Here is a 57,671-nt window from a genome sequence, read left to right on the forward strand (position 1 = left end):
CGCTAGGCCCCTCCTTCGGGAGGGGCCTAGTTGCATTTCTCCGAAGGAGAAGCAGTCCCGAAGCCCGTGTGCGCTTGCGCGTATTGGCCGTGCGGTGCCCGTTCCCACAAACAGAAAGGCCGCCCGGAGGCGGCCCTTGCTGATGGACGGGGGAGGACTAACCGCGGTGCAGGATCTCTGCACGGATCTTCACGAACAGGTCGCCGCTCTCGGTGACCGAGCGGTTGAGGAAGATCCCCAGGGCGAGGCTGCCGCCGTCGGCCCAGCCGCAGACGGTCAGCGCGACCCCACCGGAACTCGTGTTGCCGCACTTCATGACACCGCCGAGCGGGCCGGCGTCGACCTTGCGGACACCGGACACCGCCAGCGCGCTGCTGAACGCGCCGTCGAGCTCGCTCTCGGGGTCGGTGATGCGGGTGGTGGCGCCGACCAGGCCGACGATCTTCTGCACGTCGCCGTCGGGCGCGTAGTAGGCCGCGATGGCGCTGTCGGCGTCGGTGGAGTTCTTGATTTTCGTGGCCGTCTCGTCCGCGGTCTTCTGCAGGTCCGCGTCGTCGACCTTGGTCATTCCGGCGACGGTCGCCGGAAGGCTGATCGTCGCCGGGTACTCCGGGGCCGGCCCGGTCTTCGACGGGGACGCCTCGGGGGACGCGCCGGCCGAGGCCGCGGTGCCGGGACCGTTGGCGACCGGTTCGTCGTCGTCGCGCAGGAGGGCGACGCTCGCGATCGCGGCGATGAGTAGGACCAGCACGCCGCCGGAGGCCACGAGGGCGATGAGACCGTTCTTGCTGCGGGCCGGCGCCGGCGTCGCGTACGGCTGCGCCACCTGGTACGCGGCCTGCGGTTGCTGCGGGTATCCCTGGTCGTAGGACGGCGCAACCGGTTGCTGCTGCGTCGGGCCGTAGGGGCCCTGGTACGGCTGGCCCGAGTACGGCGGCTCCGTCGTATACGACTCCTGCGGATATCCGGGGGGGCCGCTCTGCGGATAGGACGGGCCACCGCTCTGCGGGTATGCGGGGCCGCCGCTGTAGGGCACGCCGGACGACGGATTGGTGCCGTACGGATCGGGTGCCGGCCCGCCGGGGTACCCGCCGTACTGCGGCTGGTTCTGCCCGGGCTGCCCGTAATAGGGCTGACCGGACGAGGGGTGCGACACGGAGTCCCTCCACGACGTCGTTGTATCTGTCTTGCCGACAAGTGTCCTGCTCACACGGGCTTCATCAGTACCCACGCAGTGCCATCCGGCACGGTTCAGGGAGTTGACGCCCTCCAGCATCATGGGCCAAACGGACGCACCGGAAGAATCAGCCGACTGTGTGCCGCTCATTGCCGACCGGCCGGACGTGCGGGCGGGTGCGGCCTGCGGTGACGCCGGGGAAAAAGGTGTCGGACGGCGCCCGTAGACTCGGCTGGTGAGCGATACGACACCCACCGCCGCGCGGGAGCTGTCCGCGCAGTACCAGCCCGCCGAGGTCGAGCAGCGACTGTACGAGGGCTGGGTAGCGGCGGGTGTATTCGCGGCCGACCCCGCTTCGGACAAGCCGCCGTTCGCGATCGTGATCCCGCCGCCCAACGTCACGGGCTCCCTGCACATCGGCCACGCACTCGACCACACCATCCAGGACTCGCTGATCCGCCGCCGGCGCATGCAGGGCTACGAGGCCCTGTGGCTGCCCGGCATGGACCACGCCGGGATCGCCACCCAAAACGTGGTGGAGCGCCAACTCGCCGCGTCCGGGCAGTCGCGGCACGACCTGGGGCGGGAGGAGTTCGTCGAGCGGGTCTGGCAGTGGAAGGCCGAGTCCGGGGGCAAGATCCTCGGGCAGATGCGCCGGCTGGGCGACTCCGTCGACTGGGACCGCGAGCGGTTCACGATGGACGAGGGGCTGTCTCGTGCGGTGCTCACCATCTTCAAGCGGCTCTTCGACGACGGGCTGATCTACCGCGCCGAGCGCATCATCAATTGGTGCGTGCGCTGCCACACGGCCCTGTCCGACATCGAGGTCGAGCATTCCGACGACGACGGTGAGCTGGTCTCGATCCGGTACGGCGAGGGTGACCGTTCGATCGTCGTGGCGACCACCCGTGCGGAGACCATGCTCGGCGACACCGCCGTCGCGGTGCATCCCGACGACGAGCGCTACAAACACCTGGTCGGCACCCTCGTGGAGCTGCCGCTGACCGGGCGTTCGATCCCGATCGTGGCCGACCCGCACGTCGATCCGGCGTTCGGGACGGGTGCCGTGAAGGTGACGCCGGCGCACGACCCCAACGACTTCGAGATCGGGCAGCGGCACAGCCTGCCGAGCCTCACGATCATGGACGAGACCGGCATCATCACCGTGCACGGGCCGTTCGAGGGGCTGGACCGGTTCGAGGCGCGGCCGGCCGTTGTCGCCGCGCTGCGCGCCGAGGGGCGCATCGTCGCGGAGAAGCGGCCGTACGTGCACGCCGTCGGGCACTGTTCGCGCTGCGGCACGACCGTGGAGCCGCGGCTGTCGCTGCAGTGGTTCGTCAAGACGGCACCGCTGGCGCGCGCCGCGGGCGACGCCGTGCGCGACGGGCGCACCCGGATCGAGCCGCCGGAGCTGGCCAAGCGGTACTTCGCGTGGGTCGACAACATGCACGACTGGTGCATCTCCCGCCAGCTCTGGTGGGGGCACCGGATCCCGGTCTGGTACGGGCCGGCCGGCGAGGTGCGCTGCGTCGGACCCGACGAGGAGCCGCCGGGCGAGGGCTGGACGCAGGACAACGACGTGCTCGACACGTGGTTCTCCTCGGCGCTGTGGCCGTTCTCGACGCTGGGGTGGCCCGCTGACACGCCCTCATTGGCGAAGTTCTATCCGACGAGTGTGCTCGTCACGGGGTACGACATTCTCTTCTTCTGGGTCGCCCGGATGATGATGTTCGGGCTCTACGCGATGGAGGGGCGGCAGCCCTTCGACGTGGTGGCGCTGCACGGGATGGTGCGCGACCAGTACGGCAAGAAGATGTCGAAGTCGTTCGGCAATGTGGTGGATCCGCTGGACTGGATCGAGCGGTTCGGTGCCGACGCCACCCGGTTCACGCTGGCGCGGGGCGCCAACCCCGGTGCGGACGTGCCGGTGTCCGAGGAGTGGTGTCAGGGTTCGCGCAACTTCTGCAACAAGTTGTGGAACGCCACGCGGTTCGCCCTGATCAACGGCGCGACGGTCGAGGGTGACCTGCCCTCCGCCGCGGAGCTGTCCACTGTGGACCGCTGGATCCTGTCCCGACTGGCCGACGTGACCGAGACGGTGGACCGGCACTTCGAGGCGTTCGAGCTGGCCAAGGTCTGCGACGTGCTGTACCACTTCGCGTGGGACGACGTCTGCGACTGGTACGTCGAGCTGGCCAAGCCGGTGCTGACCGGGGAGGACGCCGCGGCTGCCGGGCGCACCCGGCGGGTGCTCGGGCACGTGCTCGACGCGCTGCTGCGGCTGCTGCACCCGGTGGTGCCGTTCGTGACCGAGGAACTGCGCACGGCCCTGGTGCCGGGTGGGGGTTCCATCGTGACGGCCGCGTGGCCCGCCGCTTCCCCCGAGGCGCGGGACACGGCCGCGGAGGCAGAGGTCGCCGGGCTGCAGCGGGTCGTCACCGAGGTGCGCCGGTTCCGGGCCGACCAGGGGCTGCGGCCGGGGCAGCGGGTGGCCGCCCGGATCGACGGGCTGGAGGGTGCCGGGCTTTCCGCGCACTCCGTGCTGATCAGGTCGCTGGCGCGGCTGGACGAGCCCGGCGACGGGTTCGCCGCCACGGGCACCGTCGCCGTGGGCGGTGGGGTCGAGGTGGCGCTGGACACGCGGGGCTCGATCGACGTGGCGGCCGAACGCGCGCGGCTCACCAAGGACCGGGCGGCGGCCGAGAAGGAGATCGCGCAGTGTCGGGCGAAGCTGGACAACCCGGCGTTCACCGAGAAGGCTCCGGCGCCGGTGGTCGGGAAGATCAAGGAACGGTTGGCGGCCGCGGAAGCGGATCTCGCGCGGGTGTCGGCGCAGCTGGCGGCGTTGGCGGGATGATCGGGGCGGGCCCGGGCGTCGACCCGGGCCGGGACGAGGCGTTTCGGCCGGGCACAGCGTCCGGCGGCCCGGCCGTGCCGGTCGGTGGTGCTCCGGCGGTGCGGGGCGATCGGGGCGACGGTGCTCGCGGCGGTGATGATCGGTCGCCGGGCGGTGGGACTGCTGCCGGCCGCGGTGCTGCTCCGGCGGTGCCGGGCGAGCGCGGCGGCGGTGGTCGCGGCGCAGACGGCCGGTCGGCGGGGCGGGGCGTGGATTCGCGGGACGATCGGCCGGTCGAGCTCGTCATCGACGGCGGGGCGCGCGAGTGGGCGCGCCTCGACGCGGCCCATCGCAGCGGCGACCTCGACGACGCCGGCTGGTTCGCGGCGGCGCAGGCCGTCCTCGTGCCGGCCTACCTCGCCGGCGACAATCCGCGCGCCCAGTCGGGCCACTCCGGCGACGAGGCCCGCTGGGAGGAGGCCCGCCGGCACATTCTCGCGGCGGTCGACCGTCCCGGCGATCTCCTCGACGTCGGATGCGCCAGCGGGCACCTGATGGAGTCGCTGCACCGGTGGTCCTCCGGCGCCGTCGAACCGTACGGGCTCGAGCTGTCCCCGGAGCTGGCCGATCTTGCGCGCCGGCGGCTGCCCGCCTGGGCACCCCGGATCTGGATCGGCAACGCGCTTTACTGGATACCGCCGGCCGGACGACGGTTCGACTATGTGCGCACCGGGCTGGACTACGTGCCGGCCGTCCGGCGGGCCGACCTGATCGCACACCTGCTGCGGCATGTCGTCGCGAGGCGGCTCGTCGTGGGGTCGTTCAATGAGGAAAACGCCGAACGGACCACGGAGCGGGACGTGACGGCGATGGGATACCGGATCGCGGGTCGGGACGAGAGACCGCACCCCGATCCGCGCGTGACAAGGCGGGTGTTCTGGATCGATGTCTGACTCAGCACGGGAGGCGTACCGCGCGGCCGAGGAGGAGCTGGCCGATCGCGGATACACCCGCATGGTCTTCGAACTGGGCCGCATCGAGGCGCTGCTCGACCTGCTCGGCAGCCCGCAGCGGGCGTATCCGGCGATCCACCTGACGGGCACGAACGGCAAGACCTCCACCGCCCGCATGATCGATTCGCTGCTGCGGGCGCACGGGTTGCGCGTCGGCCGCTACACGAGCCCGCACCTGGAGACCGTTCGGGAGCGCATCAGCATCGAGGGCGAACCGATCAGCGAGGCGCGGTTCGCGGAGATCTACGCGGAGGTGGCGCCGGTCGCGTCGTTCGTCGACGGGCAGGTCGACGAGCCGCTGACGTACTTCGACCTGACGACGGCGCTGGCGTTCGCGGCGTTCGCGGACGCGCCGGTGGACGTCGGCGTGGTGGAGGTGGGGCTCGGCGGCGTCGACGACTCCACGAACGTCATCCAGGCCGGCACCTGCGTCATCACCCCCATCGGGCTGGATCACACCGAGTGGCTCGGCGACACCCTCGAGGACATCGCGCTGGCGAAGGTCGGCATCGTCCACAAGGGAGCGACGCTGATCTGCGCGGCGCAGCCGCCCGAGGCGATGGAGCCGATCCTGCGGCACTGCGCCGAGATCGACGCCACCATCGCGCGGGAGGGGTCGGAGTTCGGGGTGCTGCGGCGTTCGGTCGCGGTCGGCGGCCAGGTGCTGACGCTGCAGGGGCTGAGCGCCACCTACGAGGACGTGTTCCTGCCGCTGCACGGCGCCCACCAGGCGCAGAACGCCGCGCTCGCGCTCGCCGCCGTCGAGGTGTTCCTGGGCGGCAAGCGGGTCCTGGATCCCGAGGTCGTGCGGGAGGGCTTCGCCGGTGCGTCGTCGCCGGGTCGCCTCGAACGGGTGCGCAACGCCCCGACCATCCTGCTCGACGCGGCGCACAACCCGGCCGGGGCGGCGGTGACGGTGACGGCGCTGCAGGAGGAGTTCGACTTCCGGCGGTTGATCGGTGTCGTGGCGGTGCTGGCCGACAAGGACGCCCAGGGCATTCTCGAGGTGCTGGAGCCGGCGTTCGACGCGATCGTCGTCACACGCAACACGTCGCCGCGGGCGATGTCGGCCGCTCAGCTCGGCGAGATCGCCGTGGAGATCTTCGGCGAGGACCGGGTGCGGGTTCAGCCGTCGCTGCCGGACGCGATCGAGGCGGCCGTCGCGCTCGCCGAGGACACCGAGAACACGGCCATGGGCGGCTCGGGCGTGGTGATCACCGGTTCGGTGATCACGGTCGCGGACGCGCGGAAGCTGCTGGTGCGGTGAGCACGCCCTCTTCCAAACCGTCGGGGTTGCGCAACCCGGGCGCGGCCGTGCGGGGGATCGGCGCCGGTGCGCTCGCCACGATGGCGGTGGTGCTGCTGATGGCGATCGTTCCGCTGATCAGGTTGGACGTGCCGGGTGGGGCGGTGGCGACCGTCGTGGTGCTGGTGGTCGTCGCCGTCGTGCTGTGCGGGATGCTCGGGCGGGCGTGGGCGTGGTGGGCCGGCTGGGTGGTGCCGGTCGCTCTTCTCGTCTCGGGCATCTGGTGGAACGTCGTATTGACCGTCCTCGCCGTCGTCTTCGGCCTGCTCTGGGGCTATGTGCTGTATGTGCGCAGGAGCGTGCTAACGACGTAGTTCCCAGCGGGTGATCGCGATGGCGTGGCCGTCGGGGTCGCGGAACTGGGCTGCCCACAGTTCGTACTGCTCGCCCTGGTTGACGACGGTCGGCGGCAGGACGAACTCGACGCCCCTCTCGCGCAGCGCGTTGTAGGTGGCGTGCACGTCGGCGACCTCCATGTTGAGGTGGATCACCGCCTGGTTGAGCAGTGGCCGTTTGGCCTCGCGGTGCAGTTTCACGCGCGCGTCGCCCCTGGCCAGCACCGCCGAACGTGGGCCCGACTCGACCTCCTCCATGTCCAGCACGTCCCGGTAGAACGCCACGGAGCGGGCCAGTTCACGCACGACGAGCGTGACGCTCTCGCCGCCGACGGTGCCGAGCTGGGACATGCTCGCGGACGGCGCGGCGAGGAACCGTTCCGGGCCGGTGGGTGCGTCGTCCCCGTCGGGCAGCCGGGACTCCGGAGGGAGCGCGCCGGTCAAGGGATCGTCGTCGCGCGGGGCCGGGATGGTCTCGGCGTGGCGTGGGGAGTGTGTGACGTACGACGTCGAACGTCGTCGCGGCAGCGGCGGGGGTTCCTCGGCGGGTGCCGTCGTCTCCGGCTCCGCGGCGGCGGCGTCATCGCCCGCGGCGGCTGGAGCGGCGTCTCGGCTCGCGGCGGTCGGGGCGGCTGCGCCGGAAGTGGCGGTGCCGTCGGTGCCGTCAGCGGCGTCGGTGGCTTCCGGGGTGGTGGCGTGCGTGTCGGTGGCAGGGGTGTCGCCGCCGTCCGTGGTGGCGTCGCCGGCGCGGCCGAGCGGGTGCCCCGGTGGGTCGGTGCGACCCGAGCGTCCGGTCTCGTCGGAGCCGGCGAATGCGCGCGGGGAGGCCTCGTCGGTGGGCGTCGACCGCGCGGCGCCGTCCGCACGGTCGAGGCCGCCGCTGCGTTCGTCCGCGTCGGCAGTGGTGTCGGTGTGGTCCGCGTCGGGCGCCGGGCCTGCCGGGCGGCGGACCGGTGCTTCGTCGGGGCTGAGCGGCCGTAGCGACAGCTCGATAGTGGCCGGGCCGGAGCTCGCCGGCGGGGTGTCCGGAGCGGCGGCCGGCTCGTCCGCGAACGCGCCCTCCGCCTCGTAGTCGTAGGGCTCCTCGACGAAGGCCGCCTCGGCCTCGTGGTCGTACGGCACCTCCGGGCCGGCCGGCGGCGTGGGAGCGGGCCGCTCCAGCGTGTTGGAGTAGCCGTTCACCCGGGAAGGGTCGTCGACGACCACCGTCTCGACGGCGATGCCGACCGGCGGGCCGGCGTCGGCACCGGGCCGGCCGGCGAAGTCGCGGTCATCGACGTCATCGACGTCGTCGGGCTCGTCGACGTCGGGGGAGAAGGCCTCGGCGTCGAACCCGGGGCCCGCCCCGGGCGGGGCCCCGGCCGACGGCCCGTCCTCGGTGCCGCCGGGTACCCGCCATACCGGCGCGATGGTCGAACGCGGCACCTCCGCGACGGGTGCGGCCTCGCCGGGCGGCGGGGCGCCGACAGTGGTTCCCGCGGGGGAGGCCGCGTCGTCGGAGTCGAGGCGATCAAGGAGGCCGTCGTCCGGCGCCGACGCGGTCGCCGGGTCATCCGCCGTGACGGCCGTCCCCGAAGCCGCCGCGCCGGCCGGAGCGTCCGCGGCGGAGGAACCGGGGGAGGCGGGCGTCCCGAAGGTCGACGAGGGCGCCGGTCCGGTGGCGGCGGAGAGCGCCGAACCGGACTCCGCGGCGGCGGCCCCCGAGACGGCGGTGCGGAACGGCAGTTCCTGCTCGCGATCGGGTGCGCTGCTCGGCGGCACCGGCTGCGCCAGCGGTTCCCAGATGTCGCCCGCCGGCGTCGATGCCGCGATCTCCGCGTTGTTGTCGTCCGGCGCGTAGTAGTCGGAGGCGTACGGGTCGGGCGTGTAGGTGTCGTCCTCGGAGTAGCGGCCGCCGGCGTACCGGTCGTCGGGCGGAGTGTCCTCGGTGGGAGAGGCGTCGGTGGGAGAGGCGTCGCCCTCCAGGTCGTACGGCACGTCGGTGCCCGAACGGCCGGCCGCGAACGCGAACGGCTCCTGCGGCGGCGGGGGCGCCTCGACCGGCCGGCGGTGCTCCTCGGCGGTGTCCCACACCTTGGCGGCGCGGCGCGGCGGGTCGATGATCGTGCCGGTCAGCACGGGGCCGCCGCTGTCGCTGTCGCGCGGCTGCCCGTGGTCGCCGGCGAGCAGGTCACCGCTCATGACGTCGAGGTCGCTGGGCTCGGGGCGGGACTCCGGGCGTTCCGGATAATCGGAGACGCGCGGAGCGGGACTGACCGGCGGCGGCACGGCGGCCGCGTCCTCGGGGTCGGTGACCGGCAGCGGCCAGGAGGGTGGCGGCTGGGCGGGCGACGTGGGGGCGGTCTCGACCGGCTCGTCGGCGTAGCGCGGGCCGATGGTGTGCGCGCCGGCGGCGGCCGCGACGGGGGTCTCGTCCGGCGCGCGTCGCGGCCGTGGACGCTTGCGGCCCGGGGAGGGGCGGCGCGGCGGGGCGGCGACCACGACGGGCGGCGGAACGGCCACCTCGACGGGCTCGACCTCCTGCGCCTGCATGACGATCACCGGCGCCGATGCGGTGCGGTCGTCGATCTCGACCTCGGCCGGCGGCTGCGGAACGGGCGGCAGCGGGCTGCCCGGCATCGCGACGACCACCGGGTCGTACTCGTCCACGTCGACGGCGGGCGGGACGCTGGTGACGTGCTCGGGGAAGAGTTCCTCGCCGGCGAGTGCGTGGGTGGCGATCCGGTCCCACAGCACCTTGACCTTGCGCGCGTTGTTGGCGGCGACCTCGACCGGCAGCGTGGCGCCGTCGTCCGGCCATTTGCTGATCGGAACGGCCGGGTCGAGCACCCGCACCGCGACCCCGTCGATGCCGTGGGCGTAGACGGACAGGTGCAGTTCGCAGCGGCCGACGGTGCCGGAGGAGGGCGGCGGAGAGGCGCTGTGCACATGGGCGGTGCCGTAGACCCATTCGTGCTCGCGCCCACGCACGGCGGTGACGACGAGCAGCACCGGCCCGAGAACGCCGATCGCGACGCCCAGGGCCATGATGCCGGGGTTGCCGAGGCCGATGCCGAAGCAGAAGACGAACAACCCGAGCGCGATCAACCCGACGGCGATGAATGCGCGCCCGTGCGACAGCGAGTAACGATTGCTGTTGGCCAACGTCTTCCTCCCCATCGGCAACAAGTTCGAGGCTAGGCCCCCGAGGGAGAACGCGAAAGCCGACGCAGCGGCGGCGGACGAAGCAATTCCGCAAATAGTTCGCGTGATTAGTTCTTGCGGATCTGCCAGACGGCGAAATCGTCGACGCGGGGGCAGGCGAGGTACACGTCGACGGCCGCGCACCCGCTCGAACGGATCGCCGTGCGGCCGACCTCGGTGCGGAAGTCCCAGCCGAGGTCGATGCCGGTGAGCGTGACCGGTTCGGCGGCGGTGGTCAGCGCCGACAGTTGCAGAACGGCGTCGGCGTCGACCGGGAGCATCGCGCCGTTGAACTTGATCGACTTGCCGCCCCGGTCGACGGCGACGGTGCGGGCCGCGTTGTCCTGCCGCGTCGGCACGAGCAGATATTCGTCGGAGTACGGAACCGATGCGGCCGGCGCGGCGAAGGGCACCGGCGTGCGGGTTTTGCGGTCGACGCCGTGCACGGCGAGTTCGCGGCTGGACGGGTCGCCGGGGCGCTGGTCGATGACGCAGGGATCCTGGCCGCAGTGGCCGACCCAGAAGGGTTCGCGGTCGCCGCCGCTGGCCAACTGGCCGGCTCCGGAGAGGAGTTGGTAGCCCGTCTTCTTCTCGGCGAGCAGAACGTCTCCGGTGCTGGTCACCTCGACGAGTTCGGGGGGCAGGTCGGTGGGGATCGTGGTGGGTAGTGCGGTGGGTGCGGATTCGCCCTGGTACCACCAGAGTTTTCCGTCGCGGTCGGCGAAGTGCGCGGCGTCGGTGGGCAGTTCGGGGCGGTCGAGGGCGCGGGCGCCGGCGGGCAGGCGGTGCGCGGTGCCGTCCTTGACGGTTCCGTCGCCGTCGACGGTGAGCGCGCTGACGGTGCCGGCCGTGGTCTGGATCCAGTACAGCTCGACGTTGTCGGGGAAGCCGGTGCTGGGGGTTCGCAGCAGCAGGAGGTCGTTGCCGCCGATGCTCTTCTGCGCCGCCTTCCCGGTGGCGCCGTTGGCGAACACCGCGAGCCGCTTGCCGTCCCGGCCGGGCACGGCGATCGCCACGACCCAGTCGCGCGCGACGCGGACGGATTCCCACGAGGTCGCGGTGGCGGTCCGGACGCGGTCGACCTCCTTGTCGGTCAGTCCGTAGCGTGCGACCTCGAGACTTCCGTCGGTCCGTTGCGCCACCGCCGTGATCGAGTCGATTCCGGGGAACGCCTTGCGCACGCCGTTCGCCGCGAGATCGTCGAACGTGATCTTCGCGCTCTCGCCCAGCGGCTGGAACGACGCCTCCGGCCAGAACGCCTTGTACAGCGCTCCGCCGCAGCCCCCGCAGATCATCACGATCACCAGCAGGATGACCGGCCAGGTGCGGTACTTCGGCCGGGGCGGCAGGGGCCGGCCGGGCGGCTGCACGGCCTGGGCCGCCGGCGCCCCGCCGAACCCGTAGGGCGGCGCACCCCGCGGCGCGGCGGGAGCCGGCGGGGCCGACTGCGGATAGGCCGGCTGCGCGTACGCCGGCTGCGGGGCGGGCGACACCGGACCGGTGGAGTGCGGCGCGGCCGGCATGCCGGAGATCGGCAGCCCGGTGACGGGTGTGCCGGAGCTGGGCGCCTCGACCGTGCGCCCGTCCAGGAGCGCACCCTCGGCGACCGGGAGTTCGGGCTGGTCGAGAACGGTCGGGGCGACCCCGAGCCGGGTGTGCAGGATGCGGCTCACCAGCGGGACGCGGCTGCTGCCGCCGACCAGGAACACGTCGCTCAGGTGTGCGGGGGTGAGCCCGGCGCCGCGCAGGGTCTCCTCGACGGCGTCGACGGCGCGGGTGACGAGCGGGGTGGCGAGGTGTTCGAGCTCGTCGCGGGTGACGTGCAGGGCGGTGCTGACGCCGGGCACCGGCACGGGTGCGGAGGCGCTGCGGGAGAGCATCTCCTTGGCGGCCCGCACGTCGTCCCAGAACGTCTGCCGGTGCCGGCGGTCGATGGCCTCGGTGGGCCGGCTGATGGTGGCCCACACCTCGGGGTGCCGTTCGGCGACGAGCCGGCCGAGGTGCTCCACGAGGAGCGCGTCGATGTCGAGGCCGCCGAGGTCCTCCAGGCCGCCCGTGTTGGCGACGACCAGGGTGGAACCGTCATTGCGGATCAGCGCGACGTCGAGCGTTCCCCCGCCCAGATCGAAGATCGCGAGAACCTTGCCGGGCGGGACCGGCCGGCCCAGCGCGACCGTGAAGTACCACGCGGCGGCGACCGGCTCCGGCACCAGTCGAACATCCGACCAGCCGGCCCGGGCGGCGGCGTCGCGCAACACCTGGCGGCGGTTGGCGCCCCACTCCGCCGGGCAGGTCAGCGCGGCCGGTGGCAGATGGCCGGCGGTCTCGGTGGCGACGCGGGCGACCTGGTGCAGCGGCGCGGCGAGCAGGTCCACGACCTCGATCGGCCGGTCCCCGAGCAGAACGGCCCCGTCGTCGACCCGCCGCTTCGGGTTGGGCTCGTAGCGGGCCGGGTCCAACTGGGCGTGGCGCTGGGCGTCGCGGCCGGCCAGGAGCCCGCCGGTGTCGTCGAGGAACACGGCGCTGGGCAGGATGGGCTGGCCGTCGAAGAGGAGCGGCCGGCTGCGGCCGTCGGGCCAGTGCAGGACGGCGACGGTGTTCGACGTCCCGAGATCGATACCGAGCGTGTGGCCGCGTGGATCAACGCTCACGGATGGCGATACTACGACGCCCGCGCACCTGTCCACGCACGGCGGCGGGTGGACCGCGATCGATCCACCCGCCGTGAGAACGCCGTCACTGGGAAGGCTCGCGCGGCTCCGGCGGCTCGCTCCCGCCGAGAACGGGCGGCGGCACGTCGGAGTCGTCGCCCCAGACCAGCCGGTCCTCGGTGAGCCAGGTGTCGTACTCGGCCGTCTCGTCGGGCGCCGCGCCGCGCCCACCCGTCGCGGCGGTCGGACGTCCGGCTCGCTGGGCCGGTGCCGGCCGGTTGCCCGGGGCGGATCCGGTGCCGGTCCGGGCCGCGGCTGTGCCGGAGGGGCCGCGCATCGCCGAGCGGTCGGTGCCGGTCTCGCCGCGCGTGCCGCTCGTGGGCCGGCGGGGTGCGCTCGCCGCGCGGGTGCCCCCGGTGCCGCGCCCCACCCCGGAGGCCGAACGCGTGTCGACGCCGTGGCCGGGGCCGGCCGGGGTGCCGCCGAGCGGGGTGCCGGTGCCCAGCTGGCCGGCGCTGAGCGAGGTGCCGGCGCCGGCGGTGCCCAGCCCGGCGACCGGTCCGCCGGTGCCGGCGCCGAGTCCGGCACCGGCGCCCGCGAGGGACGTGTCGGGGCCGGCGCTGACCGGGACGACGGCGCCGTCGGTGAGGGCCGGGTCGGTGCCGCCCGGTCCGACGTCGGGGCCGCCGGAGACCTGGCCGGGCAGGTCGACGCCGCTGGTCTGCTCGTTGCCGGGCGCGTGCGTGCGGTACAGCAGGCTCGGGTCGGTGGCGCCCGGCCCGAACCGGTTGCCGCCGGTCTGGTCGACGCTGCCGAGCGGCATCTCGATCGGCGGCTCGGGCACCGGGTAGAGCTGGACGTTGCGGACCTCGAGGTACTGGTTGGAGAGGCCCTCGACGAGTTGGATCATGCGGTCGTGGGCCGCCTTCTTCTCCTTCTCGTCCTGGTCGTGCCCGTTGAACGCGCCGATGACGCCGCCGGTGATCATGCCGGGGAGCCCCGCGACGGCGCCCGTGCTCGCGCCGTCGACCGCGCCGGCGAGCAGCTTGTCGTGGTCGTCGTGCTTCTCCGGGCTCTCCGCCACCGCCTGGGCGTCACGCAGGTTGTTGCCCATGACGATGAGGGCGAAGCCGGTCTCGTTCTGGCTGACGGACAGCTCGCGGGCGTACCGGCCGATGGCGCCGACGCGCGTGACGTACTCGACGCCGGCGGGGCTGTGCCATCCGGCGGCGACCTGCTTGAGCGTGCGCGTGAACGAGTCCGCGATGGCGGCGGTGATCTCGTACGCGGTGCTCCAGCCCAGGGCGGTGTTGAACACCTCGGGCGGATTGCCGGCGAGCAGCTGCCGGTACAGCTCCTCGTGCGACTTGCCGTCGTAGCGGCCGTCGGCGTGTTCGCGGATGCGGCCCTGCTCCTCAGCCATCGTTGCCCCCGTTCAGCGCCGCGGCCACGCCACCGAGCACGTTCTCGATGTCCTTGGAGTTGGCGTTGTTGCGGGCCTCGGTGCTGGTGTAGTTGGTGATGATCGTGTCGGTGGCCCGCTGCGCCGCCTCGATCGCCGAGATGAGCCGGCGGACGTTGGCGACCTGCGTGGCGTGCCGGGTCGCGTGCTGACCGGACGTGGTCCCCGCGTCGTAGAAGCCGCCCAGCGGTAGCGACGCCGGGACCTGGTCCCGAAGATGGGCCAGGAGCCCGTTGGCTTCCTTCAGACGGTTGTCGAGCGTCTTGCGGAAATCCTCCAACGACAAAATGTCGATGTTGGTCGATTGATCAACCATCGACAGCCCCCCGTTCTCTGCGGTGGTTGCCATGTATTCCTAGATGGGTCTCTAGGGGGATACGCCGGCCCGCGTATCACGGTTCACTGGCACCAAGGCTAGTTCCTTGGCGCCAACCATATCGGTCGGGGGCACTTCGAGCAGCATCTATTACCGAGTGTGTCAACGTGATGACGATGCCGCCGGGGCAGAACGGGACGGCGGTGACGAACTCGGCGCGGCGGACGGCGGGGTCGGTGATCGACTCGGCGTCGGACTCGGCGGGGGTGTCGGCGTCCCGGCACCGCCGCCGCTGCCGTTGCCGCCGGAGGGCGTCGGACCTGCCGGCGTCGGCCGGAAGAACTGCCCCGCCGCGGCCGGGTCGAGCGTCGGCCCCGACGGCACCAGCGCGAGCAACTGCGCCGGAACGGGCACCGGCGCGTACCCCGCGAAGCCGAGCGCCTCCTGGGCGCGCACCTGGCCGGAGTCCTTGAGCGCGTACCGGATGCCGAGATCGGTGATCAGGTACACCGTCCCGTTGGCGTTGACGCCCGGCACCGGCTGCTCCCGCACCACGGCACCGCGGCCGTGCTCGACCAGGACCCGGTCGACCGCGAGGATGCCGTCGGCGCTGACGTTCTGGTTGGTGCTCGGCGGGATGGCCAGCGACTCCGAGCCGGCGGCCTGATAGCCCACCACCGTGCTGATCTTGCCGTTGCGCTCGTCGCCGCGGAACGTCGAGCACACCATGCTCAGGTCGTTGCGGCCGGTGCTGACCTTGGGCAGTGCGGTCGGGAAGCCCTCCGGCTCGATCTTCTCCGCCAGGTTGGCGGCCTCGCCGGCCGTGATCTCCACAGCCCGGTCCGAGATGGTCAGCAGCCGCGCCGTCACGTCGCCGATCGGGGCCAGCCCCTTGGTCGTCAGCACGTAGGACGACTGGCCGCTGCGGTACACCCGGCCGATCACGCCCGGTGACCCGGCGAGACGGATCGCGCTCTGCTGGCCCTTGCCCGCGATGTCCGGCGGCACCAGGTCGGGGCCGCGCGTGATGCCGTTGACCAGCTGGGTGGCGACCGGGTAGGTCGGCGCGGCGGCCAGGTCCAGCGCGGTGAGCGTCGAGGGGTCCTTGATCTCGTAGAGCCGGTCCTGCCAGAGCAGGAACCGCTGCTGGCTGCCGCCGCGGCCGGTGGTCAGCAGCAGGGTGGTCTCGCCCGGCAGGGTGCCGCCGGCGGGTGTGCGCCCCACGAGCAGATGCGTCGTCGGCGTTTCCGAACCCTCGATGCCCGGCACGCTGCACAGCGTCCACGGCACGCCCAGCAGCGACTTCTTGTCCGGCGGCGGGTCCGGCGCACCCGGGATCCCGATCGGGTCGCCGACCGGGAACGCCGCCAGCGACCGGCGCGACATCTGCTTCACCCGCGGGCTCGGCGACCCGGCGAACAGCAGCGCGGACGACCAGTTCAGGACGGGGTGCAGGGTGCCCTCGACCATCGCGAAGCGGGCACCGGTCTCCCGCATGATCACCAGATCGCCGTTGTCGGCCTTGCCGCCGGCCGGGTTGAGGAACCCGTAGATGCCCACCACGGCGAACACGATCGCGGCGACGATCACGCCGCCGAACAGCGACAGCGCGAGCCGGCGCATCGGGCGTTCGGTGGTCTCGGGCTCACCGGACAACAGGGCGGAAACGATCCGTCGAGTGACGAACCGGTGTGCCTGCACCTGTTCATGGCGAGTCCCCATCGCACCTCCCCCGTGGCGAGCGGCGACCCTACAATACGGCGGCCGTCGTAGGCTGTGGTGGCCGTTCGGCGGTGCGGGGAGGCGACCACAAATGACGATCATCAATTCGGCATGACGGCACCACCGACCAGCCGTCCGCGGGTCGGCGGGCCGCCCGGCCCCACCGGGCCACCGGTCCGGCCGCCCGCTCCGGTCGCGCCGGCGCGCGTCCGCAAGGTGAGCCAGCGGGTCTCCACGGGACGGCTGGTGCTCTTCGAGATCGTCGCCGTCGCGGTGGCGCTGGCGGCGTTCAGCGGCTCGTCGATCGCGCTGATCGCGGTGACCGTCTGCGGCGGCGCGGTCGTCTTCGTGGCGTTCCTGCGCGGCAACGGGCGCTGGTGGACCGAGTCGCTGACGCTGCGGCGGGAGTGGCGGCGCCGGCGCGCCGTGGGTTCGCGGGTGGAGCGGGTGATCGTGGGCCACGACGACCGCGGCACGACCGTCGGCATCGGCTGTGACGAGGGCGGCTGGTACGCCGCCGTCGCGGTCGCGCCGGCCGCCGGGGTCGAGGGGCGCCGGGGCGGCGCGGTGCCGGTCGAGGCGCTCGCCGCGCTCGTGGTCGACCCGTCGGTGCCGGTCTCCGCGATCCAACTGACCAGCCTCGCCGTTCCGTCGCCGCAGTACCTGACCCCGCGCCAGTCGCCGGCCGCCGCTTCCTATGTCGAACTGGCGCGCGACCTCGTCGCCACCGGACCACCGCCGATCGAGCAGCGCGACTGGATCACCGTTCGGCTGACCGTCGACGACGCGGTGACCGCCGCGTACAGCCGGGGCGGCGGCACGGTGGGCGTGCACCGGGCGCTGACCTCGGTCGTCGGGCGGGTCGCCAAGGCGGTCAGCGGCGCGGGTGTCGACCACGAGGTGCTCGGGCCGACCGAGCTGGCCGTGGCGGTGCAGACCTGTTCGGGGATCCCGGGCGGTGCGGAGGCGGCCGTGGCCGTGCGCGAGGAGTGGACCTCGTGGACCTCGGGCGGGCTGGTCGACGTGGCGTTCGAGGTGGCGGAGTGGCCGACCCGGGACGCGGGCTCGCTGGCGGACCTGCTGCACACGCCGGCGGCGCGGATGGTGTGCGCGTTGGAGCTGCGGCCGGTGCCTCGGCGAACGCCCGCGGATCCGGGCAGCGGCGGCGGGGTGCTCGTGCGCGGCACCGTCCGGGTGGGTGCGCTGCCGCCCCGGCTGCCGGACAGCGTGCGCGCCCTCACCGAACGCGCCGACGACCTGGGGATCAAGCTGCGGCGGCTGGACGGCTGGCACGCCCCGGCCGCCTACGCGAGCGCCCCGACCGGCGGTGGGCCGTGGTGACGCGGGCGCAGCACCAGGTGGAGCCCGCGGCGGTGGGGCGGTTCATGACGGCGGGCGGCCCGACCGGCCTGCTCGTGGGCCGCGGGACCGACGGGCAGCCGGCGCTGCTGCGGATGTTCCGGGCGCAGCCGACCCGGATCACCGTGATCGGCGGCGTGTGGCTGGGGCGCCTGGTGGTGTTCCGCGCGTTGGCGCTGGGTGCCCGGGTGCTCGTGCGCACCATGGATCCGGGCCGCTGGCAGGGGCTGGGCGAGGCGGCGACCGGTTCGGCCGAACGGGTCGTGCTCGTGCAGGGCCAGCCCGGCCCGACACCCGGGTACATCGGGGAGCCGGTGCTGCACGTGTTCGACCTCGACGGGGCACGGCCGGCCGACCTGGGCCCCACCGACGCCTGGCAGACGACGTTGACCATCGGCGCGCAGGTCACCGGGGCGGCGGCCGAGGCGCTGTCGGGCTCCGACGCGGCGGTCGTGCAGCGGATGTGGCCGCAGCAGGCGGAGTACGCGGCGGTGGTGCTCGGCATCGATCCGGAGGCGGCGGCGCCGGTTGCGGACCTGCCCGACGATATGGTCGCCGTGCTGCGCTTCGGCGAGCTGAGTTTCGTGCGCCTGGTGCCGACGAGCATCGAACGGCGGATGTTCGGGGCGCCGCAGCGTTAAGGGCGTTCCCTGGGGAGGGTTTTGTGGGTCGGAAGCTTCGCAGCGCAGCCGTCGGGTGTGTGGTCGGGGCGGTGGCTGCGGTGCTCCTGCCCGTTCCCGCGACTGCCGCACCGACGGAGCAGTGGCATCTCGCGGCGCTGCGGATCCCGGAGGCGCACCAGATCACGAGCGGAACGGGCGTGGTGGTGGCCGTGATCGACAGCGGCGTGCGCCCGCACCCGGACCTCGACGGGCAGGTGCTCGCCGGCACGGACATCTCCGACAAGGACCCCTCGGAGGACAACGGGCACGGCACGGTCTGCGCGGCGCTGATCGCCGGGCGGGGGCCCGCCCCGGGCAAGATCCTCGGCATCGCGCCCGGGGCGAAGATCCTGCCGGTGCGCATCGGCAACGACGGCGGCGGCGTCGCGTTCCTCCGGCACGACGAGGCGGTGCGCTGGGCCGTCGACCACGGCGCCAAGGTGATCAACATGTCGATCGGCGTGATCGGTCGCGGGGAGGCCACCCTCGCCGACGCCGTGGCGTACGCGCTCGACCACGACGTGGTGGTCGTCGCCAGTTCCGGCAACAAGGGCGCCGACCTGGACGAGATCCCGGCGCCCGCCAACGTGCCCGGAGTGATCGCGGTCGGGGCCACCGGCCGGGACGGCAACCTCTGGGACGGCACGGTGACCGGCCCCGAACTGACCCTCACCGCGCCCGGCGTGGACCTGCCCGGCGCCTACCCGACCGACCCGGGCAAGCCCGCCCGGTACACCACGATCCCCGGCGGGACCAGCGCGTCCGCGCCGATCGTGGCCGGTGCGGCGGCCCTGGTCCGGGCGAAGTACCCGCAGTTGAGCGCCAACGACGTGATCCAGCGGCTGATCTCGACGGCCGACGACGCGGGCGAGCCCGGGCGCGACGACGAGTACGGCTACGGCCGGCTGAACATCGTGAAGGCGCTCACCGCCGACGTCGAACCGGTGACCGAGAACCCGCTCGGCGAGCCGGAGCGCACGAGCGACGTGGCGATCCCGGCACCGGAGGAGGAACGCGACGTGACCGGTGCGCTGCTCTTCGTCGCCGGCCTGTTCGGGGTCTTCCTGCTGCTGATGATCGGCCTGGTGGTGTTCCTCTTCTGGATCAACCGGCGGGCCAGCCTGCAGCGCTGATCAGCTGTCGCGGAACGTCCGGATCCAGCCGTACAGGCCGCTCACCCACACGATCAGCGGCAGCACGCTGAGCACCATCATGATCTCGATGATGTCGAGGGTGCGGCCCCACATCGGCGACGCCCGGCGGCCGGTGTCGCGCAGCGCGTAGCCGATGCTGACGCCCGCGACGACGAGCAGCGCCACCACGACCACGGCGAGCCGCACGAGCACGTCCCCGCGGGCGAACAGCGCGATCTCCAGGGCGGCGACCCCGATCACCCCGGCGGCCAGCAGCGGCAGCCGCTGACCCGTCGAGATGAACCAGCGCGCCCGGCTCAGCATCAGCAGCCCGAGCAGGCCGCACAGCACCAGCGACGGCGTCGACTCGGCAACCGCGAGCGTGACGGCGGTGCCCGCCGCGACGGCCGCGAGGGCGGCGAGCATCGCGGACAGGAAGTTGTCGGCCCGCTCGGCCATCGCCAGGACCCGCGCCCCGTCGACCGTCTCGGCGTCGGAGCGCACGTCCTCGGTGCCGGTCGGCACGGACGGCACCGGCAGCCCGGCCAGCCGGTAGGAGAACATCGGCAGCGCCGGCATCGCCAGCAGCGCGAACCCGACGACGATCGACGCCGCGCTGGCCGCCGCCGCGCCGGTGAGCAGGCTGATCGCCGCGCCGAGCGCCAGGGCGGACGCGGCGATACCGGTGCCCAGGAAGACGTGCGAGGCGGTGGCGATCATGACCGACCCGAGCGCCGAGACCAGGAGCACGGCCGTGGCCGCCACCAGCAGGTTGGCGCCGGACAGGTCGTCGACCGGCCGCTCGCCGGCGAAGACCAGCAGCCCGCCGACGAACGCGTACGCCATCGCGACCAGCGCCAGCAGGATGCCCGTCGCCCGGTCGTCGAACGCCCGCGCCGCCACCACGGCGCAGCCGAGCAGCGCGACCGTGAGCAGGAGCGCCACCAGCGCGCCCGGCAGGTGCGGCGGCCCGGCGAAGAGCACCGCGATCGCGCCGGCGACCAGGGCGAACGCGCCGAGGCCGACCCCGAACCGGCGGGTGTTGGCCGCGATCCACCGCCCCGGCCGGGTCTGGGTGGCGGTGGCCACCGCGTCGACGACGTCGTCGAAGACCGGCTCCGGGGCGGCGGCGCCGCGCGGGCGCAGGTAGAGCATGTCGCCGTCGCGGATCTCCAGTTGCAACGGCGTGCGCGCGATGTCCAGCGGCGCTCCGGCGAGCCGGGCGAGCGACCAGCCGTGCCGGCCGTCGGGGTCGTCGGCGAGCCGTTCGCCGGCGAAGCGCAGAAGTGTCGGAAGTACGTCAGCGAGCGGGACTTCGGAGGGCAGGGCGACATCGACCCGGGTCCGGGGGGCCACGATCGTCACGCGACTCAGCCCGGTGGTGCTGGTCATCGTTACTCTGCCTTTCCTCGTGGCTGCGGAGGGCTACACGCTTGTCGCGCAGGTTACCTAAGATTGGCCACTGTCCCGATGTCCAATTTCGCAGGTAGCGGGGCAGCGGGGAGGCGTTTCGTGAGTACCGTCCTGTTTCGGCGACCGCCGCGACGGTCCGGGCCGCAGTTGCCCCGTGGCGAAGTTCTGCTGGAATCCCCACCCGAACTGCCGGAGGAGCTGCCCCGCGGGTTCGGTCAGGTGCTGATGATCCTGCCGATGGTGTGCGGGGTCGGCGCGATGGCGTTCCTCTACGCGGGGCGCAGCGGCGGCGCGATGACCTGGATCGCCGGTGGGCTGTTCGGGGTGTCGATGCTGGGCATGGCCGTCGGCACGATGGGCGGCGGCGAGAACAAGAAGGCCGAGGTCGACGCCGAGCGGCGGGACTACATGCGGTACCTGGCGCAGGTGCGCCGGCGGGTGCGGCGCGCGGCCGACCAGCAGCGTTCGGCGACGCTGTGGCTGCACCCCGCGCCGGACGCGCTGTGGTCGATCGCGGCGTCCCGACGGATGTGGGAGCGGCGGCCCACCGACGACGACTTCGGGCAGGTGCGGGTCGCGGTCGGGCCGCAGAAGCTGGCCGTCGAGCTGATCCCGCCGGAGACCAAGCCGGTCGAGGATCTCGAGCCGATGTCCGCGATCGGGCTGCGGCGTTTCGTGCAGACCTTCCGGCAGGTGCCGGACCTGCCGATCGCGCTGTCACTGCGCGCGTTCGGTCGGGTCTCCGTTCGGGGGGAACGGGAGCACGCGCTCAACACGGCCCGTGCGCTGCTGGCGCAGGCGGTCACCTTCCACTCGCCGGACGACCTGCGGGTGGCGATCGTCGCCGCGAAGGAACATCAGGACAGCTGGGACTGGGTGAAGTGGCTGCCGCACGCGCAGTTCGACGCGAAGGCGGACGGCGCCGGCGCGCAGCGGCTGGTCTTCGAGTCGATGGCCGACCTGGAGTCGCTGCTCGCCGACGAGGTGGGCGGGCGGCCCCGGTTCAACCCGTCGGCCAAGCCGGTCGCCGGGGACCGCCATCTGATCGTCGTGCTCGACGGCGGCGAGGTGCCCGCGACGTGCCAACTCATCGGCCCCGGGCTGCTCGGGACGACCGTTCTGGACCTGTCCGGGGTGACGCCCCGCGACGCGGGCCGCTGGCTGCTCGCGCTCAACGTGTACGCCGACCGGATCGAGGTCAACCAGGGCAGCCGGGTCACCCCACTGGGCCGGCCGGACCTGATGCCGATCCCGGTGGCCGGCGCCCTGGCGCGGCAACTGGCGCCGTACCGGCTGTCGCAGCAGGCCCGCTCGGAGGAGCCGCTGGCGGTCAGCACCGAACTGCCGCAGCTGCTCGGCATCGGCGACGCGGCGGCCGTGGACCCGCGGCGGCACTGGCGGGTCCGGCCCACCCGGGAGAAGCTGCGCATCCCGCTCGGCAACGGGCCGGACGGCAACGTCGTCGAGCTGGACATCAAGGAGTCCGCGCTGGAGGGCATGGGCCCGCACGGGCTCATCGTCGGCGCGACCGGTTCGGGCAAGAGCGAGCTGCTGCGCACGATCGTGGCGGCGCTGGCCGTCACGCACGACTCCGAGGAGCTCAACTTCGTCCTCGTCGACTTCAAGGGCGGTGCGACGTTCGCGTCGCTGGACGCGCTGCCGCACACCAGCGCCGTGATCACCAACCTGGAGGACGAACTGCACCTGGTCGACCGCATGCAGGACGCCCTCGCCGGTGAGCTGCAGCGGCGCCAGGAGCTGCTGCGCGCCGCCGGCAACTACGTGTCGCGGCACGAGTACGAACGCGCCCGCCTGGCCGGGGAGCAGCTACGGCCGCTGCCGAGCCTCCTGGTCATCTGCGACGAGTTCAGCGAACTGCTGGCCGCGAAGCCGGACTTCATCGACCTGTTCGTGCAGATCGGCCGGCTGGGGCGTTCGCTCGGCGTGCACCTGCTGCTCGCCTCGCAGCGGCTGGAGGAGGGGCGGCTGCGCGGGCTCGACACGCACCTGTCGTACCGGATCGGGCTGCGGACGTTCAGCGCGGTGGAGAGCCGGATCGTCCTGGGCGTGCCGGACGCGCACGAGCTGCCCAACGCCCCGGGGCACGGTTACCTGAAGATCGACACGCAGACGATGCTGCGGTTCCGCGGCGCGTACGTCTCCGGCCCGTACCGGCCCACCGGTGGCGACCCGGAGGTGCGCGCGGCGGCCCAGCGGCAGGTCGTGCCGTACGTGATCCACCACGTGCCGCTGCCCGAACCGCTGCCGCAGAGCGCGCCCGAAGAGGCGGAGCCGCAGGCCGAGGGCGGCGGCAAGCAGACCACCATGCTCGACGTGATCGTCGAACGGCTGCGCGGTAACGGCACGCCGGCGCACCAGGTGTGGCTGCCGCCGCTGGACCGCCCGTCCACGCTCGACGAGCTGCTGCCGGCGCTGGCCCCGGAACGCTACCGCGGGCTGCACGCGGCGGGCTGGCCCGGCAACGGCCGGCTGGCCGCACCGGTCGGGATCGTCGACCGGCCGTACGAGCAGCGGCGCGACCCGATGGTGGTGCAGCTCGACGGCGCCGCCGGCCACGTGCTCATCGTCGGCGGGCCGCGCTCCGGCAAGAGCACGCTGCTGCGGACGTTGATCTCGTCGCTGGCGCTGACGCACAACCCGTACGAGGTGCAGTTCATGTGCCTCGACTTCGGCGGCGGCTCGCTGCGTTCGCTGGAGGAACTGCCGCACGTGTCGGGCGTCGCGACCCGGCGCAACGTGGAGGCGATCCGGCGCACCGTGGCCGAGGCCTCCGCGCTGCTCGACGACCGCGAGGCACGCTTCGCCGAACGCGGGATCGAGTCCATCGGCGCGTACCGGCGGATGCGCGCGGCCGGCGAGATCACCGACGACCCGTTCGGCGACGTGTTCGTGGTCGTCGACGGCTGGGGCACGCTGCGCGAGGACTTCGACGAACTGGAGACGCGGCTGACCCGCATCGCGGCGCGCGGTCTCGGGTTCGGGGTGCACCTGGTGATCACCGCCAACCGCTGGATGGAGCTGCGGATGAACATCCGCGACCTGCTCGGCACCCGGTTGGAGCTGCGCCTCGGCGACCCGAACGAGTCGGAGATCGACCGGCGGGTGGCGGTCAACGTGCCCACCGGCGCCCCGGGGCGCGGCCTCAGCCGGGACAAGCTGCACTATCTCGCCGCGCTGCCGCGCATCGACGGTGACGGCGACCCGGAGTCCCTGCCCGAGGGCACCGCCGACCTGGTGGCCCGGGTCGGCGAGGCCTGGCACTACCAGCCCGCCCCGCGGGTGCGCCTGCTGCCGCGCACGCTGCCGCTCGAGGAACTGATGAAGGTCGTCGACGCGGACCGGCCGGGCCTGCCGATCGGGCTCAACGAGTCGCACCTGGCACCCGTGCACCTGGATCTCGCCAACGACCCGCACCTGATCGTGTTCGGCGAGGCGGAGTGCGGCAAGTCGAACCTGCTGCGGATGATCGCCCGGGTGATCGCCGACCGGTACACCCCGCAGGAGGCGCAGCTGGTTGTCGTGGACTTCCGGCGCAGCCTCCTGGGCGCGGTCGAGGGGGATCACCTGCTCGGCTACGCCGCGTCGGTCAACGTGCTCAAGGAGATGGTGGGGGCCATCCAGGGCGCCATCGTGCAGCGCCTGCCCGGCCCGGACGCGACGCCCGAACAGTTGCGCAGCCGCAGTTGGTGGCGGGGGCCGGACCTGTACGTGCTGATCGACGACTACGACCTCGTCGCGTCGCCGGGCAACAATCCGCTCCTGCCGTTGATCGATCTGGTGTCGCAGGCGCGTGACGTCGGGCTGCACCTGATCATCGCGCGACGGATGGGCGGCGCCTCGCGCGCACTCTACGAATCGCTGCTGCAACGAATGCGTGAACTCGACGCGCCGGTCCTGATGATGAGCGGGAAACCGGAAGAGGGGGCATTGATCGGCAATCGAAAGCCCACACTGCAACCACCCGGACGGGGCACACTTTTCCGACGAAGTGATGGTGACCAGCTCATTCAGACCGCATGGTCGGCACCGTGATAGATCTGAGTCGATCACTAACGCACTGTCAACTCTGGCGGCGGTCGGCTACCGTGCATTGAACCGACCTCGACGTCGGGACGTATTACGGTTTGTGGCTACGCGGGGGCTCCCCTCGGGCGCGTGCCGCACCTGACAAGTGAAGGGGTGAAACCGATGACCATCGCAATGGATCCGGCCACACTTCGTAAGGCGGCCAACGACATCCGCACCACCAAGGACGAGGTGGACGGTCAGCTCAAGTCGCTCTGGGGCGTGGTCGACGACCTTGCGGCGGCCTGGCTCGGTGAGGCTTCCAAGGCGTTCAACGACCTGATGCAGCGCTGGAGCACCGACACGACCAACCTGACCAACGCGATGACCAACATCGCCAGCCTCATGGACGACGGCTCCGTCAAGGGCGAGGCCAACGACCAGGAGCAGGCCGCGATGATGAACAAGTTCAACGGCGTGCTCAACCCGTCCTGACCGTTCCGACTGACCTGGGGAAAAACATGTCACTGATTCAGGTGAGCCCGGCCCAGTTGGAGGCCGCGCAGCTGAGCATCCAGAAGATCTCGAAGGAGATCGACACCAAGCTCGACACCCTCCGCGCCATGCTGCAGCAGCTGGAGTGGGAGGGCGCCGACCGTGAGGCCTACAACGCCTACCAGGCCCAGTGGGACCAGGCGGTGCGGGACATCAACGCCGTTCTCAACCAGATCGGTGGGGCCGTCGGCATCGCCCGGGACAACTACATCACCACCGAGGCCAACAACGCGAAGGTGTGGAGCGCCTGACGGCTTCTTCCGCGGCCCGGTTCTCCCGGTGGGAGCCGGGCCGTTCGGCGTCCCGGGGGGGCCGGCGGCTCACATGCGGGCGCGCAGCGCGCGGGCCCGACGCACGGACGCCGCCGCGAGGAGCAGCACCACGGTGAGCCCACCGAGCGTGACCGCCGTGATCACCGCCGCCGTGCGGGTGCCGCCGAACGGGTCGTGCGGTGGCGCGGGGCGCTCCAGCGTGGCGGGGGCGGCAGCGGCGGTCCTCGACGGAACGGCCTGCTGCACGACCGTCAGCGCCCGCAGGGGATTGACGACGCCGTAGCCGACCTGGATGTTGAACCCCTCCGGGGGATGGTCCGCCGTGCTGGTGATCCGCGCCGCGACCTGGGCCGGGGTCAGCTTCGGGTCCTGGCCGCGCAGCAGGGCCGCCAGCCCGGAGACGTAGGCCGCCGCGAAGCTCGTCCCGCCGGCCTTGAACTCGGCGAAGCCGCCGCCCGCCGGCGTCGGGCCCAGCACGTTCGCGCCGGGCGCCGCCACGTCGACGAACGTGCCCGAGGTCGAGGTGTCGACGTGCTTGCCCTCCTCGTCGACCCCGGCGACGGCGATCACCCCGTCGTACGCGGCCGGGAAGGCGGGCCCCTCCTGCTTCGAACCGCCCTCGTTGCCGGCCGCGGCGACGATCACCACGCCCCGCCCGAGGGCGTACTGGACGGCGTTCTTCAGGGCGGGGGTGTCGGGCGTGACGAGCGACATGTTGATCACATCGGCGCCGTTGTCCGCCGCGAACACGATCGCCTCGACGATGTGCTGCGGGATGGTCGCGTCGGAGGTGCGCTCGGTGTCCCGCAGGACCCGGATCGGCAGGACGGTCGCCTTCGGCGCGATCCCGGAGAACGCCCCCACGGGACGGCCGGCGATCACCCCCGCGACGATGCTGCCGTGCGCCGCCTCGTCGCACCGGCCGTCGTTGGTCTGGTCCACGTAGTCCTTGCCGGCGAGGACCGCACCCGCGAGCGAGGGATGATCGGCCGTCACCCCGGAGTCGATCACCGCGACCCGGACCCCCTCGCCCTGGCTCAGCGGCCACACCAGGTTGGGCTGCAGGCGCCGCAACGGCCACGGCGTCTCGGTCACCGGGTTGTCGTACCGGACCCTGCTGGTGTCGCACGCCGCCAGCGCGGGCGTCGCCGGTGCGAGCGCGACCGCCGAGGCGCACACGGTCAGCGCGGTCGCGGTCACCGCCGCACGCCACCGGCCTGTCACGTCGAAGCCTCCCCGAGAACTGGCCCGTCAGCAGGCAGTGTAGTCGGGCACGGCGTGCGCAAACGTCGATATCGTGCCGTTGCTCCAGGCTCCCGCGGGATGCTTCCTGGAAACGTGGATGAGGCCGGCCCCAGGGGTCGGGTACCCTCGTAGCACAGGCATCGACCCGGCCATCACCGGTGAGCCTCCGGAAGAAAAGACTCCCTGATCTACAGGAGCAGAGGGTCCCAGTAGAACCGGACGGGACGGCCCGTCACAGCCGGCCAACGAGCGGCCATCCGGGAGACCGGATGTGCAAGCGGGGTGGTACCGCGGGTCCACGCAGGACTCGTCCTCGCACTGTGCAGTCATACGCAGTGAGGAGCCACCTGATGACGTTCCCGAAACACGTGTCTGAAGCGGGAGTGCCCGCGAGCCCGGACCTGCCTACGGTGGAGGAGCGGGTCCTGGAGCACTGGGCCGCCGACAAGACCTTCGAGACCAGCGTCGAGGCGCGGCCCGCCGGGGAACGCGGCAGCAACGAGTACGTCTTCTACGACGGACCGCCCTTCGCCAACGGCCTGCCGCACTACGGCCACCTCTTCACCGGCTACGTCAAGGACGTGGTGCCGCGCTACCACACGATGCGCGGCAAGCGGGTCGAGCGCCGCTTCGGCTGGGACACCCACGGGCTGCCGGCCGAGGTCGAGGCGGAGAAGCAGCTCGGCATCACCACCAAGGCCGAGATCCTCGAACTGGGGATGAAGGCGTTCAACGACGCCTGCCGCACGTCGGTGCTGCGCTACACCAACGAGTGGGAGCGCTACGTCACCCGCCAGGCCCGCTGGGTCGACTTCGCCAACGACTACAAGACGCTCGACCTCCCGTACATGGAGAGCGTCATGTGGGCGTTCAAGACGTTGCACGACAAGGGATTGGTGTACGAGGGCTTCCGGGTGCTGGCGTACTGCTGGCGCTGCGAGACGCCGCTGTCCAACACCGAGACCCGCATGGACGACGTCTACCGCGACCGGCAGGACCCGGCGCTGACCGTCGGCTTCACCCTGGAGACGGGTGAGCGGATCCTGGTGTGGACGACCACGCCGTGGACCCTGCCGTCCAACCTCGCGCTCGCGGTCGGGCCCGACATCCCTTACGCCGTCTACGAAAAGGCCGGGGAGAAGGTTCTGGTCGGGGAGGCCCGCGCCGCCGCCTACGAGAAGGAGCTGGCGGGCTACGAGAAGACCGGCACCGTGCTCGGGCGGGATCTCGTCGGTCGCCGTTACACCCCGCTCTTCGACTTCCTGGTCGAACAGGCCGGAGCAAACGCCTTCCAGGTGCTCGGCGCGGACTTCGTGTCCACAGAGGACGGTACCGGCGTGGTGCACATGGCGCCCGCGTTCGGTGAGGACGACCAGAACGCCTGCAACGAGGCGGGGATCCCGACGATCCTGACCGTCGACGAGCACACCCGGTTCACCTCGCTGGTGCCGGACTACGAGGGCCTGCAGGTCTTCGAGGCCAACAAGCCGGTGATCCGCGACCTCAAGGAACGCGGCGTCGTGGTGCGCCACGACTCCTACGTGCACTCGTACCCGCACTGCTGGCGGTGCGACACGCCGCTGGTGTACCGCGCGGTGTCGTCGTGGTTCGTGGCGGTGTCGACGTTCCGGGACCGGATGGTCGAGCTGAACCAGCAGATCAACTGGGTGCCGGGGCACGTCAAGGACGGCTCGTTCGGCAAGTGGCTGGCCGGCGCGCGGGACTGGTCGATCAGCCGGAACCGGTTCTGGGGTTCGCCGATCCCGGTGTGGAAGTCCGACGATCCGGCCTATCCGCGGATGGACGTGTACGGGTCGCTGGAGCAGCTGGAGAAGGACTTCGGGGTCAAGGTCACCGACCTGCACCGGCCGAACGTCGACGAGCTGACCCGGCCCAACCCGGACGACCCGACGGGGAAGTCGACCATGCGCCGGGTGCCGGAGGTGCTCGACTGCTGGTTCGAGTCGGGGTCGATGCCGTTCGCGCAGGTGCACTACCCGTTCGAGAACAGGGAATGGTTCGAACAGCACTACCCGGGCGACTTCATCGTCGAGTACATCGGGCAGACGCGCGGGTGGTTCTACACCCTGCACGTGCTGGCGACGGCGCTGTTCGACCGGCCCGCGTTCCGCAACTGCATGGCCCACGGCATCCTCCTCGGCGAGGACGGCCGCAAGATGTCGAAGTCGCTGCGCAACTACCCGGACGTCTACCAGATGTTCGACAAGTACGGCTCCGACGCGATGCGGTGGTTCCTCATCTCCTCGCCGGTGCTGCGCGGTGGCGACATGCCGGTGGTGGAGACGGGGATCCGCGACGCCGTCCGGCAGGTGCTGCTCCCGCTGTGGAACGTCTGGTACTTCTTCACGCTGTACGCCAACGCCGACAACGTGGAGCCGACCAGGCGGACCGACAGCACGCACCCGCTCGACCGGTACGTGCTCGCCAAGACCGGCGAACTCGTCGAGACCGTGACCGCGCAGATGGACACCTACGACATCTCCGGGGCGTGTGCCTCGGTGCGCACCTACCTGGACGCGCTGACGAACTGGTACGTGCGCCGTTCGCGCGACCGTTTCTGGGCCGGCGATCGCGATGCGTTCGACACGCTGTACACGGTGCTGGAGACGCTGTGTCGGGTGGTGGCGCCGCTGGCGCCGCTGACCGTCGAGGAGATCTGGCGCGGGCTGACCGGCGGGCGTTCGGTGCACCTCACCGACTGGCCGTCCACTGTGGACCTGCCGGCCGACCACGCGCTGGTGTCCACGATGGACGCCGTGCGGGAGGTCTGTTCGGCGGCGCTGTCGCTGCGCAAGGCGAAGGGGCTGCGGGTGCGGCTGCCGCTCGCCTCGCTCACGGTGGCGACGCCGCAGGCGGCCGAGTTGGCGGACTTCGTCGACCTGGTGAAGGACGAGGTCAACGTCAAGTCCGTCGTGCTGACCGGCGACCTGTCCGGGCACTGCGAGCAGGTGCTGACGCTGGTGCCGCGGGTGCTCGGCCCGCGCGTCGGCAAGCAGGTGCAGCAGGTCATCAAGGCGGTGAAGGCGGGCGAGTGGTCCCTTGTGGACGGTCGGCCGGTCGCCTCCGGCGTGACGCTGGAGGAGGGCGAGTTCGAGCTGAAGCTGGTGGCCGCCGACGCCGAGCACTCGGCCCCGCTGCCGGGTGGCGAAGGGGTGGTCGTGCTGGACACGGTCGTCACGCCGGCGCTCGCCGCGGAAGGGCTGGCGCGGGACGTGGTGCGTGTCGTGCAGCAGGCGCGGCGCGATGCGGACCTCGACGTGTCGGACCGGATCACGCTCGTGGTCGACGCCTCGGGTGAGGTGGCCGCGGCGGTGGAGGCGCATCGGGAATTCGTGGGTGCGGAGACGCTCGCGACAACGGTCTCCGTGGGCGCGGTCGACGGTGGCTTCGCCGGCGAGGTCGGTGAGGGGCAGCAGGTACGGGTCCGGGTCGAGCGCCAGGCCGGATAGTGAGCGAGTCGTTGCGGAGCGCGGTACGTCGGTGCCGCGCTCCGCGCCGTTCGTGCACGATCCTCGATGGTCTGAGCGGATTGCGGACTGCGTTACGCTGCACAGAGTCGACTCATTCGGCGGGCGGCGGGTCGCACGGGGGGAGGATCGATGAGCGAGTACAAGGATGCGGGCACGGTGGTCGACATCACCGCGCTCGAGGGTGTCGGTGAATGGGTCAAGCAGCTGAACCAGTTCATCATGGACAACATCCACACCGAATTGACCAGCTCGATGATGACGCAGGGCACGCAGACCGATATCTTCGGTGGCTTTCCCGAGGCCGGCAAGGTGGGCGGTAAGGCACACACCTTCGCCGAGCAGGGTGCCGAGAGCGTCAAGAATATGACCGAATCCCTCTCCGACTTCGCCGATGCGACCGCGAAGATCGTCGAGCAGTACAAGACCACCGAGGCGCGCAACGCCGCAAACGTCGCGGACATTCTCCGCCTGCTCAGCAGCGGCGGCGATGACACACCGGCGACGTCGGCGACCTCTGTGCCGGGGTCGGACGCAGGCAGCACGGAGGGGGGCTACGGTGGCTGACCGGCCCGACTGGGAGACGATGGTCAAGCAGGTCGTCATCGCGGGCGACCCCGGTGCGATCTCGACGCTCCGCCTGAAATGGGCCACCGTCTTCACCCGCCTCGGCACCGTGGCGGCGGAGATCCGCACCACCTCGAAGCGGCTTGAGCCCGCGTTCGGCGGCCCGGCCGGCGAGGCGTACCGCAAGCGCCTGGAGCAGTACGCGAAGGACATCGACGACTACTGCGAGAAAAACCGCCCGATCTTGCAGATGCTCGACAAGGCCTCGACGGACCTGAGTAACGCCAAGGCCAACATGCCGATCCCGATGGACATGGTCGACGACTTCGAGGCCTCCCATAAGCAGGTCGTCGACAACAACACCAAGGCCCTCAACTACGCCGCCGGCAACGCGGCGATCTCCACCGGCGGGCTGTCGCTGCTCTGGTACGTCGCGCCCGGCAGTTTCAAGGACTGGGTCGCCAGTTCGTGGGTCGGTGAGTGGACCGCCGAAGTCTGGGGCAAGGTCGACAAGTGGCTCAACGACGAGACCGACAAGGCGTACGAGGAGTACCAGAAGGTCGAGAACGGCTACATGCAGGCCGGTCACGACGGCGGTAATCCGATGCCGATGAACAGGCAGGTCGGTGGCGACGTTCCGGAATACGACCCGTCCGGCGTCAAGCCCGGCGGCAAGCTCGGCGGCGCCCCGGGCGGGCTCAACGGCGGCGGGGCGCCACCGGACATCCCCACGCCGACCACGGACCGCGCCATACCCGACGACTTCGGCCCCACGAACCCCGGGATCGATTCCGACACCGCCGGGTTCGATCCGAGCGCCGGCTCCGGCGACCTGCCGGACACCGGCCTGGCCGGTGCGGGTGGGGGCCTCGGCAGCGGCGGCCTGGGCGGCGGGGGCGGGCTGAGCCCCGGCCTGGGCGCCGGCGGCGGGCTGGGCGCCGGCAGTGGCGGTCTCGGCGGCGGTGGTCTGGGCGGCGGGGGTGTCGGCGCCGGCGGGCGGATCCCGGGCGGGACCAAGGGCCTGGGCGCCGGCGGTATCGGTGCCATGGGCGGTGCCGGCGCGGGGCGCGGTGCGGCCGGTGCCGGCCGCGGCGGTGCCGGTCGTGGCGGCATCGGCAAGGGAGTCTCCCCGGCCGGGTTGCTCGGTAGCGGTGCCGGTGCGGGCGCCCGTGGTGGCGCCGGTGCTGGTCGCGGCGCTGCGGGTGCCGGGAGGGCTGCCGGGCGCGCCGGCATGATGGGCGGTATGGCACCGGCCGCGGGGCACGGGCCGGGAGACGAAGCCGACCACGCCACCTGGCTGGTCGAGGACGACGACGTGTGGGGCTCGTCCGACGACCTGCCGCCGCAGTTGCTCGGCTGACCGGCTCGGGAAGGATCAGGGATGCACCTCGCCAGGCTGCGGGTCGCCGCCGCCGCGATCGCCGTCGTCATCGCCACGGTGCCCTGTGCGGCGACGCCCGCGACCGCGGCCCCGGTCGAACAGTGGTGGCTCGCGCCGCTGCGGATCGCCGACGCCCACAAGATCAGCCAGGGCGAAGGTGTCGTGGTCGCGGTGGTCGACAGCGGGGTCGACGCCACGCATCCGGTGCTGGCGGGCAAGGTGCTCAAGGGTGTTGATCTCGTGGGCGACGCACCGGACGGGATCAGTACGGAGCCCCAGCACCGGCACGCCACCGCTATCGCAGGCCTCATCGCGGGCAGCGGTGACTACACCGGTATCGCGCCGCAGGCGAAGATCCTGCCGGTGGCGCTGGGCGGTGCCGAGGGTATCCCGGCGGACAAGACCGCCGAGGGGATCCGCTGGGCGGCCGACCACGGCGCCAAGGTGATCAATGTGTCGCTCGCCGGCCCGCCGTACGCGGCCTACGCGGACGCGGTCGCCTACGCCCTGTCGAAGGACGCCGTGGTGATCGCCGGGGCCGGCAACGTCGCCACGACCGGCAGAGCGGTCGGCAACCCGGCGGCTGTTCCCGGGGTCGTCGCGGTCTCGGGGCAGACCAAATCGGGCGACTTCTGGCCGGGCTCCTCACGCGGTCCCGAGGTGGTCTTGGCCGCGCCGGCCGAGGCGATGAAGACGCCCACGCCGCGGTCCTACAACCCGTCCGGCTTCAGTACGACCGAGGGCACCAGCAACGCGACCGCCATCGTCTCCGGGGTGGCGGCGCTGGTGCGGGCGAAGTACCCGAACCTCAAGGCGCCCGGCGTCATCAACCGGCTGATCAAGACCGCCGTCGACAACGGCGATCCCGGTCGGGACCCGCTCTTCGGCTTCGGCGGCATCCGGGTCAACGCGGCGCTCACCGAGAACGTGCCGGACGTGGACACCAATCCGCTGGGTGCCCCGGCCGTGTCCGCACCGCCCAGCGCGCCGCCCGGGGACGGTAACGACGCGGCGGACGAAGGGTTCTCGATCCCGGCCAACCCGGTGCTGCGCGGCGGGCTTCTCGTTCTCGGGCTGGTCGTGCTCGTCGTGGTGGCCGTCCTCTTCAGCCGGCTGCGGAGCCGTGCCCGCCGGGGGCCGGGTGGGCCGCAGCAGTTCGGCGGTTATCCGCCGCCGGGGTACCCCCCGGGAGGACCGCCGCCCTGGGGTGGCCCGCCCGGCGGGCCCGTGCCGGGCCAGGCTCCGCCGCCTGGTTCGGTGCCGACCGGTCCGTTCGATCCCCGGCGTCCTCCCGGCGGCTGACGCCCGCCGGGGTGGCGCGGCTCAGTGGCTCCAGACGTTGTCGGCACCCGGCGGTGCGGGTCAGCGTCACCCGGGGCCGGCTCCTCGTCCTGGCCGTGATCTTCGCGGCTGCGCCCGCCCCGGGGACGTAGGGGGCGGAGCCGGTCCCCGGTGATCCGGCTCCGAAGGTTGTCGAAGTCGATGGTGGTCCGGTGCCGGTCAGCTCCGGCGGCGGTCCCATTCGCCGGGGGGCATCACGATCACCATGAACGTCTCCGCCGGCTCCGGTCCCGGGTTGCGGTACCCGTGCGGCCGGTCCGAACGGAAATCCAGCGTCTGCCCCGCCTCGACGGCGTACTCGGTGCCCTCGTAGCTGACGATGAGTCGCCCGCTGCGCACGTGCCACAGTTCGCGGGTGCCGGGGGTGTGCTCGGCGGAGGAGTGCGTCTCGCCGGGCTCCATCCGCCAGTCCCAGAACTCCACGAACGCCGGGTCGTTGACGCCCACGAGCAGCCGCCCGGCGCCGCCGAGGTCGCCGTGCCACAGCGTCGGTTGGGCGTCGGCGTCGATGATGCGCACCGAGGGGGGCGGCTCGGCCTCCAGGAGCCGGCCGACGTTCACGCCGAACGACTCAGCCAACCGGCAGAGCGTGCCGATGCTGGGGTTGGTCCGCCCGCCCTCGATCTGCACGATCATGCCTTTGCTGACGGCGGAGCGTTGGGCCAGTTCCTCCAGCGACCAGCCGCGCCCCTGCCGCAGGTGCTTCACGTGGAACGCGACCGCGGCGGCGACCGCTTCGGCCTCGCTGGACCGTCGCCTGCCGGTGTTCCCGGTCACCCCACTGACCAATATTCTGCCCTCGCAGGTCATTATTGTGATACGAATATAGCCGTATCCGTTCATCTTCTCAGTGAGGTCCGCATGTTCCCGCTCGTGCTCGCCGCCGTCTCCGCAGGTGTCTGGGGGACCGCCGACTATGTCGGTGGCCGCGCCACCCGCCGGATCGACGCGTTCCGGGTGGCCGTCCTGTCGAAGCTGTTCAGCGTGCCGCTGCTCGCGGTGTACCTGACGCTGCTGCCGGTGGCGTTCCCCGGCCGGAGCGTCGCCTGGGGGCTGGCGGCCGGCGGGGCCGGGATGGCCGCGCTGATCACGTTCTACCGGGCGCTGGCCTCGGGGGCGATGGCGGTCGTGGCGCCGGTGTCGGCGGTCACCGCGGCCGTGCTGCCGTTCGGGGCGGGGTTGGTGGCCGGTGAGCGGCCGGGCCTGTGGGCGATCGTCGGCGTGCTGTGCGCCGTCGCCGCGATCGGGCTGGTCAGCATGGCACCGTCGACCGGCCGGGCGACGATGTCGCTGGTCGGGCTGGCGTTGCTGTCCGGGGTGGGCTTCGGGCTGTTCTTCGTGCTGCTCGACCGGGCCGCGGCCGCCGCCGGGGGCGACGCCGGCCTCTGGCCCATCGCGTTCTCGCAGAGCGGCGCCCTGCTCGTCGGTTTTTTCCTGTGGGAACGGCATCGGCGCGCCGCCGGCCGCACCCCGTCGCAGCGGCCCGCCGGCATACTGAAACTCATCGCCCTGTCCGGGATGCTCGACATGACCGCCAACGCGCTGTACCTGCTGGCCGTGCGGGACGGCATGCTCAGCATCGTGGCACCGCTCGCGTCGCTGTACCCGGTCAGCACGGTGCTCCTGGCGCTCGCCCTCGACCGCGAACGGGTCCGCCCCGTCCAGGTCGCAGGCCTCGGCCTCGCGGTCGCCGCCCTGGTCCTGGTCGCCTCCTGACCGCCCCCGGTCGTCAGCCGGGGTCGGCAGGTCAGGCGCCTTCGACCGTGAGGCGGTTGTCCGTCACACGGACGATCAGGAAGGCGGCCGGATGGTAGTGCGCGGCCGGCTCATGCGTCTCGGCTGGGGGTGTTTCTCTTCGGTCTGCTCCGTTAACCTGCACGGACACCAGGCCGGAGACGGAGGGGTCGGCAGCGCGTTGGTCCGGGGAAACACGCCGTGGGTTCATGCGCCGGACTTCTACAAGAACCCACCGAGGTAGTCCGATGTCCCTGCAGGTGGCCGGCATGCTGACGCTGGCCGTACTGTACTTCGCCTCGCCCTTCCTCCTCACGGTGTCCGGGTTCCTTGACCGGGACGGAGCGCGCCCGGGAATCGTCCGCCTGGTGACGTTCATCAACTGGTTCAACATCGTGGCGATGACTGCGATCGCCGTCGCGATTTTCTGGGCCGGCCGGCTACGACCCATCGGCGTGGTTGCTCTGATCGTCGTGGCCGCGAACGGCTACCTGCTCATCGCCCGCAGGCGTGCGGCGACGCGTCGCGACAGCGGCATCATCCTGCCGCCCGAGCGGCGCACCCGGCGCGACCGTTCCTGACCGGCGCGCGCCGCGGTCAGGCCGAACGGTGCCAGTTCGCCGGTTCCCACAGCTGGTCGTCGGTGCGGACGAGGTCGCAGCGCCACGCGGAGATCGGCGGCCCACCGGCGGCGTGCCAGCCCGCGACCAGCCCGAACACGTGCGCGACCAGGTCGGGATCGGCGTCGACCGGCCACAGCGCGTCGGGCTCGACGAGGACCGCGCCGGCGCGCGGGTCGGTGACGGTGTGCTGGTACGCGGTGCCGCCGCCGGCCGGGTGCCGCAGCCCGCACCGGGGATCGTGCGCGGCGAGCCAGAACCACCGGTCGACGAAGCGTTCCCGGGGGACCGGCGGGATCGGCAGGCGGGGCGGCTCGGCGGCGGGGTCGAGCGGCGGGAGCCGGACCGGGTGCGGGTGCAGCCGCCCGGCCGCGCGCATGAAACCGGAGCCGATCAGGGCGTGGCCCACCGGGCCGTCGGGGCCGTCCGTCACGAGCAGGCACGGCTGGTAGCCGCCGTGTTCGACCGGGGCGAGGATCGATCCCCCCGGTGCGAGCAGGTCCAGCCAGGTGGGCGGCACTCCGGCCACACCGACGGTCGCGATGATCCGGTCGAACGGCCCACGCGTCGGCGTTCCCTCGTATCCGTCACCGAGAACGACCTCGACGGCGGTGACGCCCGCGCGGGCGAGTGCGTCGCGGGCCCGGTCGACCACCTCGGGCTGCACGTCGACGCTGACCACCGGAGCGCCGGTGACCTCGGCGATGAGCGCGGCGTTGTAGCCCGTGCCGGCGCCGATCTCCAGGACCCGCGTCCCCGGCCGCAACCGCAGGGCGGCGAGCATCCGTGCCATCAGCGACGGCTGCGAGCTCGAACTGCTCGGCAGCCCGTCGCACAGCTGCGTGACCAGCGCCTCGTCGGTGTAGGCGCGCTCGGGTGCGAGATCGACGTGCCCGCCCGCCGGATCGGCCAGCCGCGGCACGAACAGGTGGCGCGGCACCCGCGCGAACGCCGCCCGCACCGCCGGGTCCTCGACGCCGGCCGTGACCCGGTCGGCGTACTCCTGGAGCAGGGCCTCCATCCCGCAACGATCGCACGGCGGCGCGTTCGGGTGACCGCCGTTCACCCCTGCGGTAGTAGCCTCGACTGCACCGCCGGAGCGATCACCAGCAGCGGTGTGAACAGGGTGACCTTCGTCGCATACCGGGGGCGCGCAGCGTCGTTCACACTGCACGATCGCAGGGTCGGGTCGGGGCGGCCCGCACGGGAGGGGGCCGGGTGTCCGCGCTTTACCAGTTCGGCAGGGTTGTCGTGGCACCGGTCTTACGCCGGGCGTGGCACCTGGAGGTGACCGGGGCGGAAAACGTCCCCAAGCACGGCCCGGTCATCGTGGCGGCCAACCATCACTCGTTCATCGACTCGACGATCCTGCCGATGGCCACCGGCCGGCAGCTGTTCTTCCTGGCCAAGGACGAGTACTTCCAGAATCCCGTCACGCGCTTCGTGATGAAGGAGCTCAACCAGATCAAGGTGGACCGCTCCAGCGGCCGGGCGAGCCTGATGGCGATCGACGCGGCGCTGCCGTTCCTGTTCGCCGGCAAGCCGTTGGGGATCTTCCCGGAGGGGACCCGTTCGCCGGACGGGCGGCTGTACCGGGGGCGGCCGGGCGTGGCGAAGCTGGCGCTGGACTCGGGTGCGCCGATCGTGCCGGTGGGGCTGTTCGGGACCGAAGGGGTGCAGCCGATCGGGAAGCGGTTCCCCGGGACCGGACGTGTCCGGGTGGTGATCGGAAAGCAGCTCGATCTGGCACCGTTCCGTAACGAGCAGCACAACTCGAGGCTCTACCGTGAGATCGCGGAGCTGCTCATGCGGCAGATCGCGGAGATCACCGGGCAGGAGTACGTGGGCCGCTACGCCCGCAGGGATCGATAGGGTCCAGCTCACAGTTAAATACTTTGCAGTGCCTGCAATGTTTGCGTAGCGTGCAATCCGTGATGGTCGACGGGGGTGGGTCCGGGCTGCGCCAGCGGCGCAAGCTCCAGACCAAGCGGGAGATCGCCCGTGCGGCGCTCGACCTCGTCCTCGCCCGCGGGCTCGCGGACGTCACGGTCGAGGACATCGCGGCTGCCGCCGGGGTCTCCGCCCGCACCTTCTTCAACTACTTCACGTCCAAGCGGTCGGCAGTGGTGCCCGGACCGGAGCCGCTGTCGCAGGACGTGATCGAACGGTTCGTGGCCGATCAGGAGACCCCCGTTCTCGACGGGCTCTTCGGGCTGATCAAGAGCCACCTCGCCGAGTGGCCCGACGTGCGCCAGCAGATGCAGTGCGCGCACGTCCTGGTCACCACCTATCCGGAACTGATGAGCGTGCTGCACGAGCGGGTCGCGGAGTTCGAACGCGTCCTGGTCGACGCGGTCGCCCGGCGGCTCGACGCGCCCGAGGGGGACCGGCGGCCGCGCGTCGCCGCCGCCCTCGTGGGTGCCCTGGTCAAGGCGTCCTTCATGGGGCGTGCGGACGAAGGCGACGACCCGCTGGACGACCTCAACGCCTGCGAGGCGGCGCTGCGCAGCCTGCTCATCGGTTCCTGTTCCGAAGGTTCACCCGGGCACCGGCCCGCACAGAGAAAGAGCCCCGAATGACTACCAGCAGCGTGGGCAAGGCCCCCGCCGCAGACGACCGACTCGACGGGACGGTGCTGCGTCAGGCTGCCGTCGTCGTGCTCGGCGTGATCATGTCAATTCTCGACATCACGGTCGTCAGCGTCGCGCTGCCGACGTTCCAGCGCGAGTTCGACGCCAGCTACGCGACCGTCGCCTGGACGATGACCGGGTACACGCTGGCGCTGGCCACCGTCATCCCGCTCACCGGCTGGGCGGCCGACCGGTTCGGCACCAAGCGGTTGTACATGCTCGCGCTGGTGCTCTTCGTCGCCGGCTCGGTGGCGTGCAGCTTCGCCACGACGATCGAGATGCTCGTCGCGTTCCGGGTGCTCCAGGGCCTCGGCGGCGGCATGCTGATGCCGCTCGGCATGACGATCCTGACCCGGGCCGCCGGCCCGCACCGGATCGGCCGGCTGATGGCCGTTCTGGGCGTGCCGATGCTGCTCGGCCCGATCGGTGGCCCGATCCTCGGCGGCTGGCTGATCGAGACGCAGAGCTGGCACTGGATCTTCCTGATCAACGTGCCGATCGGCATCGTGGCGCTCGTCTCCGCCGCGGTGATCCTGCCGAAGGACAACCCGAGCCCGTCGGAGTCGTTCGACTTCATCGGCATGCTGCTGATGTCGCCCGGCCTCGCGCTCTTCCTCTTCGGCGTCTCCTCCATCCCGGAAGAGGCCTCCGTGACGGCGACGAAGGTGCTGGTCCCGGCCGGGATCGGCATCGCGCTGATCGTCGGGTTCGTCTTCTACTCGTTCCGCCCGGCGCACCCGCTCGTGGACCTGCGCCTGCTGAAGAACCGCAAGTACACGATCGCGATGATCTCGATGTTCCTCTTCGCGATCGCGTTCTTCGGCGCCGGCCTGCTGATCCCGAGCTACTTCCTGGAGATCCGCGACAAGACCACGCTCGCCGCCGGCCTGCTGGTCGCACCGCAGGGCCTGGGCGCCATGGTCACCATGCCGATCGCCGGCCGGCTCGCCGACCGGATGCCGATCGGGCGGATCGTGCCGGTCGGGCTGGTGCTGATCGCGATCGGCATGTCGCTGTTCACCCAGCTCGAGGCCGACACCTCGATCCCGCTGATCTGCGGCGCGCTCTTCGTCATGGGCCTCGGTATGGGCGCCACGATGATGCCGATCATGACGGCGGCGCTGCAGACGCTCAACGCGGCGTCGACCGCCAAGGGCTCCACCCTGCTGAACATCATCCAGCAGGTGGCCGCCTCGATCGGTACCGCCGTGATGTCCGTGGTGCTGACCAACCAGATCCAGAACTCGGACGCGATCGCGAAGCTCGGCGAGCTCGGCAAGACCCCGCCGCCGGCCCAGCCCCCCGCGCCGGAGGTGCTGGCGCAGATGCAGCAGCAGATCGAGCAGCTGAAGTCGCAGGCGCTCACCGACTCGGCCGCGGCGTTCGCGACCACGTTCACGGTGGCGTTCGTGCTGCTGTTGCTGACCTTCATCCCGGCGTTCTTCCTGCCGCGCAAGAAGTCGGAGACGCCGACGCCGGAGGGCGAGCAGGCCGCCGCTCCGGTGATGGTGCACTGAGTTTCCGGTAGCGAGAAGGGGTGGCCCGCGGGTCACCCCTTCTCGCGTTCAGTCGCGCTGCAGGACGCTGGAGCGGATCGTGCGCAGCAGCTCCGCCGCCTCGTTGGTGGAGCGGCCCGGGAAGACACCCACCGCGAGCGAGCCGTGGTCGGCCCAGCCGCAGACCGCGGCGTCCCGCCCGCCGCTGCTCCCGGCGGCGCAGCGCATCTGGCCGGCGAGCGGACCCGGGTCGACCTTGGTGGGCGCGCCGAGCTTGAGCCGTTCGGTCAGCTCGCCGAAGCGGGCGTCGAGATCCTTGCCCGGGTTCTGGACGAAGCGGGTGGTCGCGGCCACGGTGACCGCGCGCTTGTTGTTGTCGTTCCAGATCAGGGGGAACGACTTCTCGTCCAGCTGGTCGGCCTCGATCACCCCGGCCAGCTCCTCGGCGGCCTTGCGGCGCGCGGCGTCGGTGGTCGGCGTGAGGCCCGGCACCGCCGCGCCGGCGGAGATGCTCGCCGGGTACTCGTCGACGAACGGCCGGGCCCAGCCGATGATGCCGCCGCAGCACGCCACCGTGAGCGCCAGGAACGTCACCGTCTTGAACGGGAACCGGCTCCGGCGCCGCGGCGGGGGAGGCGGCCCGTAGCCGCCGGGCGGCCCGTAGCCCGCCGGTCGCTGTTGCTGCGGCCGGCGGCCGAACCGCCCACGGCGCGCGGGCGCCCCGGTGGCCCCCTGCGGCCCGTGGCCCGGGTGTCCCTGGGGTCCGTAGCCCGCGTGGCCCTGCGGCCCGTAGCCGGCATGGCCCTGCGGCCCGTAGCCGGCGTGTCCCGGGGGCGGGTAGCCCGGCGGCGGCCCGTAGCCCGCCGGCGGGTAGCCGTGGCCCGGGTGCCCCGGCGGCGCACCGTAGGCGTGCGGCGGGTACCCCTGCCACTGTCCGGGGTGCGGCGGCCCACTGGTCGGCGGGCCACTCGTCGGTGGCGCGCCGACCTGCGGCTCGGCGTCCCGCCGCTGGCGGAAGCCCCACCGCTCCAGGAACCCGGGCCGCCGCTCGCGGGCCGGCAGGTCCAGCGTGTCGTGCCGGGTGTCCTCGTCGTCGGCCGGCCGCTCGGGAACGGCCGCGGAGCCGGTCCACGCCGGTGGCCGTGGGTGGATCTGGGTGGTGGGAGAGTCGTCGTCGTCGAACGCGCCTCCCGGCATCGCCGGAGTGACCGGGGCAGCCGGTAGGTCCGGCCGCTCCTGGTGCGCCATGGCGGATCGCCCCCTTCGTCGCGTTCCTTCGAGGGTAGTTCGGGTCTTCCAACGGACCGGGCGGCGCGGAAGTCGATTTAGCAACGGCCGGTACCGCGCGTACCCTGACGAAGCGTGAGTGTCGCGAGTGTCTACCCGCAGCTGGAAGCGCTGCTCCCGCGGATCAGCAAGCCGATCCAGTACGTCGGCGGCGAGCTGGGAGCCGTCGTCAAGGAGTGGGACGCGGCCGCCGTCCGATGGGTGCTGATGTACCCGGACGCCTACGAGGTGGGGTTGCCCAACCAGGGCGTTCAGATCCTCTACGAGGTCCTCAACGAGCAGCCGGACGTGCTCGCCGAGCGCACCTACGCGGTGTGGCCGGACCTCGAGGCGCTGATGCGGGAGCACGGCGTGCCGCAGTTCAGCGTCGACGCGCACCGGCCGGTGGGGGCGTTCGACCTGTTCGGGATCTCGTTCTCGACCGAGCTCGGCTACACCAACATGCTGACCGCGCTCGACCTCGCCAAGATCCCCCTTTTGTCGCGGGATCGTGACGAAACGCATCCCGTGGTGCTCGCCGGCGGGCACGCGTCGTTCAACCCGGAGCCGATCGCCGACTTCATCGACGCCGCCGTGCTCGGTGACGGCGAGGAGGCGGTCCTGGAGATCACGGCGATCGTGCGGGAGTGGAAGGCCGAGGGCTGCCCGGGCGGCCGCGACGAGCTGCTGCTGCGGCTGGCCCGCACCGAGAGCGTGTACGTGCCGCGCTTCTACGACGTCGACTACCTGCCCGACGGGCGCATCCAGCGGGTCGTGCCCAACCGGGCGGACGTGCCGTTCCGGGTGCACAAGCGCACCACCATGAACCTCGACGACTGGCCGTACCCGAAGAAGCCGCTGGTGCCGCTCGCCGAGACCGTGCACGAGCGGTACGCCGTCGAGATCTTCCGCGGCTGCACGCGGGGGTGCCGGTTCTGCCAGGCGGGCATGATCACCCGCCCGGTCCGCGAACGCTCGATCACCACCGTCGGCCAGATGGTGAAGGAGGGGCTGGAGTTCAGCGGGTTCACCGAGGTGGGGCTGCTGTCGCTGTCCAGCGCCGACCACTCGGAGATCGGCGACATGTGCTCCGGCCTGGCCCAGCAGTACGCCGACACCAACGTGTCGCTGTCGCTGCCGTCGACCCGGGTGGACGCGTTCAACATCGAGCTGGCCCAGGAGCTGTCCCGCAACGGCCGGCGCACCGGGTTGACGTTCGCCCCGGAGGGCGGCTCGGAGCGGATCCGCAAGGTCATCAACAAGATGGTGTCGAAGGAAGACCTGATCCGCACCGTCGTCACCGCGTACACCAACGGCTGGCGCCAGGTGAAGCTGTACTTCATGTGCGGCCTGCCGACGGAGACCGACGAGGACGTTCTCGAGATCGCCGACATGGCGCACGAGGTGATCCGCGCGGGACGCGCCGCGACCGGCTCCAAGGACATCCGCTGCACCGTGTCGATCGGTGGCTTCGTGCCGAAGCCGCACACGCCGTTCCAGTGGGCCGGCATGGACACGCCGGAGACCATCGACCACCGGCTCCGGCTGCTCAAGCAGGCCATCAACGCCGACCGGTCGCTCGGCCGGGCCATCGGCTACCGGTATCACGACGGAGAGCCGTCGCTGATCGAGGGGTTGCTGTCGCGCGGCGACCGCCGGGTGGGTGCCGTCATCCGCAAGGTGTGGGAGAACGGTGGGCGCTTCGACGGCTGGTCGGAGCACTTCTCGTTCGCGCGCTGGGTCGACTCGGCGGCCGAGGTGCTGCCGCAGTTCGGGGTCGACCTGGACTGGTTCACCACCCGGGAACGCGAGGAGGCCGAGGTCCTGCCCTGGGACCACCTCGACTCGGGGCTGGACAAGGAGTGGCTCTGGCAGGACTGGCAGGACGCCATGTCCGAGTACGAGCAGGACGACTGCCGCTGGACGCCGTGCTTCGACTGCGGCGTGTGCCCGAGCATGGACACCGAGATCCAGATCGGCCCCACCGGCAAGAAGCTGCTCCCGCTGACCGTCAAGCCCGGATTGAAGGTCTGACGTGGGCCGTCCCAAGAACCAGCCGGAGGGCGGCCAGGCGCCGATCGTCCAGCGGGTGCGGCTGCGCTACACCAAGCGGGGGCCGCTGCGCTTCACCTCGCACCGCGACTTCGCGCGGGCGTTCGAACGGGCGATCCACCGCGCCGGCGTGCCGATCGCGTACTCGCAGGGGTTCAGCCCGCACCCGAAGGTCTCCTACGCGTCGGCGGCCCCCACCGGGGTGGCCAGCGAGGCGGAGTACCTGGAGATCGGCCTGCGTGAGCCGGTCGACCTGAACGACCTGATGCGCGCGCTCGACGCGGCGCTCTCCCCGGGGCTCGACGTCGTGGAGGCCGTCGAGTCGCCGGGTGGCTCGCTGGCCGATCGCATCGATGCCGGCCGCTGGCGGGTGGAGCTGCCGGGGCTCGCCGACGACGTGCTGCGACTCGCCGTGGAGGCGTTCGTGGCCGCCGACGAGGTCATGATCGAACGCCTCACCAAGCAGGGCATGCGCACCGTTGACGTGCGCGCGGCCGTCGTGTCGGCGGTCGCGGTTCCGGCACCTACAGGGGTCGGGGTCGTACCGTGTGCGATACTCGACCTTGTCGTACGGCAGGTAAGTCCGACCGTACGGCCCGATGACGTCCTGGCCGGCCTTCGCGTGGTCGCCGACCTGGAGCCGCCGGCCCCTCCTCGGGCGACCCGGCTGGCCCAGGGCCTGCTGACCACGCAGGGTGAGATCCTCGATCCATTCGCGGCGGATCGGCCTACCGCCATCGGCGCCCCGTCGGCCTGACGGGGTGGGCAGACTTCGGCGGCGCACCGCTACCCGTGGGCGCGTCGTCGGTACGCAAACGGCGCCCCCGTGCGGCTGCGTTATTACGCGCCCGGGAGTGCCAGAACTGGAGAACGTCCGGAATGCTCGACAACGAGTTGAGCGGCCACCCGGGCGGCGCGCAGGCGCAGCCCGAGGCCGACACGAATAGTGAATCCATTACCGATCCGGCCCTGACCACCGAGCCCGTCCGGCGCACGCGCCGACGCGCCGTCAAGGCCACCGAGCCGACCGGCGACCCCGCCGCCGAACCCTCCGGCGAGGCCGTGGCCCCGGCGCCCCGCACCCGGCGACGCGCGACGAAGGCGACCGCCGCCGTCGCGGAACCGGTGCCGTTCGCGGACGCAACGGGCGAATCCGGCGTGTCCGTGGCGGACGGGGTGATCGAGCAGGTTCCCGCCGATCTTCCCGAGCCCGCGCCGACCCGCACGCGCCGCCGCCGCACGAAGGCGGAGGTCGTCGAGGTCGCGCCCGTCGAGGAGCCGGTCGCCGAGATCGTCGAGCCGGCCGACCCGGACGCCGTCCTCGACGAGGAGGAGGAGACCGAAGCGGGCGCCGACGCGCCGGCCGTGGGTGCGACGACTCCCGCCGGGGTGACCGGGGCCGCCGTCCCGGCCGTGGGACGCGCGCGGGTCGTGACCGGCGGGGCGGCTCCCGTGACGGACGCCACCTCCGGCCCGATCGCTCCCGCTCCCACCGCCTCCACATCCACCGACTCCACATCCAGCGACTCCGCGCCGGCCGGCGCGGTGGCCGTCGGAGCTGCCGGCGAGGCCGGTCAGGGGGAGGCACCCGCCGCGCCCACCACCGGGCGGCGGCGTCGTGCCGTGGCGACCACGGTGCTGTTCATGGCGCCCACCGAGGCCGAGGTCGAGGCGGCCCGGGTCGCCGACCGGGCGCGCGCAGAGGCGGCACAGCCGGCCGCCGAGGCTTCCGACGTTCCCCCGGAAACCGCCGAGGAACCGACCACCCGCAGCCGGCGGCGGCGCGGGAAGCGCACGGCCGAGCCCGAGCCCGAGGTCGTCGAGGAGGCCGAGCCGGAAGCGGTCGAGGCGGACGCCGACGAGGACGACGACGAGGACGAGAACGGCAACCGCCGCCGGCGCCGGCGCGGACGCCGCGGGCGGGGACGCGGCCGCGGCGGCATCGACGACGAGTCGGAGGAGCCGGCGGCCGCCGAGGCCGAGGAGCCCGAGGCCGCCGACGGCGACGACGAGGAGGACGACGAGTCCGGCGAACAGCTGACCCGGCGCCGCCGTCGCCGCCGTCGCAAGGGTGCGGCCGACTCCGAGCCGGCCGACGCCGAGCCCGGTGTGGTCGTCAAGATCCGCGAACCGCGGGCCGCCCGCGACGAGGTGCAGGGCGTCAGCGGCTCGACCCGGCTGGAGGCCAAGCGGCAGCGCCGGCGGGACGGGCGCGAGCAGCGGCGCACCCGGCCGCCGATCCTCAGCGAGGCCGAGTTCCTGGCCCGGCGCGAGGCGGTCGACCGGGAGATGGTGATCCGCCAGAAGGGCGACCGCACGCAGATCGCCGTGCTCGAGGACGACATCCTCGTCGAGCACTACGTGACCCGCGCCAGCGCCGCCACCATGGTCGGCAACGTCTACCTCGGCCGCGTCCAGAACGTGCTGCCCAGCATGGAGGCGGCGTTCGTCGACATCGGGCGCGGGCGCAACGCCGTCCTGTACGCCGGCGAGGTCAACTGGGACGCCACCGGTCTCGAGGGACGCACCCGCACGATCGAGCAGGCGCTGAAGTCCGGCGACCCGGTGCTGGTGCAGGTCACCAAGGACCCGATCGGCACCAAGGGCGCGCGGCTGACCAGCCACATCGCCCTCTCCGGCCGGCACCTCGTGTACGTGCCGCACGGCAACGCCTCCGGGATCAGCCGCAAGCTCTCCGACGTCGAACGCAAGCGGCTGCGCGACATCCTCAAGAACCTCGTTCCCGACGGCGCCGGCGTGATCGTGCGTACCGCCGCCGAGGGCGCCTCCGAGGACGAGCTCGAACGCGACGTGACGCGGCTGCAGGCGCAGTGGGAGGAGATCCACAAGCGGTCGCAGTCGGCCAGCGCCCCGTCGCTGCTGTACGAGGAGCCGGACCTGGCGATCCGGGTCGTGCGCGACCTGTTCAACGAGGACTTCCGCGATCTGGTGGTGCAGGGCGAGCGGGCCTACGAGATGGTCGCGCCGTACCTGGAGCACGTCTCACCCGACCTGGTCGAACGTCTGCGCCGGCACACCGGTGTCAACGACGTCTTCGCCGAGAAGCGGATCGACGAGCAGCTGATGAAGGCGCTCGACCGGAAGGTGTTCCTGCCCTCGGGCGGCAGCCTCGTCATCGACCGCACCGAGGCGATGACGGTCATCGACGTCAACACCGGCAAGTACACCGGTGCCGGCGGCAACCTCGAAGAGACCGTCACGCGCAACAACCTCGAGGCGGCCGAGGAGATCGTTCGCCAGCTGCGGCTGCGCGACCTCGGCGGGATCATCGTCATCGACTTCATCGACATGGTGCTGGAGTCCAACCGCGACCTGGTGCTGCGCCGGCTCACCGAGTGCCTGGGCCGCGACCGGACGAAGCACCAGGTCACCGAGATCACGTCGCTCGGCCTCGTCCAGATGACCCGCAAGCGGGTGGGGCAGGGGCTGCTGGAGGCGTTCAGCGAGACCTGTGAGCACTGCAAGGGGCGCGGGCTGATCATCCACCCCGAGCCGGTGGGCGACCGCCGCCCCGCGCAGCCCGCACAGCAGCCCTCCGCGCGGGGCGGTGAGTCGGACGAGGGCGGCCGTTCGGGCCGGCGCCGCGGCCGCCGTGGATCCGGCGGGCCGGCCGTGGCCGTGGAGGACGAGGCCGAGACGGAGAACGAGGACGTCGAGGTGATCACGGACGCGGTCGTCGGCGACGGCGAGCCGGCCGAACCGGACGACGTCGACGCCGACCCGGTGACCGCCGCCGACACCGACGAGTACGACGGCGACGCGCCGGAGACCGGAGGCGAACTGCGGCGGCGCACGCGTCGCGGCGGGGTGCGCAGGAGGACACGCCCATAGGTGCGACACGCTTCTCGTGAATGCGATGGGGGCGGTTCGGGTATCAATGTCCGAGGCCGTGCAGACAGGCCGTAGCCCGGCGCGGTCACCCGGCCGCACCCCTGGTCGAGCGAGGAGTTTTGGCGTGAAGCGACGCATACTGGCCGGAGCGGCACTGGCGGTGCTGCTGCTGACCGGTGCCGGTTGTACGGACACCAACGGTTCGGGCAGTGCGTCCGGCCCCTCCGCGAGCGCCGGTTCCGGATCCGGTGCCAGCGGCACTCCGGGCACCGGCACCTCCGGCGGGCCGGCCTCCGCCGCGGACAAGCAGATCTGCGACGACACCGAGGCGCTGGTGGCGCAGTCGACGAAGAAGTTCGGCGAGGAGGTCGTCAAGGCCGTCCAGGGCGGTGGCGGGGAAGCGGCCGCCGTCGCGGCGATCAAGACGCTGTTCGCCGAGTGGTCGGCCGGCATGCTCATCCAGTCGGAGAAGGCCACCAACCCGGAGCTGAAGAGCGCCCTGAAGCAGTACTCGCAGGGGCTGGAGAAGCTCAACAGCCAGATCAACACGGCTGCCGACCTGACCAAGCTGCAGGATCTCAACACTCCCGAGATCGAGGCCGCCACCGAGAAGGTCTCCCAGATCTGCGGCTGAACCCCGTTCGCGCGCCGGCCGGTCCCCGTCTGGGGCCGGCCGGTTTGGGTTACGGCGTGTCGATGGCGTACTCTTGCCTGCGGCGCATTTCCGTGCGCCACGTTGCTGCGTGCCTGATCGGTGCGCCCACGCAACTCCCCGTTGTAAGCCCGCAGGACAGGAGCACGCGCCCGATGTACGCGATCGTCAAGACCGGCGGCAAGCAGTACAAGGTCGCCGAGGGTGACGTGATCGAGGTCGAGAAGCTCGCCGGTGCGCCGGGCGACGCGCTGACCCTGACCGCGGTGCTGTTGGTCGACGGCGACAACCTCGTGACCGACGCGAAGGCCCTTGCCGGTGCCACCGTCGACGCCGAGGTCGTCGCGCACACCAAGGGTCCGAAGATTCGGATCCACAAGTTCAAGAACAAGACCGGGTACCACAAGCGCCAGGGTCACCGTCAGCCGCTGACCCAGGTGAAGGTCACCGGCATCTCGTCCGGAAAGTAGGCAGGCGATGGCACACAAAAAGGGTGCGTCCAGCTCCCGCAACGGTCGCGACTCCGCTGCCCAGCGCCTCGGGGTGAAGCGCTTCGGCGGGCAGGTCGTCAGCGCCGGCGAGATCATCATTCGCCAGCGCGGCACCAAGTTCCACCCGGGCGAGCTGGTCGGGCGGGGCGGCGACGACACGCTGTTCGCGCTGGCGCCGGGCGCCGTCACCTTCGGCACGAAGCGCGGTCGCAAGACCGTCAGCATCGTTCCGGTGGAGAACTGACACACGGTTTTTCCTGACGGCGGGTAGGGGCCTGAGCGGCTCCACCCGCCGTTTCTGTTTTTTGGCTCGGAGGCACATATGACCAGCTTCGTCGACCGGGTGGTGGTGCACGCCCAGGCCGGTAACGGCGGGCACGGCTGCGTCTCCATCCATCGCGAGAAGTTCAAGCCGTTCGGCGGCCCCGACGGCGGCGACGGCGGCCACGGCGGCGATGTCGTGCTCGTCGTCGACCCGGGCGTGCACACGCTGCTGGACTTCCGCTTCCGGCCGCACGCCAAGGCGGAGAACGGCAAGGGTGGGCAGGGCGACGACAAGGACGGTGCCAAGGGCGCCGACCTGGTGCTGCGGGTGCCCGACGGCACCGTCGTGCAGACCCCCGACGGGGAGGTGCTCGCCGACCTCGTGGGCGAGGGCACGACCTATGTCCTGGCGCGGGGCGGCCGGGGCGGGCGCGGCAACGCGGCCCTCGCGAGCACCCGCCGCAAGGCGCCCGGCTTCGCCGAACTCGGTGAGCCCGGCGACGCCCTCGACGCCGTTCTGGTGCTGAAGAGCGTCGCCGACGTGGGGCTGGTCGGCTATCCGTCGGCCGGCAAGTCGTCGCTGATCGCCGTGATGTCCGCCGCGCGGCCGAAGATCGCGGACTACCCGTTCACCACGCTGGTGCCGAACCTCGGCGTCGTGCGCATCGACGATCACACGTTCACCGTGGCGGACGTTCCGGGGCTGATCGCCGGGGCGGCCGAGGGCAAGGGGCTCGGGCTGGAGTTCCTGCGGCACATCGAGCGTTGTGCGGTGCTGGTGCACGTCGTGGACACCGCCGCGCTGGAGACCGAACGCGACCCGCTGTCGGACATCGACGCCATCGAGGCCGAGCTGTCCGCCTACGGCGGCCTCGCGGACCGGCCCCGCATCGTCGCGCTCAACAAGGTCGACGTGCCCGACGGGCGGGCCCTCGCCGAGATGGTGCGCGCGGATCTCGACAAGCGGGGCTGGCCGGTGTTCGAGGTGAGCGCCGCGACGCGCGAGGGCCTGCGCGAGCTGATGTACGCCATGGCGAACGCCGTCGAGGCGCACCGGGCCGCGGCGCCCCCGCCGGAGCGCACCCGCATCGTGATCCGTCCGGTGGCCGTCGACGACGACGGGTTCACCGTGGCGCAGGACGACGAGGGCGTCTGGGTGGTGCGCGGCCCGCGCCCCGAACGCTGGGTCCGGCAGACGAACTTCGACAACGACGAGGCCGTCGGGTACCTCGCCGACCGGCTTGCCCGCCTCGGTGTCGAGGCCGCGCTGGCCAAGGCCGGTGCGCAGGCGGGGGCACCGGTGCGCATCGGGGCCCGCGAGTTCGACTGGCAGCCGACGATGTACGCCGGGCGGGACTACGTTCCCGGAAGCCGGGGGACGGACTACCGGATCGAGGGACCGGCCACGCGGACCGGGGCCGCCGAACGCCTCGCCGCCCGCAAGGCGCGGCGGCAGCGCTACGAGGACCTGGAGATCGCGGCTGAACCGGCGCCCGCGCTCGACGCCGACGCCGACGCCTTCACGCTCGACGCCGACGACGAGGTCTGGGACGACGACCTCGATGACGACGTGGTGGACAACTCCACCGACGACGCGGAACCGGACACGGCTCGGTAGTCTCGCATCAGTGGACGCAGGGGATTTCGTCGCCGAGGTGCTCGCCGAGATGCGGGCTCAGGGCGCTGCCGGCGCCCGGTTCGACGCCGACCGGTTCGCCGTGGCGTACCAGCGCGACAACGGCGCCGCCCAGCCCGTCTGGATGTACCTGTCGACGCTGTTCGCCGAGTGCGAGCGGGAGCCGGAGACCCGCGGCGACCGGATCAGGCGCTACGTCACCACGCTGCTCGGCACCGAGGAGCCGCCCGCGGACTGGGACGCCGTGCGGCCGCTGCTGCGGCCCGTGCTGCGCGGGGCGATGTTCGGGCGGACCAGCGACGCAACCCGCCCGACCGTGCTGCGCCGGCCGGCACAGCCGTTCCTGGACGAACTCGTCGTGGTGGACCGGCCGACGTCCATGTCGTACGTGACCGTCACGATGACGGCCACGTGGGGCGTGAGCGACGAGGAGGTGTTCGCCGTCGCGCGGGCCAACCTCGCCGCCGCGGGTGTGCTGCCGGAGGCCGATCCGACCGACGGGCCGGTGCTGCTGCGGTTCGTCGACGACGGGGACGCCTACTGGCCGTCGCACCTGCTGCTCGACGGCTGGCTCGCCGGGCTGGCCGAACGGGTGGGCGGGCCGCCGGTGGCGTTCGTGCCGGACGTCAACACGCTGCTCGTGACCGCCGCCGCGCCGGAGGCCATGGAGTCCCTGCTCGAACTGGTCGCCGACGAGTACCTGGAGGCACCCCGGCGGTTGTCGCCGGTCGGGTACACGGTCGACGGCGTGGGCCGGGTCGTGCCCTACCTCGCGCCGCCCGGCCACCCGGCCGCGGTGCTGCTCGGCCGCGCCGAACGGCTCCTCGCCACCCGTGAGTACGCCGCCCAGCGCGAGCTGCTCGACGAGAGCCCCGTGCCGGAGTACGTGGCCAATCTGGAGCTGTACGCGCGGGACGACGGCAGCGTCTTCACCGTCACCGCGTGGGCCGTAGCCCTGCCCACCCTGCTGCCCCAGGGCGACTACGTCGGCATCGTCGTCGAGGGCGAGGAGGAGCCGTTCTTCCTGCCCTGGGGCGTGATCGTCGACGAGGGGCTGATCTCCGAGGCGGTCGAGTACCGACCCGTGCGCTACCACTCCGCCCCCGAACCGCCGATCGACGTGGTCGAGAAGTTGCGGGAGCGGGCCGTTCACCCTTGAGGGGGGTGGCCGGGGTGGTGGCCCCTCCGGGGGTGGGGGTGGGGTGGGTACTTTTCGGAGGTGGTGGAGGGCGGGGACGGATCGTTTCGGGTTGATCTCTTTCGGTTCGGGGTGCGGGTGGTCGGTGTGCCGTCGCTGGCGGAGCTGACCGCGCTGTTCCGGCGGTGTGACGACGTGGTGGTCGAGCACGGTGCGCAGGGGTGCTGCGCCACGGTGCGGTTCGACCGGACGGCGGCGGTGTTCACGGACGCGCTGGTGTCGGGCGTTCGGGATCTGGAGGAGGTGGGGCTGCGGCCGGTGTGCGTGAGCGGGGACGACGATCCACGGCCGTCGTGGCGACCCGCGTCGGAGGCGTTGGCCGTCGAGGCGGTCAACCTGGTGCTGCGGCTGCGCACGATCGCCCCGCGGGTCGAGCGGTGGGGCGCCGTCCGGTCGCTCCTGACCGGCCGCGATGCCGTCCGGACGGCCCGGCGCGCGGGATGATCTACGATTCGGCGGATGAAGGCTGGCCGGCGTATCGGGATCATGGGTGGCACCTTCGATCCGATCCACAACGGTCACCTCGTGGCGGCGAGCGAGGTGGCGGACCGGTTCGCACTCGACGAGGTGGTGTTCGTCCCGACCGGTGTGCCGTGGCAGAAGAGCGACGTCACGGTCAGTCCGGCCGAGGACCGCTATCTGATGACGGTGATCGCCACCGCGTCCAACCCGCGGTTCCAGGTGAGCCGGGTCGACGTCGACCGCGAGGGGCCCACGTACACCGTGGACACGCTGCGCGACCTGCGTCGGGCGTACGGGGCCGACGCGGAGCTGTTCTTCATCACCGGGGCCGACGCCCTGGAGAAGATCCTGTCGTGGAAGGACGCCGCGCAGATGTTCACGCTGGCGCGGTTCGTGGGGGTGACGCGGCCCGGGTTCGAGCTCACCGACGACCACCTGCCGGCCGACACGGTCAGCCTGGTGGAGGTGCCCGCGATGGCGATCTCCTCGACCGCCTGCCGCGACCGGGTCGCCGCCGGTAAACCGGTGTGGTACCTGGTGCCGGACGGGGTCGTGCAGTACATCGCCAAGCGCGGGCTCTATACGCCCAGGGATTAACACTGAGGCCATTGTCCGTGGGACGTGAGACGCTGGACTGGTTGATGTGATTCTTTACGTGACTACGAAGGGATACGGGTGCCCGCAACCGAGCGTGCCGTGGAACTGGCGTTGACCGCCGCGCAGGCGGCCGCCGACAAGAAGGCGCAGGAGATCGTCATCCTCGACGTGGCCGACCAGTTGGTCATCACCGACGCGTTCCTGCTCGCGTCGGCGCCCAACGAACGCCAGGTCATGGCGATCGTGGACGCCATCGAGGAGAGCCTGCTGACCCTGCCGGAGAAGGCCAAGCCGGTCCGGCGGGAGGGTGAGCGCACCGGCCGGTGGGTGCTGCTGGACTTCGTCGACATCGTGGTCCACGTGCAGCACACCGAGGAGCGGGAGTTCTACGCCCTCGACCGGCTGTGGAAGGACTGCCCGGTGATCCCGTTCGTCGACCGCGATCTCGCGGAGGCCTCGGCCGCCGAAGGGGACGTGTGACCACGCTGCTGCTGTGGCGGCACGGGCAGACCGCGTCCAACGTCGAGAGCCGCATCCAGGGCCAGCTCGACGTGCCGCTGACCGACGTGGGCCGTCGACAGGCCGCGGAGGCGGCGTTGCGCCTCGCCGGGCGTTCCCCCGAGATCATTGTCAGCAGTGACCTGCAACGGGCCGCGCACACGGCCGCGGCCCTGGCGGAGGTGACCGGCCTGCCCGTCGCCACCGACGTACGCCTGCGGGAGCGTCACTACGGTGAGTGGCAGGGACATACCGGTGCGGAGCTTCGGGAACGGTGGCCGGCCGGGTTCGCGCGCTGGCGGCAGGGCCAGGACGTCGACGAGGCCGGCGTGGAGAGCATCGACGACCTGACCAAACGGGTGGCCACGGCGCTGCGCGAGATCGTCGACCGCGAGTCCGGCCGCACGATCGTGATCGTGACCCACGGCGGCGCGGCCCGGCGCGGCATCGGCTCGCTGCTCGGCTGGCCCGAGCCGATCGTGCGCAGCCTGGGCGAGCTGGGCAACTGCCACTTCAGCGAACTCCGGCACCATCCGGAGGCGGGCTGGCGGCTGGTGGCCCACAATGTGGGCTGAGGGGGGAACGTCGGACCGCCGCTTCGCGTCTGACCCGGTATGCGTGTACTGACTGTCGCAACCTTGATCGTGGTCGCCCTGGCCGGTGGCGCGCTGTCCGGCTGCGCCGGTGAGGGCGGTGACCAGGCCGGAAGCGCGCCGAGCGGGTCGGCAACCCCGTCCACGTCACGGTCCGCCCCGGAGGACCCCTTCCCGCCGCAGCCGACCGGACCGACGCAGCCGTCGCGGGGTCCGGCGCCGACCAACTCTCCGGGAGGAGCGCCCGTGGGCACGACACTGACCGGCGTGCCCGAGGAGGGCGTCGAGCCCGGGTGCATGATCCTCAAGGACAAGGGGCAGACGTACCTGCTGGTCGGCGGCGACGAGACGCTGATCAAGTCGGGGCGCACGGTCACCGTGACCGGACGCGCCCGCAACGACATGGTGACGACCTGCATGCAGGGGACGCCGTTCGAGGTGACCGAGGTGCGGCTGGCGTAGCGCGGCCAATCCGTTACGGATCTGGGCTAACGTCCCTCCATGGCCGGCTCCACCCCCCGTATCGCTGTCGTCACCGACTCCACCGCCGCCCTCCCCGCCGACGTCGCCCACGAACTCACCGTCGTCCCGGTGACCGTCGCCATCGACGGCCGGAGCGGGCTCGAGGGCGACAACACCCCCGCCGACGTCGCCGAGGCGCTGGCCGCGCGGCGTCCCGTCACGACGTCGCGGCCGACGCCCACCGCGTTCGCCGAGACCTACGACAAGCTCTTCGCCGCCGGTGCCGAGCGCATCCTGTCGGTGCACATCTCGGGTGCGCTCTCCGGCACCGCCGGTTCGGCCTCGGTCGCCGCCGCCGAGTACGAGGGGCGGGTCGAGGTGCTCGACACCCGTTCGGCGGGGATGGGCGTGGGGTTTCCCGCCCTGGCCGCCGTCGAGGCCGCGCGGGCCGGTGCCGAGCTGGCTGCCGTCCGGGCCGCGGCGGAGGACGCGATGCGGCGCACGACGCCGTTCATCTACGTCGACACGCTGGAGTTTCTGCGGCGGGGCGGGCGGATCGGGGCGCCGCAGGCGCTGCTCGGCACCGCGCTCGCCGTGAAGCCGATCCTCGGGGTGCGCGACGGGGTGGTGGTGCCGCTGGACAAGGTTCGGACGGCGGCGCGGGCGCTGTCGCGGCTCGTCGAGCGGGCCGAGGAGGCCGCCGGCGGTGCGCGGGTCGACGTGGCGGTGCAGCACGTGGCGGCCCCGGAGCGGATGGACGCGGTGCTGTCCGCGCTGGTCGCGCGGTTGGACGTGCGGCACCGTTACACCGGCGAGGTCAGTGCCGTCCTGGCCGCCCATGCCGGACCGGGGCTGGTGTGCGCGGTTATTTCTGTTCTGGAACGGCCATGAGCACGACCCGGCGCACCGCCTCCGCATCCGGTGGGGTCTCGCCGCGGTGCACATAGATCATGTGGGTCGTGCCGATGAGGATCGTGGCGAGCGTGTCCACGTCCACGGTCGCCGCGATGCGGCCGAGGTGACGTTCTCTCGAGAGGTAGTCGGCGACCGCGGAGATGGCCTCCGTGACGACCGGGACCCCGGCGGGCCAGGTATGGCGTAGCCGCTCGGTCAACCCGTCGCGAACGGTGACCAGCTTGACGATCGCGACCGACGCGGACGCGTAGAGCGCGGTCAGCGCCTCGGTGAGATTGTCGACGACGGTGCCGCTGCCGGCCGACTCGTGCAGGGTGGCGGTGCCGCGATCCATCCGCCCCACCCGATCGAGCACGAACTCCGCCAGGAACGCGTCGAAGTCGGCGAAGTGCCGGTGCAGCACGCCCTTGGCGACGCCCGCCTCGGTGGTGACGGCGCGGCTGGTCAGCGCGTGCGGGCCGGCCCGCAGGAGCACGCGCTCGGCGGCGTCGAAGAGCTGTTCGCGCACGTCACGTAGGGCTACGCCGGTCGGCACGCTACCTCCCTGTTGAAGAGTGGGCGCGTGCCCATTAGTGTGGGCGCGTGCCCACTCTACCTTCTGGTCCTGGTCATGAACCTCATCGGCTTCGCGGCGTCGCGGAGTCCTTCGGCGCCGTTGCCGGGCAGTACGACCGGGCCCGGCCCACCTATCCCGAGGCGTTGATCTCCGCCCTGGTGGCCGCTGTCCCGGTTTCCCGTACTTCCTCGACGCGGGCCCGTCCCGAGGTCCTCGACGTCGGGTGTGGGACCGGGATCTCGGCGCGGCAGTTTCAGGCGCACGGGTGTGACGTGCTCGGGGTCGACGTCGATTCGAAGATGGTCGAGATCGCGCGTCGGCAGGGCCTGACGGCCGAGGTGTCGGCGTTCGAGACGTGGGACGCGCGCGGGCGGACGTTCGATGCGGTGGTGGCCGGGCAGACCTGGCACTGGGTCGATCCCGTGGCGGGGGCTGCCAAGGCGCGTTCGGTGTTGCGGCCGGGTGGGTTGCTCGCCCTGTTCTGGAACGTGCTCCAGCCGCCGGAGGAACTCGCCGAGGCGACCGTGGCTCTGTATCGGCGGTTCGTGCCCGAGCTGCCGATGATGCACAAGCCGGTGTCGGCCCTTGATGTGTACGGGGTGATGTTCCGGAAGGCGGAGGAGGGGATTCGTTCGTCGGGCGGTGCTTCCGGGGGATTCAGTGAGCCGGTGCGGTTGCGGTTCGACTGGGAGCGCACGTACACGCGGGACGAGTGGTTGGACGTGGTGCCCACGCAGGGCGGGCACAGCCGGCTGCCGGCGTCCACTTTGGACGCGCTGCTCGCCGGGATCGGGGACGCCGTCGATGCCATGGGCGGGTCGTTCGTTGCCCGGTACGCGGCGGTGGCTGTTACCGCCTCGGCCCTTTAGCTGTCCCGTTTTCCACATGCCAATCTGGTTGTCCACAGATCTTCGACGGGTGATGTGGTCGCGGGTGGTGCGCTTCTACGGTCTGGCGCATGGGTTGGTGGAAGCGGGACGGGCGGCCGGACGGCGTTGACGAGGCGACGGAAAGGGTTGCGCGGCAACGGTTTGCCCGGATGGTCGGGGAAGCGGTGGTGCCTCCGGCCGTCGTGGCGTCCGGGGTGTCGAGCGTGGCGGCTTTGTCCACTGTGGACAGTGTCGTGGCGGATGGGCGGGACATCTACTGGACCCGGGGGTCGCCGGAGCCGGTGGGGTCCGCGCGGGAAGGCGACGACCCGTGGGCGTTCCGGCGCGGCGGTGATCCGTGGGCCGTGCCCGACCCCGGTCCGGACGGCGCGGGTGCGGGTACCGATCCCACGGTCGACCCCGGGCGGGTGCGGCGGGCCTTGGCGGCGTTCGATCCGGGGCGGCGTGGGGTCAAGGCGCTGGCGTTCGTGGTGGCGTTCATCGCGGCCGTGGTGGCGGTCATTGTCTGGTGGCAGCGCCCCCGGGTGGAGCCGGTGCCGAGCATCGCCGGGCCCGACGCGGCCGTCTCCTCGGTGGCCGGCAGCGGTGCGCCGGGCGCCAAGGAGGTCGTCGTCTCCGTCACCGGGCGGGTGCACCGGCCGGGCCTCGTGTCGTTGCCGGCGGGTTCCCGGGTGGCCGATGCGATCGAGGCGGCCGGCGGGGTGCTGCCCGGTACCGACCTGTCGTTCCTCAATCTCGCTCGGCGGCTGGTCGACGGGGAGATGCTCGCCGTCGGGGTGAGCCCACCGCCCGGTGCCGTGCCGCCGGGGCCCGCCGGTGACGGTGGCGGCGGGCCGCTCAATCTGAACACCGCCACGCTCGCCGAGTTGGATGCGCTGCCGGGCGTGGGGCCGGTGCTGGCGCAGCGGATCCTGGACTACCGCACGAAGCACGGCGGATTCCGTTCCGTCGATGAGTTACGCAAGGTGGACGGGTTGGGGGAGGCGCGGTACGCGCAGCTCAAGGACCTGGTGACGGTGTGAGCCGGGGATCCGGCCGGTCGCGCGGCGGACCTCGGGTGAGTGCCGACGGGGAGGCGGTCGAGCCGTGGCCGGATCTGCGGCTCGTCGGGTGGGCGTTCGGGGCGTGGATGGCGGCCCTGGCCGGGCTGCACGGCTCGGCCGTCCCGGTGACCGTCGGCGCCGTGCTGGCGGCGGTGGCGGCCACGGCCGTCCTGTCGGTGCGCGGTCGCCGTTCGCCGGCGGCGCTCAGGGTGGCGCGGCACGTCGCGGCGGCCGTTCTGCTCGGGGCGTGTCTCGGCGCGGCGGTGACCGCTGCCCGCCTGGCCGAACGCGACAGCGGCGCACTGCGCGGACCCGTCCACG

General features: G+C 72.1%; 48 protein-coding genes (1 of these 48 running past the window's edge). 36 read left to right on the forward strand and 12 right to left on the reverse strand.

Going from position 1 to position 57,671, the window contains the following annotated elements:
* Positions 1 to 157 precede the first annotated feature (157 nt).
* Entirely contained in the window at positions 158 to 1,156 is a 999-nt protein-coding gene (locus tag Val02_RS32760) for a chromosomal replication initiator protein DnaA (RefSeq protein ID WP_203903150.1), read from the reverse strand.
* A 256-nt stretch (positions 1,157 to 1,412) separates the two neighbouring features.
* Here Val02_RS32760 and Val02_RS32765 point away from each other — a divergent pair, with 256 nt between their 5' ends.
* The 4 genes from Val02_RS32765 (at position 1,413) to Val02_RS32780 (ending at position 6,646) form a co-directional block, all read left to right on the forward strand.
* On the forward strand, positions 1,413 to 4,034 hold the full coding sequence (locus Val02_RS32765; protein WP_239153505.1) for a valine--tRNA ligase: 2,622 nt from the start codon (positions 1,413 to 1,415) through the stop codon (positions 4,032 to 4,034).
* Positions 4,035 to 4,282: 248 nt separating this feature from the next.
* Positions 4,283 to 4,966: a class I SAM-dependent methyltransferase gene (locus Val02_RS32770; protein WP_203903151.1), complete on the forward strand. Its 684-nt coding sequence runs from the start codon at positions 4,283 to 4,285 to the stop codon at positions 4,964 to 4,966.
* A complete protein-coding gene (locus Val02_RS32775) occupies positions 4,959 to 6,293 on the forward strand; it encodes a bifunctional folylpolyglutamate synthase/dihydrofolate synthase (RefSeq protein ID WP_203903152.1) in 1,335 nt (444 codons plus the stop codon). Before Val02_RS32770 ends, Val02_RS32775 begins: the two co-directional genes overlap by 8 nt.
* Complete coding sequence (locus tag Val02_RS32780) at positions 6,290 to 6,646, forward strand: DUF4233 domain-containing protein (protein WP_239153506.1); 357 nt, start codon at positions 6,290 to 6,292, stop codon at positions 6,644 to 6,646. The genes Val02_RS32775 and Val02_RS32780 overlap by 4 nt, the downstream gene beginning before the upstream one ends.
* On the opposite strand, the gene Val02_RS32785 is transcribed toward Val02_RS32780, so the two are convergent.
* From Val02_RS32785 to eccB, 5 genes are all read right to left on the reverse strand, one after another.
* Positions 6,635 to 9,826 (reverse strand): VOC family protein, encoded by a 3,192-nt coding sequence (locus Val02_RS32785; protein WP_203903153.1) that lies wholly within the window; start codon positions 9,824 to 9,826, stop codon positions 6,635 to 6,637. The two genes, Val02_RS32780 and Val02_RS32785, sit on opposite strands and share 12 nt — an antisense overlap.
* A gap of 92 nt (positions 9,827 to 9,918) precedes the next feature.
* A complete protein-coding gene (locus tag Val02_RS32790; protein ID WP_203903154.1) occupies positions 9,919 to 12,501 on the reverse strand; it encodes an Hsp70 family protein in 2,583 nt (860 codons plus the stop codon).
* 85 nt (positions 12,502 to 12,586) lie between these two features.
* A complete protein-coding gene (locus Val02_RS32795; RefSeq protein ID WP_203903155.1) occupies positions 12,587 to 13,924 on the reverse strand; it encodes a hypothetical protein in 1,338 nt (445 codons plus the stop codon).
* On the reverse strand, positions 13,917 to 14,312 hold the full coding sequence (locus Val02_RS32800; protein ID WP_203903156.1) for a DUF2563 family protein: 396 nt from the start codon (positions 14,310 to 14,312) through the stop codon (positions 13,917 to 13,919). Before Val02_RS32800 ends, Val02_RS32795 begins: the two co-directional genes overlap by 8 nt.
* A 129-nt stretch (positions 14,313 to 14,441) precedes the next feature.
* A complete protein-coding gene (eccB, locus tag Val02_RS32805; RefSeq protein ID WP_203903157.1) occupies positions 14,442 to 16,001 on the reverse strand; it encodes a type VII secretion protein EccB in 1,560 nt (519 codons plus the stop codon).
* 111 nt (positions 16,002 to 16,112) lie between these two features.
* Between eccB and Val02_RS32810 the strand changes: the two genes are divergently transcribed.
* The 3 genes from Val02_RS32810 to mycP (Val02_RS32820) all read left to right on the forward strand — a co-directional run bounded on the left by Val02_RS32810 (position 16,113) and on the right by mycP (Val02_RS32820) (position 19,155).
* Positions 16,113 to 17,342, forward strand: coding sequence for a type VII secretion protein EccE (locus Val02_RS32810; protein WP_203903158.1), 1,230 nt, complete (start codon positions 16,113 to 16,115; stop codon positions 17,340 to 17,342).
* A complete protein-coding gene (locus tag Val02_RS32815) occupies positions 17,339 to 18,001 on the forward strand; it encodes a hypothetical protein (RefSeq protein ID WP_203903159.1) in 663 nt (220 codons plus the stop codon). Before Val02_RS32810 ends, Val02_RS32815 begins: the two co-directional genes overlap by 4 nt.
* A gap of 71 nt (positions 18,002 to 18,072) precedes the next feature.
* Positions 18,073 to 19,155 carry a type VII secretion-associated serine protease mycosin gene (mycP, locus tag Val02_RS32820; protein ID WP_203903160.1) on the forward strand — a complete coding sequence of 361 codons (1,083 nt, stop codon included), beginning with the start codon at positions 18,073 to 18,075 and terminating at the stop codon, positions 19,153 to 19,155.
* Here mycP (Val02_RS32820) and eccD read toward each other — a convergent pair whose 3' ends face one another.
* On the reverse strand, positions 19,156 to 20,547 hold the full coding sequence (gene eccD, locus Val02_RS32825) for a type VII secretion integral membrane protein EccD (protein WP_203903161.1): 1,392 nt from the start codon (positions 20,545 to 20,547) through the stop codon (positions 19,156 to 19,158). It lies immediately after the preceding gene.
* 120 nt (positions 20,548 to 20,667) lie between these two features.
* Here eccD and eccCa point away from each other — a divergent pair, with 120 nt between their 5' ends.
* The 3 genes from eccCa to Val02_RS32840 all read left to right on the forward strand — a co-directional run bounded on the left by eccCa (position 20,668) and on the right by Val02_RS32840 (position 25,400).
* Positions 20,668 to 24,621 (forward strand): type VII secretion protein EccCa, encoded by a 3,954-nt coding sequence (eccCa, locus tag Val02_RS32830; RefSeq protein ID WP_203903162.1) that lies wholly within the window; start codon positions 20,668 to 20,670, stop codon positions 24,619 to 24,621.
* Positions 24,622 to 24,777: 156 nt separating this feature from the next.
* Positions 24,778 to 25,089, forward strand: a complete 312-nt coding sequence (locus Val02_RS32835) for a WXG100 family type VII secretion target (protein ID WP_203903163.1) — start codon at positions 24,778 to 24,780, stop codon at positions 25,087 to 25,089.
* Between the two features lie 26 nt (positions 25,090 to 25,115).
* Positions 25,116 to 25,400, forward strand: a complete 285-nt coding sequence (locus Val02_RS32840) for a WXG100 family type VII secretion target (protein ID WP_203903164.1) — start codon at positions 25,116 to 25,118, stop codon at positions 25,398 to 25,400.
* Positions 25,401 to 25,469: 69 nt separating this feature from the next.
* Here Val02_RS32840 and mycP (Val02_RS32845) read toward each other — a convergent pair whose 3' ends face one another.
* Positions 25,470 to 26,645 carry a type VII secretion-associated serine protease mycosin gene (mycP, locus tag Val02_RS32845; RefSeq protein WP_203903165.1) on the reverse strand — a complete coding sequence of 392 codons (1,176 nt, stop codon included), beginning with the start codon at positions 26,643 to 26,645 and terminating at the stop codon, positions 25,470 to 25,472.
* Positions 26,646 to 27,016: 371 nt separating this feature from the next.
* Between mycP (Val02_RS32845) and ileS the strand changes: the two genes are divergently transcribed.
* From ileS to Val02_RS32865, 4 genes are all read left to right on the forward strand, one after another.
* Positions 27,017 to 30,136, forward strand: a complete 3,120-nt coding sequence (gene ileS / locus Val02_RS32850) for an isoleucine--tRNA ligase (protein WP_203903166.1) — start codon at positions 27,017 to 27,019, stop codon at positions 30,134 to 30,136.
* A 150-nt stretch (positions 30,137 to 30,286) separates the two neighbouring features.
* Positions 30,287 to 30,721 (forward strand): hypothetical protein, encoded by a 435-nt coding sequence (locus tag Val02_RS32855; RefSeq protein ID WP_203903167.1) that lies wholly within the window; start codon positions 30,287 to 30,289, stop codon positions 30,719 to 30,721.
* Entirely contained in the window at positions 30,714 to 32,081 is a 1,368-nt protein-coding gene (locus Val02_RS32860) for a WXG100 family type VII secretion target (RefSeq protein ID WP_203903168.1), read from the forward strand. The genes Val02_RS32855 and Val02_RS32860 overlap by 8 nt, the downstream gene beginning before the upstream one ends.
* Before the next feature lie 21 nt (positions 32,082 to 32,102).
* Positions 32,103 to 33,404 (forward strand): S8 family serine peptidase, encoded by a 1,302-nt coding sequence (locus Val02_RS32865; protein ID WP_203903169.1) that lies wholly within the window; start codon positions 32,103 to 32,105, stop codon positions 33,402 to 33,404.
* 198 nt (positions 33,405 to 33,602) lie between these two features.
* Here the strand turns inward: Val02_RS32865 and Val02_RS32870 are convergent, their stop codons facing one another.
* Entirely contained in the window at positions 33,603 to 34,220 is a 618-nt protein-coding gene (locus Val02_RS32870) for a helix-turn-helix domain-containing protein (protein ID WP_239153507.1), read from the reverse strand.
* 84 nt (positions 34,221 to 34,304) lie between these two features.
* Between Val02_RS32870 and Val02_RS32875 the strand changes: the two genes are divergently transcribed.
* Entirely contained in the window at positions 34,305 to 35,159 is an 855-nt protein-coding gene (locus Val02_RS32875) for an EamA family transporter (protein WP_203903171.1), read from the forward strand.
* Between the two features lie 287 nt (positions 35,160 to 35,446).
* On the forward strand, positions 35,447 to 35,758 hold the full coding sequence (locus Val02_RS32880) for a hypothetical protein (protein ID WP_203903172.1): 312 nt from the start codon (positions 35,447 to 35,449) through the stop codon (positions 35,756 to 35,758).
* A 16-nt stretch (positions 35,759 to 35,774) separates the two neighbouring features.
* Here Val02_RS32880 and Val02_RS32885 read toward each other — a convergent pair whose 3' ends face one another.
* Positions 35,775 to 36,818 (reverse strand): protein-L-isoaspartate O-methyltransferase family protein, encoded by a 1,044-nt coding sequence (locus Val02_RS32885; protein WP_203903173.1) that lies wholly within the window; start codon positions 36,816 to 36,818, stop codon positions 35,775 to 35,777.
* Between the two features lie 197 nt (positions 36,819 to 37,015).
* Between Val02_RS32885 and Val02_RS32890 the strand changes: the two genes are divergently transcribed.
* From Val02_RS32890 to Val02_RS32900, 3 genes are all read left to right on the forward strand, one after another.
* A complete protein-coding gene (locus Val02_RS32890) occupies positions 37,016 to 37,669 on the forward strand; it encodes a lysophospholipid acyltransferase family protein (protein WP_203903174.1) in 654 nt (217 codons plus the stop codon).
* 62 nt (positions 37,670 to 37,731) lie between these two features.
* Positions 37,732 to 38,376 carry a TetR/AcrR family transcriptional regulator gene (locus Val02_RS32895; protein WP_239153522.1) on the forward strand — a complete coding sequence of 215 codons (645 nt, stop codon included), beginning with the start codon at positions 37,732 to 37,734 and terminating at the stop codon, positions 38,374 to 38,376.
* On the forward strand, positions 38,373 to 39,944 hold the full coding sequence (locus tag Val02_RS32900; protein WP_203903176.1) for a DHA2 family efflux MFS transporter permease subunit: 1,572 nt from the start codon (positions 38,373 to 38,375) through the stop codon (positions 39,942 to 39,944). The genes Val02_RS32895 and Val02_RS32900 overlap by 4 nt, the downstream gene beginning before the upstream one ends.
* 48 nt (positions 39,945 to 39,992) lie before the next feature.
* On the opposite strand, the gene Val02_RS32905 is transcribed toward Val02_RS32900, so the two are convergent.
* Positions 39,993 to 41,171 carry a hypothetical protein gene (locus Val02_RS32905; RefSeq protein WP_203903177.1) on the reverse strand — a complete coding sequence of 393 codons (1,179 nt, stop codon included), beginning with the start codon at positions 41,169 to 41,171 and terminating at the stop codon, positions 39,993 to 39,995.
* 114 nt (positions 41,172 to 41,285) lie between these two features.
* Here Val02_RS32905 and Val02_RS32910 point away from each other — a divergent pair, with 114 nt between their 5' ends.
* The 14 genes from Val02_RS32910 to Val02_RS32975 all read left to right on the forward strand — a co-directional run bounded on the left by Val02_RS32910 (position 41,286) and on the right by Val02_RS32975 (position 54,837).
* Positions 41,286 to 43,223, forward strand: coding sequence for a TIGR03960 family B12-binding radical SAM protein (locus Val02_RS32910; RefSeq protein WP_203903178.1), 1,938 nt, complete (start codon positions 41,286 to 41,288; stop codon positions 43,221 to 43,223).
* A 61-nt stretch (positions 43,224 to 43,284) separates the two neighbouring features.
* Positions 43,285 to 43,998, forward strand: a complete 714-nt coding sequence (locus Val02_RS32915) for a TIGR03936 family radical SAM-associated protein (protein WP_203903253.1) — start codon at positions 43,285 to 43,287, stop codon at positions 43,996 to 43,998.
* A gap of 122 nt (positions 43,999 to 44,120) precedes the next feature.
* Positions 44,121 to 47,093, forward strand: a complete 2,973-nt coding sequence (locus Val02_RS32920) for an Rne/Rng family ribonuclease (RefSeq protein WP_203903179.1) — start codon at positions 44,121 to 44,123, stop codon at positions 47,091 to 47,093.
* 124 nt (positions 47,094 to 47,217) lie between these two features.
* Entirely contained in the window at positions 47,218 to 47,727 is a 510-nt protein-coding gene (locus tag Val02_RS32925; protein ID WP_203903180.1) for a hypothetical protein, read from the forward strand.
* Positions 47,728 to 47,900: 173 nt separating this feature from the next.
* Positions 47,901 to 48,215, forward strand: coding sequence for a 50S ribosomal protein L21 (gene rplU / locus Val02_RS32930; protein ID WP_203903181.1), 315 nt, complete (start codon positions 47,901 to 47,903; stop codon positions 48,213 to 48,215).
* Between the two features lie 7 nt (positions 48,216 to 48,222).
* Positions 48,223 to 48,480, forward strand: a complete 258-nt coding sequence (gene rpmA / locus Val02_RS32935) for a 50S ribosomal protein L27 (protein WP_203903182.1) — start codon at positions 48,223 to 48,225, stop codon at positions 48,478 to 48,480.
* A gap of 78 nt (positions 48,481 to 48,558) precedes the next feature.
* The gene (gene obgE / locus Val02_RS32940) at positions 48,559 to 50,118 is read left to right on the forward strand and encodes a GTPase ObgE (protein WP_203903183.1); all 1,560 of its coding nucleotides are present in this window, start codon (positions 48,559 to 48,561) and stop codon (positions 50,116 to 50,118) included.
* Positions 50,119 to 50,128: 10 nt separating this feature from the next.
* Positions 50,129 to 51,295, forward strand: coding sequence for a DUF1444 domain-containing protein (locus tag Val02_RS32945; protein ID WP_203903184.1), 1,167 nt, complete (start codon positions 50,129 to 50,131; stop codon positions 51,293 to 51,295).
* A 111-nt stretch (positions 51,296 to 51,406) separates the two neighbouring features.
* Positions 51,407 to 51,778 (forward strand): hypothetical protein, encoded by a 372-nt coding sequence (locus tag Val02_RS48345; RefSeq protein ID WP_275415635.1) that lies wholly within the window; start codon positions 51,407 to 51,409, stop codon positions 51,776 to 51,778.
* 15 nt (positions 51,779 to 51,793) lie between these two features.
* The gene (gene nadD, locus Val02_RS32955) at positions 51,794 to 52,393 is read left to right on the forward strand and encodes a nicotinate-nucleotide adenylyltransferase (RefSeq protein ID WP_203903185.1); all 600 of its coding nucleotides are present in this window, start codon (positions 51,794 to 51,796) and stop codon (positions 52,391 to 52,393) included.
* A gap of 78 nt (positions 52,394 to 52,471) precedes the next feature.
* Positions 52,472 to 52,873, forward strand: coding sequence for a ribosome silencing factor (gene rsfS, locus Val02_RS32960; protein WP_203903186.1), 402 nt, complete (start codon positions 52,472 to 52,474; stop codon positions 52,871 to 52,873).
* Positions 52,870 to 53,466 carry a histidine phosphatase family protein gene (locus Val02_RS32965; protein ID WP_203903187.1) on the forward strand — a complete coding sequence of 199 codons (597 nt, stop codon included), beginning with the start codon at positions 52,870 to 52,872 and terminating at the stop codon, positions 53,464 to 53,466. The genes rsfS and Val02_RS32965 overlap by 4 nt, the downstream gene beginning before the upstream one ends.
* A gap of 264 nt (positions 53,467 to 53,730) precedes the next feature.
* A complete protein-coding gene (locus Val02_RS32970; RefSeq protein WP_203903188.1) occupies positions 53,731 to 53,946 on the forward strand; it encodes a hypothetical protein in 216 nt (71 codons plus the stop codon).
* 39 nt (positions 53,947 to 53,985) lie between these two features.
* Entirely contained in the window at positions 53,986 to 54,837 is an 852-nt protein-coding gene (locus tag Val02_RS32975; protein WP_203903189.1) for a DegV family protein, read from the forward strand.
* Here the strand turns inward: Val02_RS32975 and Val02_RS32980 are convergent.
* Positions 54,812 to 55,396 (reverse strand): TetR/AcrR family transcriptional regulator, encoded by a 585-nt coding sequence (locus Val02_RS32980; protein ID WP_203903190.1) that lies wholly within the window; start codon positions 55,394 to 55,396, stop codon positions 54,812 to 54,814. The two genes, Val02_RS32975 and Val02_RS32980, sit on opposite strands and share 26 nt — an antisense overlap.
* Positions 55,397 to 55,575: 179 nt before the next feature.
* Here Val02_RS32980 and Val02_RS32985 point away from each other — a divergent pair, with 179 nt between their 5' ends.
* The 3 genes from Val02_RS32985 to Val02_RS32995 all read left to right on the forward strand — a co-directional run.
* Positions 55,576 to 56,286: a class I SAM-dependent methyltransferase gene (locus Val02_RS32985; protein ID WP_239153524.1), complete on the forward strand. Its 711-nt coding sequence runs from the start codon at positions 55,576 to 55,578 to the stop codon at positions 56,284 to 56,286.
* A gap of 89 nt (positions 56,287 to 56,375) precedes the next feature.
* Positions 56,376 to 57,329: a ComEA family DNA-binding protein gene (locus Val02_RS32990; RefSeq protein WP_239153508.1), complete on the forward strand. Its 954-nt coding sequence runs from the start codon at positions 56,376 to 56,378 to the stop codon at positions 57,327 to 57,329.
* A 107-nt stretch (positions 57,330 to 57,436) separates the two neighbouring features.
* Positions 57,437 to 57,671, forward strand: partial view of a ComEC/Rec2 family competence protein gene (locus tag Val02_RS32995; RefSeq protein WP_203903255.1) — the 5' end (the start) only. The gene runs 2,045 nt beyond the window's last position; the window shows 235 of its 2,280 coding nt (coding positions 1–235); its start codon is at positions 57,437 to 57,439; its stop codon lies off the right edge, out of view.

The organism is Virgisporangium aliadipatigenens (assembly GCF_016863615.1).
Taxonomy (GTDB): Bacteria; Actinomycetota; Actinomycetes; order Mycobacteriales; family Micromonosporaceae; genus Virgisporangium; species Virgisporangium aliadipatigenens.

Coding starts and splice junctions, on each gene's coding strand:
- rpmA (WP_203903182.1), top strand. CDS start 48,223: ATGGCACACAAAAAGGGTGCGTCCAGCTCCCGCAACGGTCGCGACTCC.
- Val02_RS32855 (WP_203903167.1), top strand. CDS start 30,287: ATGAGCGAGTACAAGGATGCGGGCACGGTGGTCGACATCACCGCGCTC.
- Val02_RS32920 (WP_203903179.1), top strand. CDS start 44,121: ATGCTCGACAACGAGTTGAGCGGCCACCCGGGCGGCGCGCAGGCGCAG.
- Val02_RS32905 (WP_203903177.1), bottom strand. CDS start 41,171: ATGGCGCACCAGGAGCGGCCGGACCTACCGGCTGCCCCGGTCACTCCG.
- Val02_RS32810 (WP_203903158.1), top strand. CDS start 16,113: ATGACGGCACCACCGACCAGCCGTCCGCGGGTCGGCGGGCCGCCCGGC.
- Val02_RS32785 (WP_203903153.1), bottom strand. CDS start 9,826: ATGGGGAGGAAGACGTTGGCCAACAGCAATCGTTACTCGCTGTCGCAC.
- ileS (WP_203903166.1), top strand. CDS start 27,017: ATGACGTTCCCGAAACACGTGTCTGAAGCGGGAGTGCCCGCGAGCCCG.
- rplU (WP_203903181.1), top strand. CDS start 47,901: ATGTACGCGATCGTCAAGACCGGCGGCAAGCAGTACAAGGTCGCCGAG.
- nadD (WP_203903185.1), top strand. CDS start 51,794: ATGAAGGCTGGCCGGCGTATCGGGATCATGGGTGGCACCTTCGATCCG.
- Val02_RS32865 (WP_203903169.1), top strand. CDS start 32,103: ATGCACCTCGCCAGGCTGCGGGTCGCCGCCGCCGCGATCGCCGTCGTC.
- Val02_RS32895 (WP_239153522.1), top strand. CDS start 37,732: ATGGTCGACGGGGGTGGGTCCGGGCTGCGCCAGCGGCGCAAGCTCCAG.
- eccD (WP_203903161.1), bottom strand. CDS start 20,547: ATGACCAGCACCACCGGGCTGAGTCGCGTGACGATCGTGGCCCCCCGG.
- Val02_RS32900 (WP_203903176.1), top strand. CDS start 38,373: ATGACTACCAGCAGCGTGGGCAAGGCCCCCGCCGCAGACGACCGACTC.
- eccB (WP_203903157.1), bottom strand. CDS start 16,001: ATGGGGACTCGCCATGAACAGGTGCAGGCACACCGGTTCGTCACTCGA.
- Val02_RS32800 (WP_203903156.1), bottom strand. CDS start 14,312: ATGGCAACCACCGCAGAGAACGGGGGGCTGTCGATGGTTGATCAATCG.
- Val02_RS32840 (WP_203903164.1), top strand. CDS start 25,116: ATGTCACTGATTCAGGTGAGCCCGGCCCAGTTGGAGGCCGCGCAGCTG.
- obgE (WP_203903183.1), top strand. CDS start 48,559: ATGACCAGCTTCGTCGACCGGGTGGTGGTGCACGCCCAGGCCGGTAAC.
- Val02_RS32990 (WP_239153508.1), top strand. CDS start 56,376: ATGGGTTGGTGGAAGCGGGACGGGCGGCCGGACGGCGTTGACGAGGCG.
- Val02_RS32795 (WP_203903155.1), bottom strand. CDS start 13,924: ATGGCTGAGGAGCAGGGCCGCATCCGCGAACACGCCGACGGCCGCTAC.
- Val02_RS32875 (WP_203903171.1), top strand. CDS start 34,305: ATGTTCCCGCTCGTGCTCGCCGCCGTCTCCGCAGGTGTCTGGGGGACC.
- Val02_RS32885 (WP_203903173.1), bottom strand. CDS start 36,818: ATGGAGGCCCTGCTCCAGGAGTACGCCGACCGGGTCACGGCCGGCGTC.
- Val02_RS32775 (WP_203903152.1), top strand. CDS start 4,959: ATGTCTGACTCAGCACGGGAGGCGTACCGCGCGGCCGAGGAGGAGCTG.
- Val02_RS32880 (WP_203903172.1), top strand. CDS start 35,447: ATGCTGACGCTGGCCGTACTGTACTTCGCCTCGCCCTTCCTCCTCACG.
- Val02_RS32975 (WP_203903189.1), top strand. CDS start 53,986: ATGGCCGGCTCCACCCCCCGTATCGCTGTCGTCACCGACTCCACCGCC.
- Val02_RS32835 (WP_203903163.1), top strand. CDS start 24,778: ATGACCATCGCAATGGATCCGGCCACACTTCGTAAGGCGGCCAACGAC.